Raw genomic sequence first — 57,671 nt, 5'->3', positions numbered from 1 at the left:
GGGCGCAATAATTCGAAAAATTTGGCTATAATATAAAACTGAGAATCTTTTCAAAAGCACTTCAGCAATTAAATAAGGTTTGCCGTGAGTGCTTGTCGCTTAGATCAAAACTGTATGGCTCTCTCAGGATCTGATCCTTACTATAATAGAATTTAAGGAACAATTAGTTCCCTATATCTAACGGGTATTTACACAGTTTTTACATCCACACCTTTGCTATTCGTTTTAGGTAACAATGCCTCTAGCTAGCTGGTCAACGTATTTTAATAAGGTTGGGTGGCGATTTTTACCATGCATGTGCAGTATGTGTTCTTTTGCTTGTTCAAGATCAATTCCCACACTGCTTATATAAAGAGGATTTTCACTTTTTCCTCGCAAAATTCCAGCTTCTTTTGGTGTATCGACAAATGATCTTTTGGCTACGCCAATAATGGGAATCTGTTGTTCAAGTGCCTCATAAAGGTGCATGCCCAGACCTGGCTTTTGTGCACTACTTAAAGTGACATAGCCATCAACTATGATTATATCTGGTTGAGTATCTAGAGATTTTAGTACGGACAAAATACAAGGTAATTCTCGTTTATAAAACTGCCCCGGTTCATAAGGCGCAATGTCATTAATAGTATTGACTTGTTTTGCTGTTATCTGTTCGTCGGACCAATTTTTAAATAAGATACCGGCAGCAATAGCTGTGTCGTCGTAATATTGGCAGTCAATGGCAAAAATCAAAGTGTACTCCTGTTAGATGTTGCGTAGTGGGTCTATATCAATATCATGGTTTGACTAATGTGAGATACTTAACAGCAATTAGATATACTTTCATTTGAACACCTCTTGTGGCTATATTGAATTGTTAAATCAATATTGGCGTATTATGGTGCCGTTTACACTTGAGGTGTTTATCTCATCATCTAAGTAAGTAACAAAGAGTTAGTCGCCAAGGCATTTTGATAACGCGTGTCTGAAATTTATTCGAAAAACTCGATCCTCATTCTTTCAGAACAAAGTAACTTATATATTTTATCGTTTCCATTTACTTGAGCAAACTCCTCTGGGGTCAATCCTTGGTTATCTTTTGATTCTAATAGTTGCCCACGTTTACAAAAAATACCGGTTCCGGGTAGAAGTGATAATAAAAACCAAATGATATCTTCATCTCCTCGCATAGCAGCATAATATATAGCAGAACGCCCGTTACTGTCTTTTTTAAACATTTCATCATCTATAGCAAGACTTTTATATTCGGAGTATATGAACTGCTTAATTTTGTCTAGGTCCAAATTCTCAATACTTAACATTAATTCTGTTTTGCCTGAAATATTCATATAATTTATTTTATTCCATAATTTGGCTGAAGTTAGTATTTTCGTTTTTCTTTAAATTATATTTTAATAACTTTGTAATATTTATTGCAAGTAGGGTAGCGTTTTTTGCCTTGTTTGTATGGAATTCTAAATGATAACTATTATTGCCTACATCTTCAACTGATTGCCTAGTAGGTTACATTTAAAATTTTTTTGAGTGCAAACTTAATTGATTAAGCTGTGCTATATCTAAGAGATAGAATGAATACAATTAAACGAATCCAAATATCAGCGCTTTCAATTGCGATAAGTGCAATTTTATCACCTTCAGTATACGCAACTACGGCGTCATCAAGCATTGAGAAAATAGCTGTTTCGGGCGTTAGGCAAGCTTTTCGCGGCGATGTGCCTTTAAGTGAACAACCACAAAGTATTGAATTTATATCTGCAGAAAACCTTGATGATGCCGGGGTGACCACACTCACCGATATATTCGACTTAACACCGAGTATCTCTGAACAAAATGATTTTGGTGGATTGTGGGAAAGCTTTGCAATACGTGGTTTAGTAGGTGATGAGAATATTCCTTCAGGCTTTTTAATTAATGGCTTTTCATCGGGTCGAAGTTTTAGCGGCACCCGTGATACCAGTAATATTGATTATGTAGAAGTGATGAAAGGCCCAGGCTCTGCACTTTATGGCCGCTCTGAGCCTGGTGGTACTATTAACATTATTACTAAAAAGCCACAATTTGAAGAACAAGGCTCTGTAAAAGTCAGCGCAGGTAGTTGGCAAAGTTATCGCGGTGAAGGCGACTACACTAATGCAATTACCGAACAACTCGCCTTTAGAGTAAACGGCGCGATTGAAGAAAGTGAAAGCTTTAGAGACTACCACGAAAATAAAAAAACGGTGATAACGCCTTCAATATTATGGTTAATTTCCGACACAACAAAGTTAAATTATGAACTTGAGTATGTCGACCAAAGTGTGACGTTTGACCGTGGTATTGTTGCCGTAGACGGAAAGGTAGATGCATTACCCATTGATACTTTTTTAGGTGAACCAAGTGATAAACCAACAGAGGTTGATGCGATTTCTCATCAACTGACCTTCGAGCACCAAATAGGGCAATGGTCGCTTTTAAATGGGTTTAGCTATAGCGATTCTAAATTTATAAGCGAATCGAGCGATGCAGAACTGGCACCAGGGCGGCAGGTTTACTTTACTGATGGCGAAACTTTAAGTAGACAACATAACGAGCGCGATTTTCAAACTAAAAATATTTCTGCGCGTACCGAGCTTAGTGGCAGCGTAACAGCAGCTGGGTTTACCCACCATTTATTAATAGGTGCCGACGCCAGCAAGTTTGATTTTGACAAACTCTGGTACAGATATCGCCCTACGCTTGAAGATACGCGCTATGCAATCAATATGTATAACCCTGTGTATGGGCAAACAGCACCCGAAGGCTCACTTTTATATAACAGCACTGAAGTACAGCACAGTTACGGGGTTTATATTCAAGATCAAATCGACATCACTGAGCAATGGAAAGTGCAAGTGGGTGGCCGTTATGATTGGTTTGATCAGCAAATAGATAATCATATCAATCAAAGTCAGTCTAAGAGTGACCAAAGTACATTTAGTCCACGGGTTGGTTTAGTGTACGCCTACTCAGACGATATACAATATTACACCAGCTACTCTGAAGGTTTTAGGCCAAACAGCGGTTACGACATAAATGGTGATGCATTTAAGCCGGAATCAACAACCTCTATTGAGGCGGGTATTAAATTTAGCACCGATACCCTAAATGGTAGCTTTACCGTATTTAGCGCCGAAAAAAGCAATATGCTAACTACAGATCTGCAAGCGGGTGTGTCGACTGCGTTAGGTGAAGTAACTAGCGAAGGGGTTGAGTTTGATTTACATGGTAATATTACTGACACTACTTCGTTTGATTTTGCATATACCTATACTGATGCCAAAACGGCAAACGACACCGTTAATACAGATTGGTGGGTAAAGCTGCCAAAAGGTAGCCCATTACTAGGCATTCCTAAGCACAGTGCAAATGCGCGCCTTAAGCGAGATTTAAATGACTTATTCAATTTAAATGCGAGCATTGGTATAGCTGTTCAATATGAAGGTGAGCGTTTAGGTGAAACCATTGATCCTACGTATTACTTACCTTCGTATACGCTGGTGAATCTGTTTGCAACTTACAACGTTAATGATGATGTGAGTGTACAGTTAAATGTAAATAACGTTCTGGATAAAGAATATTACTCAAACTCTTACTCTGCAATTTGGACTCAACCCGGTGAGCCGGTAAATTATAAGCTGAGCTTAAAATATAGCTTTTAATTTATCTTAAAAAGCTTATTTAGCCGTAGGTCGGGCTTTAGCCTGAAAAGTTGTATAGGTATGGTTAATCGTATTTTATTAAACTCGTTAACTCTGTATTTAACTTTTGTCGGGATAAATCCGCGACCTACATTAAAAACCTTATTCAAGGTTTAGCTTGCTGGCGGCAACCAAGGGACGGCTGCCGCCGACCCCTCTCCGGACTCTCTGTAGGGGATGGCTTCAGCCACGAATGATTTAACACTAATGATAGAGTTAACCACCGTAGGCGTTAAGCTTGCTGGCGCGAGTGTAATCTTTGGTTATTGCTCGCTAACTTGAAGTTTTCTAACTCGCTAGCTGTTTTAAAAAACCTTATTCAGGTTTTGTCGCGCTGGCGACCTCAGCCAAAGAGGGGCCATCCATGGCTTAGTTTCACCTTATCGCGCCTCCATGCGCGATATTACTCATCAATTGCTTATTTTTAGGGCGTGATGACGGGGGATTAAATGTTAGGTCTGAATATAGTAATGAAAAATTATAAGGTCAAGTCCTCTTTATTTCTAAATATTGAATTAGATAAAATGGCAATTTAAACTAGTCTGAAATTTAGTTGATCTTCAATTCCTTTGCAATCTGAGTTGAATTGTTCAAATGTGTAGTCTCTTGCAAAATAAGAAAATGATTTTAAATAAAAGTAATCTTCAGATGTTGTATATCTTTGACCAATATATTTTGAAATATCAATAGATGATTTATAGTCAATGGTCGAGCTTAAATCTAAATGAGTAATTCCAGTTATTGGTTGGTGACTAACAGAAGCTCCCAAAACACTTAACGCATTAAGATATGCTTTTATCTTAGTTTGCCAACCGAATACTATTACAGGGCCTACAGAGACACCAGTAATTGCATCTTTATGCTTATCAAGCCAATCTATAGTTGAAGTAATCGATTCTTTGTTTTCACCTGCAAACAATAAGATATTAACTTTTACTTTAATATTATTTCTATATGCTTCTTCAATTACCCTTGATGCTTGCGAGAGGTATTTCTCAGGTCTTTTTGTCTTGTTCATATTTATAAGCTGGTTGAAATTCGCACTTTCTAAACCTAAATCTATGACCTCTAAACCTGCTGACTTTAGTTTTTTGAGATGAGATACTTTGATGCTATCAACACGAGCCTCTGTTCTCCACTTAAAGCTTTGCTTGGTTTGCTGGCGGTGTTTTATTAATTCGTCAATCCACTCTTCTTTCGAAGCAAATAGAGATGCTTCAAAATACAGGTTCATAGGAGTTAGGTTATCAAACAAAATGGTTCTATGCGATTCAGCTACTATTAGTTTAGGGGATTTTAGGTTTGTTAGTCTTTCGTCTTTTTCTTGACAAAAATTGCAACCCATACCACATCCTCTTGAAACCTCTAAATTTGGCTGATACAAATGACGTTCGTGTAGTAGGGAGTAATCTAATTGATTAATAACATTTTCTTTCAACGACTTTAATGGGTTATTTGTAATAAGCTTTAAAATATGTTCTTCAGCTGTACCAGGAAAAATAATATCAGCAAGTGGTATAAGCTCTTTCATTAAAGTGACTTCATCATCTATTACCCATCGACCACCAATAATTATTTTTTTTGAGGTAAAGCCTTTTTTACTAAATTAATAAAACTATTCACCCAACTAACAGCATAAAAGCTAGGTATTGAGATTAAAATAGGGTACTCAGAAGCTAATAACCCCACTGATACTGAAGTGTTAAAAGTATCATTTGGATCATCAAATCCACCTTGTATTTGTATTGACTCAAATCCATTGTTTTTTAAAACAGTAGCTAAAGATAGCAATCCATAGTTTAAATATCTATTTTTTCTATGAATAATATGGTCCGTTTTTTTCGTTATAAGCTGACCAGCACTTATGCAAAATATTTTACTCAACTGTAACCTCCTTATTAGTTCAGATATTAGTAATTACAATTTTAGTAATTCATTCTTACAATTTTCAATTTTTTCCAAAACATTATCAGTTAGACATGCTGAAAATTCAGGAGCAATAAAAACACGAATAAAATACTTTATTGATTGATATCTGTTTAACTTATCGCCACATTCATCGAATCTTTTTAAATTATAATCACCAGAAAAAGTCTTAGCTAATAACTTTATTTCAGTTTTATCGATATCTTTAAATGCATTGTCTGTCATTACATCTACAGTGAAATACTCATTACTAACAACATTACAAATTATTTCTGAGATTTTATTCTCTATATTTTCGCGAAACTCCTTATCTATGTTATCTGTGATTGATTTGTTTGGAGGGAAAACTTTAGCTTCGTATTTTTTTACCCATGGTTTTCTACTATTTAAATCATTTAAAATTTGGAGGCCGATCTCAGGCTTCTCACTTTTAGCTAGGAGTGTTTTTAATTGTTCATTTAAAAAGTAGCTATCAGAGTTTTTCAAATAAAATTTTTGAATAAGAGAAATTTTATCTTCTTCATCAGCATTAGCTGATTCATTGAAACAAAAAATATTTTGTTCATTGCCACTAGATGCGATATTGCAGATAGCTCCCATCATTGATGAGAAAGCCCTATTTGTTTTGTGATAATAAACCTGACTGAATAGATTTGCCCTAGCATTAATGAATTCAGCAATTGAATCTATACAACTCTCTGTATATGCTAAATATAATTTATTATTATCTTCAACTGGTACAATGGACATAAATAATCTATTGTAGTCGTAAACACCACACTTAACGCCAGAAAAATACCCATCTCTTTGTAAATAATCCATTCTATCAGCATCGATAGGACATGAAGAAATAATTGATGTTAACATCGGTAAGATATCTATGACTTTATTATCAATCTTTGTGAATATAGACTTATTTGAATAATTGCTTTCAATGATTTTCATTACATTATTGATATCAATTTTTTCTTTATCTTCAGTGTTGAGACTATCATAAATAGCCCTTACAAAAATTAGTGAAATATGTTCATGCTCAATCTTTTCTCCTTTGATCATGTTAAATAAGTCAGGGAACTTTGAACCTATATGCTTTTTTAGGTATGTTTTTGAAGGTAGAAATGAATCAAATTGATGTGACATTGGTCCATGACCAATATCATGGAATAATGCAGCTAGTCTTAATTCCTGAATGTTAATATTGGACAGCTTTCCCATAGATGTGAATAAACATTGATTTTTGTTCTTTTTAGCAAAGCGGTAAGAGTTTAGCTGTAAATGTTTAAGTATCTCATAAGATAAACTCATAACACCTAGAGAGTGTTCAAACCGTGTATGCATAGCCGAAGGGAATACTTTATATAAAAACGTATTTTGTTTAATAGTCCGCAATCGTTGAAATAAAGGATGGTCTATACACTTAACCTCCAAATCAGTTAATCTTATTATTCCATGGATGGGGTCAAGAATTTTACTTACGAGTTGTGTATCAAAATCCATATCTATGCCTTTTTAATTATTACAAATAGAGCCAACTTTTTTATCTTGGCTTATCTATTAATTTAAATACTACTAACTGTTCAAGCTATTGTATTACTTATTTCTTTGTATAATCCAATATCACACATGCGCTCTACAAACTCAATTACATTTATGAATAAAAAATGAACGTGCTGTAATTTTCTTTCTGCCTCTTTGTTGTGATCTTCTCCTAAAAGGTAGCCAGCTTATATCTTCATTATTGTTTTATCTTTCTGTGTGTGGCTTTGTTGAGAAGGTCACCATCGCGACTCTTTCATTTTAATTTGACCACAAAACCAATAGTTTGTAGTGAAAAAGTAAACAAAAGTTAATTTTATGTATGTGTTTTCTTGCGTTCGTTCCTTTTTGGTCTATTTTCTGATCGGAGGTCACACCTCTAATCTGATAGATATAAACACAAAGAACAGGAACACGCATGAAAATAAAAACACGCTTATTGATGCCGGCTTTAGCGCTGGCGGCGGGCTTGAGTCAAGGCGCTTTTGCTGCGCAAGGAGTCGCATTTGTACATGGCACTGGCCAGCAAAGTGATGCATATAATGATTATTGGACGGGCAGCTTTGTTGATACGGTGCGCCAAGGTCTACCTAACACCAATAACTACACGGTTATTAATTGTGATTTTGAGCAATACATGTGGGCTGACGGCGCTGTTGGTTGCTTAGCCGAGCAACTCACCACATTTATTAGCAATAAAAATATTACTGAGTTAACACTCATTACTCATTCTAACGGCGGCAATGTTGTGCGTTGGATTTTGTCTAACCCGACATGGGATAGCCGTTTTCCTAATATCATTAATAAAGTGACGCGCACAATTGCACTGGCACCTTCGAGTGGCGGTACGCCGCTTGCTGATGCGGTCGTTGCTGGTAACTCTTTTGAGCAAAGTTTGGGCTGGCTGCTCGGTTATGGCAACGATGCAGTGAAACAACAGCAAGTATCTTGGATGGCGTCGTATAACGCACAGTGGCTTAACGGCACACCTAATCGGCCAAGTTTACCCTCTCGCTTTGAAACCGTTGTAGGTAGTGACGTTGAATCAGCCGTTTGGGACAGCGATAGCTATTGCGGCGGATATCAAAACCAAGTGGCACTTGAAGTTACGCAAAATTGGTTAGACAGCTGTTCAGATGGCTTCTTAAATTGCAGCTCTCAGTCGTTAGCGGGGGTAGTGTGGTTTACAGATAAATCACGCACCCAAGGCAGTGAACCTTTAAGTCACCAGCAAAGTCGCCGCAATTGCTTTGGCTTATCAGACATGCTTAAAAATCGAATTTAGGAGCCAGACAATGATCAAAAAGTTAACCAAACTATGTGTTGCTATGATGCTTGTAAGCACAGCGGCGAATGCGAATGAGCAAACGGTATACCAATTTCCACAAGTGCAGTCTGCGCCTGTTTCGCAACTACAAACACTTGAAAAAGACAGCGTTGAGTATTGGCAGCATGTTTCAGGAAAAGAGTTAAAACGCGGCGTGCCAGTATTTGTTAATCAAGCTGATAACTTTATTCGTATCGCGCCGAAAGCGCGCTTTGATAGCGGTGAAGTGTTTAAGCCTCATGATTTACAATTAGATGAGTTATCGGTGCGCGATGCGAATTCGCGGCAGTTGCCAATCCAAGCGATAGTGGCACGTGAGCAAATGCAAAATGCTGGATTTAGTGATGGTAGCATTGGGCTTAAGTTAGGCCAAGTCAACGGCAAGGCTATGTTAAAAACAAGCCAGGCCCTCAATGACAATGACACCTATTTAGTGCACGTTATTGAAAAAGGCTCGCGCAATGCGCTACATGCCAAAAGCCAGTTTAAATTAAAACAGCACCAACAACGTTTGGCCATGCAGCTTAGTATGGGGCAAAAGCGCTTTAAAGATAACGATGTGCAACTAACGTTATTTGCTCCTGATGGCGAGCAACTTGCTGTAGGTTATGAAAACGGCGAGGCGGTATTTGCTTATCCGCTTGAAACCATTGGTGCAGCGAAAGGGTATTATGAACTCGAGGCAAATGTTAAAACGAAAATAAATGGGCAAATTGTAAAGCGCTCTATAAAAATGCCTTTTGTACACAGTGCGCAAACCATTACTATGGATACTGCCAAAATTGCATATTTAGGGAACAGCCAGTATCAAGCACAGGTTCCGGTGCAAGTGACCGACGCTGGACGCTTCGCTATTCGCGCGACACTGACCGGAAAGGGGAGTAAAGGAGAACGGGTAAAATTGGCTACGGTAGAAGTTGCTAAGCAGATAGATAACTATAGTAACTTCATGATGCCGTTTTCTGTCGCTAAAACAGCTAAAGCCCCATTTGAGCTCATTAATATTGAATTAACAGATCAAACAAGAATGTTAAAGTTTGCCTCAACCCAATAAGATTTTATAGTGATAATTCATAGGGTCAGCTTTAGCCTGACCCTATGAATTTCTTACTCCTTAAAGATGTTACAGTCTCTATCAGCACTGCGATGAAAACCGTCATCCCAAGCAATATAGTCACTAATTTTATTTTGGCTTTTTCGGTTTGCGTAAGCTTTTTCTATTGTATAAAATTTAAGGTTCTCTAAAATTAGGTGTGAATTTTGTAAATATCGAACACAGTAACTGATGTTAATCATATCTAAAATAATTTGCTTACCGGTCTCAATATCTAAGCTTGGTATACGCCCTTGTTCAATATCAATAACGAGTTGTAATGTTGAAGCTGCGCCTAAACTAAAGGTGATGAGCTGAGGTGAATCAAATTTTTCATATACATAGCGCTCATAATCATCACGAATACAGTTATCATTACCGTCTAGGGTTTTGTAGTCATCAGGATGTTCCGGTGGTAAATCTGGGGTTAGGTAAAATAAATCTATAATTAAAAGGCTTAGAATGACTTCTAAGCCTTTTGTATTTGATGTCTAAAAATATAATTATCGATTTACTGTGATCAATAGCATTATTAATAGTTAAACATCCTGTTCAGTTAATTGGATCTGGCGTTCTTTAAAACTGCTAATTAATTTTTTTGATGGATTACTGTGCTCTAAACCGATGACTTGTTGTAAGTTAGGCAGCAGTGGCAAGTCTTTTGCTGCTTTATTGCTTACCTTTAACACCTCATCTCCACAGCCTGGATCCCAAAATGGCCATATCTGAGCATAAACATCTGCGCCGCCATCGACACCGCAATCTTGTGTCAACGAAGTGACTTTCGCTAACAATTCCTCAGAGATATCAAGCCCTTTAAAATAAGCCAGTGCCTCTGGTATAACTTCATACCCTTCTTGCTCTTTATCAATTTCTCGCAGGTGGTATTGGGCTATAAACTGGGTAAGGTCAAACTTAGGGGTTAATAAATTTTTGTTATACATCAGCTCTTCGATAACAAGTAACTTAAAATGCAGGTCGCTGAATTTGATCTTAGGCGTTTTATTAATAGGAAATACTTTGGGGGGGGGTTTAAGGGCTAAAGTCTGTGCGATAAGTTGATCAAGATGTACTTTTGTTTTACTGTCTGGAGTAAGTTTTGAAAGATTCTCTAAAAATGTAATGGTATTATTTTTTACCATTAAAATTTTAGCAGCCTTGTTATAGCCCGCATTTATAAAGGCAATAGGGTCATTTTCAATATTTGCTATTTCTTGGTTATATTCTTTAACTCGTTTTTTGATAACCTGAGCATTGTAGTTACCTTCATTTAATTTTTTTATATAACCCTTTATTTCGGCAATCTTAGTTTTTGGAGTTGGATAAATACCATAGCCATTTAATATGCCTTGAGTTATAAAGTAATCAAGCTGCTCCTCACTCCAATGTGGAATATGAGTTGAAAGTATCTTTAAGACCTCTTTTGATTTTTTGTATAACAAGTCGCTTTTTTCGGTATAAAAACCAATCATTTCGCTAACTAAAATATAGAGTAGTAAATCACGATTTTCATCGTTTTGTTCGCTACATACAATGTCATTAATTAATTGTGTATATTGCTCTAATGGGTCTGAAGCTGATGGTAATAAACTGATTAGAAGGTTACTGGTATCTTGGTAAGGATAAGTGCGTAAAAACTTAAATGCTAAGTTGCCACCAATACGCTTTAAGTCGTCATATCCTTCACTGTGATAAGAAGGATGACAAAAATATAAAGAAATTAAATCACTCACCATCTTCCTTAAATCACCGTCCTCTGCAGGTGTTGGGTTTTGGATCAGTTGAGTGTTGGTCTCAAGTAACAGCTGCTCTATTTCACTCTCTAATAACTCTGTGTGCGTAAGTAAAGCATGATGAGATTTTTTGTCAAAAATAACTTTATAATCTGATGAACTAAATAGCTGTAAAAAATAATATAATTTCGCAGGTTGGCTTTGACCTTCACGAAATAATCTTAATTCTTTAATTAGTGATGAATAAAGTTGTAAAAGCGTTGTTTGATCAAAGACGTCTTTCCATTGACGGTTTATCTTATCTTTTAATGACTTGTTTAATTTTTGTGTATTTAAATCCAGTTCATCCAAGTCAGGAATAAACGTTTTAAAAAATGACATATAGATACTCATTAATAAAAATAAAAAGGCTGTTTTTAATTTCACAGAAAAATAGTTTAGATATTAAATAATCATAACTTATCTCGGGAGTAAAAGTAATTGTTAGTTATTTTGGTAATAGGTGGCAATATAGAAATTAAAATATGTATTTTTCTGTATTGATATAGAAACTTTATTCAGCCTGCACCTCCGTACCTATTAGGTCGTCAATATAAGCGAGTTCTTCGCTAAAAATACCATTAATAAATGCACTTTGTTCACTCATTACAGCGTCATTAGGTTGGGCTTGGAAGTCTTGTTGGCATCTGACAAGTTCGTTGACTAACCATGGGCATTTGTCGGTTGCCGTGGTTATTGCTGTTTTTAAAAAAGAGGGCCATTTTATTTTTTGTAAATTAAAGCGGTAAAGCGTGACGGCGATATGACTATACGCTTGTTGCTCAAGAGATGGTGGGTTATCACTATTTGCAGTATCACTATTTAGCAGCTTACTACTGATAAGTGCTTGTTGCAGAGCGACTTGTTGTGATTTACTTAAAAAAATCGTTGTCATAATGCGTCGGAGGCCTTGGTTGCAATTAAAGATGGCATTTAATAGGAAGGTTAAGCAAGGCGTTTCATGACTCATGCAGCACCTAAAATGCAGCAACAGTGATAGCAAAATTGGGCTGACTCTTTACTGAATTAAGCAAATACAATTGTAATCGGGTGGATGATTTTAAACCGTAATGCCATAAATAGACACCATACATACAGGCCGTGTTATGTTTTTGATTAACTTTATAAAAGCAATAACTTACTAAACCCATATACAACTATATGGATGCATAAATTAGAACTGTGCATGGGGGAGCTAGCAAGCACACTTGCAGATTATAATAAGCTATTGTTTAACTAATATCAGCTCAGCAATAGCTTATTAATTTAATGTAATGGGTGTTATTTTTGCTGTTGCGTTATCCAGTCATTTATTACTTCTTCAAGTACTGCAATTGGCAGCGATCCTTGGCCTATAACTGTGTCGTGAAAGCTGCGAATGTCAAAATCAGCGCCAAGTTCTTTTTCAGCTTTTGCACGTAGTTCACGTATTTTTAGCTCGCCCATTTTGTAAGAAAGCGCTTGTGCGGGCCAAGAGATATAACGATCTATTTGATCTTCTACGGCACTTTGTGGCAATGCAGTATGTTCGCTCAGGTAGTTAATTGCGCGCTCTCGACTCCAGCCGAATGCATGAATGCCGGTATCAACAACCAACCTAACTGCACGCCACATTTCATATCCTAATCTGCCAAAATCACTGTATGGATCTTGATAAAAGCCGGCTTCTTTACCTAAACGCTCTGCGTAAAGACCCCAACCTTCACCAAATGCTGAATGGCTTAAGGTACGCCGAAATGGTGGCACATCCAGTTCCATTGCAATTGCATTTTGTAAGTGATGCCCTGGAATAGCTTCGTGTAGGCTCAAGGCTTCTAAATTATATAAAGGTTGCAACGAAGGGGTTGAAGCTAAAAAGTAAGTGCCAGCAGAGCGGTTATCTGCTGGTGGCATATAAAAAGCGCCGCGACTGGCAGAGTCTTTAATAGCAAACGTATTACGTGGTAAATGACCAAAATAGGTCGGCAACTTGCCATACATTTTTTGTGTAATGAAAGCGGCTTTTTCTAATAAATCTTGTTTGTCTTTTGCATAAAACTGTGGAGCAGTTGCTAGAAACTGCAGAAAATCAGCATACGAACCCTTAAAGTTTAGTGAATCAATAATAGCCTGCATTTCAGCTTTAATACGCGCCACTTCTTGTAGACCAAGCTCATGAATTTCTTTTGGTGTAGCTTGTGTGGTGGTGTAGTAATTTACTGCATACTGGTAGTATTCAAGCCCGTCTTTAACGCTTGAAATACCGGGATTTGTTCTGCAATTTGGCATGTAATCATTAACAAAAAAATCATAAAAATGCTGATAAGCAGGAACCACTTTATTGCTAATTAGGGCTTTCGCTTTTTCTTGATAGGCTGCTTTTTGTTGTTGGCTAAAGGTGTTGGGCATACGTGTAAACGGTTCATACAAGGCAATGTTTTGTGGCTCTTTTTCGATATGTTTACTGATGCTTTTATGATAATTTTTAAAGCTCTCGCAATAGTGTGTGTAGCCTTGTTGTATGCCTTCTTTCATGAGGTTGATGTTTTCTTGGTTAAAGCGTGGGTAGTCGCTCAAACTAACCAAAAAATTGTCGTAATCGGTGGTAGTTAAAAACGCCATATTAGCAGGGGCCTCGGCAAAATATGTATGCCAGCCGCTTAAAAAGTTAATAGGAAAGTACTTATCAAGTGACTGGTAACTTTGTTGCTCTGTTTCGCGCTCGTATTTAAAAAGCCGATAATTCATCAGTTGTTCTTTACTGAGTGATTTTGGGTTAATGGCAGCTAATTTGTGCAGCACTTGGTCGTTATAAGTTTGGCGCTTACTTATGGCTTGCTCACTCCAGCGAGCCAGCTTTCCATTGGGTTTCCATCCATCGGGGTCGGTGCGAAAAAATACTTTTTCGCTTTTTGCATGTTGCCAGTGTTGGTCAATAATATTTTTTAAATCGGTATTGTCATCAGCCAGACTTGGCAATGACACCATAGTTAAAGAAAGAGCCAAGAGATTTGTTTTATACATGTTGTTTCTCATAATTAGCGAGTTAGTTTTTTATAAAGGGTAGGCAGTGATTTTTTGAGTGCGTACCAAGCTATATAAAATTTATTGTTTTATAGGTTAAGCGTATCAAATTAACGATATGAATGCGCTGACCTTGAACAGCAATACAGAGAAAATTGGCAAGTATGTTGTAAACAGAGCAACTCATTGATATTTAAAACATTAATGGAGCGCTTTCGGTTAAGGTATTTAGCGACAACTAAAGTGTATATCGTTCACGCTTTTTATTGAATGTATCCCCCCTGCAGATGACAGCCTATGAGTGGTCATTTTTAGTTACTTTTACGCTAGTATTATTTTATAAAATAAATCATTCTTTATTATTGTATTATAATTTCAGTGTACTACCTTTGTGTTGTTAGTTTTTTGCTAATGACATTATTGATATATCAGTTTACATCTGATGGGTAACCTAATTTAAGGACGATTTTATGACGATTGGAAGTACACCTAAAAAAACACTATATAAAGCCAAGCGCCTTTCACTGGCATTATTGCTCGCTTGTTCCACTACAAGTTATGCAGCGGTTGAAAAGTTAACCGTCAGTGGTAATCAAATATTAGCTGGTGATGAGGCAAAGAGCTTTGCTGGTTCAAGCTTATTTTGGAGTAATACAGGTTGGGGCGGCGAAAAGTTTTATACCGCGCAAACGGTTGCCAATGCGAAACAGGAATTTGGCGCTAATATCATTCGTGCTGCGATCGGTCACGGACAAAATACCTCAGGCAGTTTGAATGACGATTGGGACGGTAATATTACTCGTCTTGATACAGTTGTTGATGCAGCAATCGCAGAAGATATGTATGTCATTATTGATTTTCATAGTCACGAAGCGCATACCGACACTGATATGGCGATCCGGTTTTTTGAACGAGCAGCCACTAAATATGGCGACTACGACAACGTTATTTATGAAATTTATAACGAGCCACTACAGATATCGTGGGCTAACGATATAAAACCTTACGCCAACACCGTTATTGATAAGATCAGAGCTATAGATCCTGATAATTTAATTATTGTTGGTACGCCTACTTGGTCACAAGATGTTGATATTGCCTCACAAGACCCGATAGATCGCTACAATATTGCTTATACCTTACATTTTTATGCAGGTACGCATGGTGAGTCACTTAGAAATAAGGCGCAGACGGCTTTAAATAATGGGATTGCTTTATTTGCAACTGAATGGGGCGCAGTCAATGCTGATGGTAATGGTGGTGTAAATAGCAACGAAACTGACGCGTGGATGGCTTTTCTTAAATCAAATACTATTAGCCACGCTAATTGGGCCTTAAATGACAAAGATGAAGGTGCATCAACCTTTCTTCCTGGTGGTAGCTGGGATTCACTAAGTGCATCGGAGCAGAAGATAAAAGATATTCTACTAAATTGGGATATGAATAATGCACCGCTTGACTCAGATGAAGATGGTGTAATTGATTCACAAGATCAATGCCCTAACACACTGCCGAATACACCCGTAGATTCTATTGGGTGTGCGGCTACAGACTCAGATGGCGATGGCGCAATTGACGTACAAGATCAATGCCCCAATACACCAGAAGGTACTGATGTCGATTCCTCGGGTTGTGCTGTTACAACAGGAACAAGTTGTACTGAGGTAAAAACGTATCCAAATTGGGTTAGAAAGCATTATCCTGCAGGCCCTTACACACATAACGAAGCTGGCGACCAAATTCAGTATCAGGGCAATGTTTATAAGGCGAACTGGTATACAAATAGCCTGCCTGGTAGTGATAGTTCATGGACATTTGTTAAAAGTTGCAGCTAAGTCATACTTGTTTTTAAATAAATAGGTATAGCGCAGTCGCTTTACCTATTTTATTGATTTTTATAGAAATAGGATTATAGACAATCTTCGAATTCATGACGTCAGGCTTGACTCTTTACTAAAATACAATCGTAATTGGATTGGCGGTTTTAAAAATCTAGCTGATAAGCTGGGGTGGATTTTTCTTTTGCGGATCCACATAACTTATAGCTTCTCCAGAAAACTAATCACTCATTGAGATCGACACAAGACCTACAACAGTACAATATAAGTCTATGCTTTAATTGATTTTGAAAAGAGGCTTTCATTGGATTCACTCACACAGGTTGTGCTTGGTAGTGCAGTTGCTTATACAGTATTAGGTAATAAGCTGGGCCGTAAGTCGTTATTAGTTGGGGCGGCGTTTGGCACGTTACCTGATTTAGATGTGCTCATTAATTTTGGTGGTAATGTCGAAAACTTTGTCTATCACCGCAGTTTTAGTCATTCTTTGCTTATACAGCTGTTAGTAAGCCCCTTGTTTGCATGGCTTTTACTTAAAATGAACTGGGCCAAAGGTGTAACGCTGAGGCGCTGGTCTGTCGCTCTATTTTTAATTTTAAGTACTCACTCATTGCTTGATAGTTTTACCGTTTATGGAACACAATTGCTGTGGCCACTGACGACTTACCCCTTTGGTATATCGAGCATATTTATTATTGATCCTGCGTATACTTTGCCATTGTTACTCTCTTGTATAGCGCTTTGCTTGGCGCGGATGCGGCCTTACGCACAGCGTATAAATACTGCTGCGTTAATCGTCAGTTCGCTTTATTTAGCTTGGGGGTTGGCGGCTAAATGGCATATCGAAGATAAAATTCATCAGGCACTAAATACCCAAAATATCATATTTAAGCACTTTGAAAGTACACCAACGCCATTTAATACCTTGTTGTGGCGGGCTGTGGCCGTTACCGAGTTTGGGCATTATGAGATTTATGCCTCTGTGTTTGATGACGCAGACAACGTTGATGTGCAATTTTACCCTAGCGAAAATACGCTACTAGCAAAGCTTGATGATGCAAGGCAGATCAAGCTACTGCAAGCATTTACTAAAGGCCTTTATGGGGTGTATCAACAAGATGAGCAAGTCATTATGAGTGATTTAAGAATGGGCCTTGAAGGTTATTATGTATTCTCATTTGTGGTTGCACAGCAAAAAGATCAGCAGTTGATCCCAGGTTCTTATCAACAACTCAGCAACCGATTTCCACTTGATAAGCTCGGGCTTATTTTTGCGCGTATTACTGACCCAAATATCGATTTAGCAACTACCGTAAAAGAGCCCACATCTCCCTGAAATAGATTGCTGGGTTAGGCCTTCTATTTTGTTAATAATTATGTGGCTATTAGCCAACTATCGCTGGGTACCAATTTGCTAACACTACACCAAATAAGCCCACTAAAAATACAATGGATATCAACATCATTAAAGCTGCGGTGGCGATTGTTATCATTTTATTAGATGTTTTCCCCGCATACCTAACCAGTTCAGCAATGAGCAATGGCATCACATAAGAACATACGCTAACAGCTAACACGGTTGGGCCTGTGAACGTTGTAGTATCAATCCCGAGTGAGCCAAACGTTAAAAACCAGGCAAAAATCATTAACCTAAAAAATAGCACGCCGTTTGCTGCAAGGTATAAACGAATTGCCCATATTTGATGTGAATTTATATTACGCCCTCTAGCAGCCAGCACTGCAAATATGCTCGATAAAATAACCATACCACCACCAAACATTGTCAGGCTATGCATTAGCAGGTTGCCTACTGTGCCTCTAACAATCATAAGGTACATTCCTGCGATTGAAATGGTACAAGCTAACAGTAAGAATACGCGCCCGTTATAGCGATGAAACTTAGTATATTTTGCTCTTATTGCGGGGATTAATTGCAAACTCCCGCCGATTATCATTACTACGGCAAGTAGCACATGCGTGGCATAGATTAAATTACCGATGGGGTCGCTCGCAACATAGGCGGTATTGTTAAGGCGGACCCAGCCAGATAAACCTGTAGTAACGCTAGTCAGGGCATACCCCAAAATAAGGTAAATTACAAAGCAACCTTGTGCCATTAGTAAGCAAATAAACCATATTTTTTTACTGTTTTCGAGCAGCCTATTTGGGGTTGTTTTCATTTTTTGCATTAACATGTACTTTTCCATTAAATCGTTTCAATAGCCAAATATAAAGACTTTCAGGGCGAATACTTCTCAAATTCGAAACTTGAGCAACGATATATGGATAATTTTTACGGTTAGTTACTGACACATTCACTAACAAAGTCTTTTTGCCATAGCTAGAGTTACTTTGTATTATACAAGTTAAAGCAACGTTGTTTATACAACGTCATTTTAAGAGCGACCTGTTATGCAAAATAATTCTCCTTATTACCTTCTCGTCTTTGTGTGCATGGGGTTGATGTTATTTAATGCACTGAAAAAAGATAAGCAACTGGTTCACTATTTGTTTGCACTATTTTGTGGCTCGCTCTGTATGGTTGGGGCGCAAAAACTCAGTGCGTCAAGTGTCGGAGGGTATCAATACCTAATAGGGCTATTTACTTGCGCTACATGTAATGTTTCATGGTTGATTGCTAGAGCGTTATTTCGTGAAAACAAGCCAATTTCTCGCAGGCATATCGTTTTTGCTGCAACTATTGCAGGCTTGATAATGTTTAACCAAACATGGCATTACTTAGTGAGTTTTGATCCTCAGCCATTACCTACAAGTGATATAATGTGGCGCTTAAAGCAAGGGGTGAATGAAGTAACCATATTGCTTTCATCAAGCATACTTGTGCTCTCTTTTTGGGAGGCAATAAGAGGCTACAGTGAAAAAACAGTGTCACAAAAAATGCAATCAGTGCTCTTTGCCAGCGCTTGGTTTTTAGCTGTGTTTAATGCAAGTGTATTACCTAAGCTAATGTTTAGTAAGACTGAAATTGAGCTATATAATCCCATTATTATTACCTCATCTGCACTACTAATTGTGCTTGCGATGCAAACATTAATGTTTCTTCAAGCGAGAGATAAAAATAGCCAAGGTATTAAAAATGAGGGCGATACAGTTAGTATTTTTAATGACATTGAGATAACTGAAAACACCAATCAACATGAACAAATCGATGTTGCCCCTGAATTAATCGATGGCATTGATCAACTTATCAATAAGCAACAGCTATTCTTGCAAACAAATCTTAAAATTTCAGATTTTGCTCAAGTATTACAAGTATCTGAATATAAAATCAGCCGAGCTATTCGCTATCACTACAAAGTAGCCAACTTTAATCTGTTTATTAATCAATATCGTGTTAAATATGCGCAAGTTTTATTGGCAAGTGAGGATGCTAAAGGTTGGAGCATTTTAAGCATCGCGCTTGAAAGCGGCTTTTCTTCTTTAGCGACTTTTAACCGGGTGTTTAAAAGTATTGTGGGTGAAATTCCTAATGAATACCGAAAACAAAGCAGCAATCATCCTAATATAAGGGGTAGGGAACTTGTTGATTAGTGAGTTGTAGGTTTGTTTTTATAGTTAATCAAGAATATTAGATGTGAATCAACCACACTAAATTGAAAGTATAAGGTGCTATAAACATAAAAGCCGCTCATAGAGCGGCTGAATACTGAGGAGCTACTTTGAAAATTCTGGACAAGTTTTATCTTGTATTTGCTTTAAATCGTACTGCATAAAGCCTGCCTCGCCAAATACATCGGTGCCGTTCAAGTAATACTTACCTTGCTCTTCATTCGGGTTTTTAATGTCATAACCCAATACTTTAGCCACTTGCAGACTAATTAAATAATGGTTAGGCATACAGCCTAATTCTTTTTTAATTCGAGTTATTTCATTTTTTGGAATATCAACACCGTAAAACATAAATGGTACCCGGGCGATATCCATATCGACAGCGTTATGTCCAAAACGACCATCTTGCCCTGTCAGTTCACCATGATCTGGCGTGAAGAATATATATGTTGGTTTACCTGAATCTTTAAAGAATTCATAAATGTTAGCTATCACCTTTTGTGTGTAAAGTACTGAGTTATCGTAGCTATTCAGCATGTACTTTTCATAGGGTTGCTCATCAACAGGATACACTTCTTGAGTTTTAGGGTAATTAGCTACATAAGGTGCATGAGCGCTGCGCATATGTAACGTAATAAATTGGGGCTTATTGTAATCCAGATTCATGGAATTAAGTTCGAGCAATAAACGATCATCATAATCTCCATCGAACTGATCTAGATGCTTATCTTCTTTCCAGGTATCAATATCCCCAAGTGAAAATGCATAGGTTAAACCTCCTGCATTTTTTTGTGTAGTAATGTAATGGGTTTCAAACCCTTGACGCTTAGCTAACCGAAACAAAGCAGTGTCCATTTTACTTATATGGACTGCATTATTAGGCTCATATACGGTGTTAAAAAATAAGCTAAGAGATACTCGTGTTGAAACAGCGCTTGAGATCGCAGGCAAATAAAAGAAATTAGGGTCTTGTTTATACGGCATTAAATCTGGCGTTGTATCTCTTTGATAACCATATAAACCCATATTGTAATAACTCAGGCTTTCACCCATTAAAATTACAATATTTGCATCCGCAGGTTCGCCTTTGCTCAATTGATAAGGTTGATAGCTAGGCATTTCTTTACGTAATCCCAGAATCATTTTTAACTGGCGAGCGCTAAAGAATGACACACTGTATAAGCCATTTTTCATAGCTGAGTGCGCAATATTAGGCTGGTATTTTTGAGAGCTCTTAGAACCTAAAGACTGTAAAAAGGGTAACGTGAGCAATAATACAAACAACACCGAGATATAAGGTACGGTAAAACTGGTTTTATGGTATTTGTTATAGGTGAAATACGCTAAGCCATAAAATGCCATGGATAAAAAGAACGCTGGTAGCATAAATTTCAAACCATCAGCAAAGCCAATTAGTGCATCATGCATTTCACCCATCATTAGCACCATATCAAAAGCACTGTAAAAGCCGCCAAAGTATTGGAAGTACATCAGTTCAGAGGCCTGCATTAGAGCCATTATCAGTAAAACAATATTGTTAAGTTTAGGGGTGCGGCTTAACAGCATGAAGACCATTAACAGTAAGGTAATGATAATGCTTTTGAAGTTATAACCGGCCAAGTAGTTATGATTAAACAAGCCATAAATGACATCCGGCATCAGTGCGAATGCCCATAGGGCCAAAAGCGTTAAGAGGGTATGTTTAAATTGTTGCACATGCAGTTCCACTATTCAGGTTTGCAGGCATTGTAATAAAAATCACATGCAAAGGCATGAGTATTTGAAATAATGTATGAATTTTAACTATTAGGTTTATACCTCTTTGGTCTGATGCCTTTTATTGCTTCTTTATGATGTGCTCACTCTCAGTAAATAAAGATATTTATGAAAAAGATCTTTATTTTTTTACACCTGCAAGATCAGTACACTAGCATTCGGCTGTCGTGCATTTGTGCGTTCAGTGTTGATTGTATTTTCCTTAAAAATGCTTGTTAATATGTGGTATATATTAGTTACCTGTAAGGTAATAGCAACTAGTATACTTTTAGTAACCTAGTTGCATTTTTAGGAGAGCTAATAGGCGGCAAGTGGAAAGGCTCGAGTATTTACCATCTAAAAGGTGGGCTTGTTCGCTTTAATGATTTAACTCGCCTGTTAGGAGACGTGAGTGAAAGCTCTTAATATAATGAAATATAAAGAGATATTACTTTGAACTACTTAGCTCATCTTTATTTAGCACAGCCTACAGCAGACTCGCACTTTGGCAACTTGCTTGGTGATTTTGGCGGCAATAGGCATGTAAAGCAATTGCCAATCACGGTAAAAAATGCACTAGATAACCACTATCTAGTCGACAAGTTTACAGATGCTCACCCTTTAGTGAAAGAAGCTAAACAGTATTTTTCGCCTCAGCGTAAACGCTTTGCGGGTGTCGCTATTGATGTGGTGTTCGATCATTTTTTAATTCAGCATTGGCAACGGTTTAACGATCAACCGCTAAGTGACTTTAAGCAAATCAGTTATAGGCTTTTGGGTAAGCGTACACCCGTTATGCCGCCAAGAATGCAAAGTGTTGTAAAACATATGACGCAGAATGATTGGTTTAAAGAATACGAAACCGTCGAAGGGGTCGGGGTTGCACTTGATAATATTGCCAAGCGCATTCGCTTTACTAATACGTTTTCTGGCGCTGCTGCTGATATAGCCCGACACTACACTGAATTAGATGCTATGTTTTTAGCGTTTTTCCCTGAATTGATTAAACATGTTAAGCAACGAGGTCTTGAAGGAGCTCACGATGCTAGTGTGTAAACTTTTTAAATGTAAGTCAGGTTCTAGCCTAAAATGATGCAATATTGATAATTAGCTTTTGATGGAATAAATTCTGACCAACAAAAAGCTCGCATCATACTAAAAACGGCTTGATTGATGGCTACTATCTGACTTAATCATCAGGCCCCTTTAGGGTGAAAACTAAATGCTTGCGCATGTCTTTTAAAATAACGCCTTTTTTAAGCATTGCACCACTTAAACGTTTTTGCCACTTTAATAAGTCAGGCTCTGCCGCTGTTAACGCCTGCTGATTCTCAAACTGAAAACACATTAGTAAAGAGCCTGGAAATAAGTGATATTCCACGTCAAACCAGCATTGCAGCATGCCAGTGAGTTCATTACGGCCTTGCTCTTCAATTGCATCAGCAACTTTAAGTACCAGTGCTTGTTGTTTTATTTGCACCGCAGAGAGTTTTTTCATCGTTTTAATCCAGTTAGAGGCCAAAGATATAGCCAGATGAGCGGATTATAACCGAGCTTGTCGACTGGCAACAACTTTGATAGTAGTTTTAGCCGAAACCACCTTATTATTTGATGTTAAAGCGGCTTATCGTAGGCATAAAGCGTGTTATTTTTTTACCAAGAGGGTGCTGAATAGTTTTTTGATCGCAACTTCCCTTGCTTTAGTGAGGGGGTGAATATAACTCAATCGTAAAAAGTTTTTATATTGCCCTGATGCTGAGAAAAGTGAGCCCGGGGTCATGACGATACCTTGTTGTAGTATTTCATTGTAACTTTTTTGGGTATCTATTGACTCATCTAACTCGACCCACATAGATATGCCGCCATTAGCTTGTGTAAAGCGTATATCCTCAGGCCAATGGGTTTGTAAAAAATTAATCAGCTCTGCTTGTTGTTGTTTAATTGCATATACGTGCTTATTTAGGTAGCGACGATAGTGACCATCTTCTATAAAAGTGGCTAATCCTTGTTGAATCGACCCACATGAAGAAAGTTGGGTAACGAGTTTAAGTTGAGTGATTTTATCATGCCACTTTCCTCCAAAAACCCATCCGATACGTAAATCTCTTGATAAGCTTTTTGAGAATGAACTACACAAAATTACTTGTCCTTGGGTGTCGAGACTTTTTAAAGACTCACTAACAAAAGGAGGAAAAGCCAGATCGCCGTAAATGTCGTCTTCGATAATACAAAAATCACTTTTCACTGCCAATTTAAGTAGCTCTTCTCTTGCTCTATGAGGCATACATGCACCTGTTGGCGTTGAGTAATTAGGTGAGACGACACATGCTTTTATGGGCCACTTGGCTATTTTTTTTGTCAGATCGTCAATGCTTACGCCGTGCTCGGGATCGCATGCTACTTCTATTATTTTTAGGTTAAGTTGTTCTAATATTTGCAATACCCCGTAAAAAGTTGGCGATTCAACAGCGACAGTGTCGCCTGGCGAACACGTGGCCATAAGAGAAATAAATAAACTGTGCTGACACCCATTGGTAATGCAAAGCTCATCAGGTTTTTGGTTTAAACCACCATAGTGGTTAATTATTGCGTGCTTCAAACGCAAATCACCATCAGAACTATTATAGTAAAATGCTTTTTGACTTTGAGAAGAACGAAATGCTTTGTTTAAATGTCGATTAAGAACGGTTAAGTGAGTAGCATCTTCCTGCGCGCCAGCACTTGGTAAAATATCAAAGGCAGCACTGCGCGTCATAATGTCTTTTAAAATCGCAGGTACTGACACATTGCGTGGAGTAGATGATGTTTTGATTTGTTTTGGTAGCACTCGTTTAGGCGGCTTTATTTGCGTTACAAAGTAACCTGATTTAGGTTTTGCATAAATAAGTCCTTGTGATTCCAAGCGATGTAACGAATGTAATACGGTTGCTTTTGAAAGGCCTTGTAGTTTGCAAAGCTCTCTCACTGAGGGCAACTTGCCTGTTGGAGTAAAGCTGTTAGCGTCAATTTTCTTTTTTAAGATAGCCTCAAGCTCTGTATATTTGAACTGTTTCATGCTCTCGCTCGTAGTGACAATCTGTACTCATTGTAAATTATTTTTCTGTGCCTGTACTGTAAAAAAAAGATATATACCATAGGTGATAAGTTTAATGTTTGCTCTGTAATTAACTAGGAGTAGGTTGGCGTTATGATAGATTTTACTGCTATTGATTTAGCTCGTATACAGTTTGCATTTACAGTCTCTTTTCATATTATTTTTCCTGCAATAACAATTGGCTTGGCAAGTTACCTTGCGGTACTTGAAGGGCTTTGGTTATACACGCGAAAACCGATATACATGACGCTTTGTCGTTTTTGGATGAAAGTGTTTGCGGTAAATTTTGCTATGGGAGTGGTATCCGGCATCGTAATGGCTTATCAGTTTGGTACTAACTGGAGTCAGTTTTCTAATTTTGCTGGAGCTATTACGGGGCCATTACTCAGTTATGAGGTGATGACTGCGTTTTTCTTAGAAGCTGGCTTTCTTGGCGTTATGCTTTTTGGTTGGAATAAAGTTGGCGAAAAGCTTCACTTTACATCCACCTGTTTAGTGGCAATCGGTACGTTGATTTCAATGACTTGGATTTTGGCTTCTAACAGCTGGATGCAAACACCTCAAGGCTATGAAATTATTGATGGCCGAGCGGTTCCGGTTGACTGGTTTGAGATAATATTTAATCCTTCATTTCCTTATCGTTTAGTCCATATGGGCTTAGCCGCTTTTTTAGCGACAGCCTTGTTGGTAGGCGGATCTGGTGCATGGCATTTATTAAAAGGCTCGCACACTCAAGCGGCAAAAAAAATGTTGTCGATGGCAATGTGGATGTTGTTAATTATCGCGCCATTGCAAGCTTTTGTAGGAGACGAACATGGCTTAAATACACTTGAGTATCAACCAATGAAAGTGGCAGCAATGGAAGGACATTGGCATGAATCAGAACCCGGCGAAGGTGTCCCATTAGTTTTATTCGGTTGGCCAAATATGGAAGAAGAGCGCAATGATTACGCTATAGAAATACCTCATCTTGCTAGCTTAATTTTAACGCATAGTCTTGATGGCACCATTGCACCATTAACATCTGTACCTCCTGAAGATCGCCCTTATGTGCCAATTGTTTTTTTTAGTTTTAGAATTATGGTCGCTTTAGGGTTATTGATGATTTTATTAGGCATAACAGGGTTAGTGTTACGTAAAAAAGGCCGATTATACGAGAAAAAATGGTTCTTAAGGTTTTGTGTTGCAATGGGCCCCGCCGGATTGATTGCGATGCTAACTGGCTGGTTTGTTACAGAGGTGGGACGACAACCTTGGGTTGTATATGGGTTACAAAGAACGGTTGATGCAAGCTCTGCTCATTCGATGACGGCAATGAGTTATTCATTACTTACTTTTGTTGTTTTATATGTCTGTGTGTTTGGGGTCGGTGTGCGTTATATGTTAGCACTTATCAAAAAGGGCCCTGAACAAGTGTATGACAACGATAATAAAGATGACTTAAACAAACGTCCGGCTCGTCCGTTATCAGCGGCCGATGGTGTTGAGCTTTAGGAGATTACATGATGAATTTTGACTTACCGAGTATCTGGGCACTCATTATTGGCTTTGGTTTAATGATGTATGTGTTTTTAGATGGTTTTGACTTAGGGATTGGCCTACTTTTTCCGCTGGTTAAAAATAAACATGAAAGAGATATCATGGTTAACTCCGTTGCCCCAGTTTGGGATGGTAATGAAACGTGGTTAGTGCTTGGCGGGGCAGGCTTGTTAGCTGCGTTTCCTATGGCTTACTCAGTCATATTATCAGCCTTATATGGGCCTATTTTAGTGATGTTATTTGGCTTAATATTACGAGGTGTTGCGTTTGAATTTCGCTTTAAAGCGACTGAGTCTCACCGTCCATTATGGGATAAGTTATTTTTTGTAGGCTCGTTTATGGCAACCTTTGCTCAAGGTGTAGCAATGGGCGCTGTTATTATTGGTTTTCCTGTTGAAAATGGTGAGTTTGCTGGTGGATCTTTAGACTGGTTAACACCATTTAGCTTATTTACAGGGTGTAGTTTACTGTTTGCTTATGGCTTATTAGGTGCCACTTGGTTAGTGGTTAAAACAGAGCATAATTTGTATAAACAAATGCGTAAACTTATTAAGCCATTAACTATTTTATTAGCCTTGTGCATGTTAGGTATCAGCATTTATACACCACTGATCAACGCTGATGTAAAAGCAATGTGGTTTAATTGGTCAAATATTGTATATCTTGCTCCTTTGCCAATTATTACTGGTATTTTTGTTTTATTATTACTGGGCTCAGTAAACTCAAGTAAACACTATCGGCCATTTATTTATGCGCTGTGTATGTTGTTTATGGGATATTTAGGCTTATGTATTAGCCTTTGGCCAAACATTATTCCACCAAGTGTATCTATTTATGAAGCAGCAGCGCCTGAATCAAGTTTAAAATTCACCTTGGTTGGTGTTGTTATCATCGTGCCGTTTATATTGGCTTATACGTTTTGGTCTTATTATGTATTTCGTGGCAAAGTTGTTGATACCGAGGGGTATCATTAGTTATTCAATGCTATTGCACTATTTAGCGAAGGCTTTGTGGAGGGTATATGAAAAAGCATCTTCATCAATTTAAATGGTTAATTATCATTTGGGTCTTGAGTGTTGCTTCATTATTTTTAGTGTCTCTTTTGATCCGCTTTTTGATGACTCTTGCAGGAATGAAGTAATAACGTTAGTTAAATTACGGGGGACTATTTTATCAAATAATAGTCCCCTTTTTTATATTCTCATTACTTTTATTAAGACTTGAGTTGCTTGGATAAAAAAAGAGTTGTTACATCCGCTATCTTTATCAGTGCTTCTTTGTCTGCATAGTCCCATGACACTTTTGAGTCAACACTTTCACAACAAATTACGCCTAACGGTTTGTCATCTATAAAATAGATATAATCAAGTAAGGAATACACATTGAATGGTTCAAAATAGGATTTATTTAAGTCCTTTGTTACTTCGTTGTTCCTTGCATCCGATGCATCAAGTACTTGGTTACCTAAAATATAATTAAAGTATGCAGGAAAATCCTGAGCTTTTAAAACCATGTCATTTGTTACTACCTCATTTTCATCAAGGCATATTAAACAATTTATCGCAGTATATTCGTGGTTTAGTAACCAAAGGCTAACTCTATTTGCATTTGGAATTAGCTTTTTTAACTCTTGGCATGTCTGATTTAGTTTATATTTGCTTGAAATATTAGGATCACTAATTTTAACCGCTAGCTTTTTTAGATTGAGGTTATTAGGGTTGTAAATATTAAGTAAGCTATTTAATTTATCTTTATCAAATGGTTTAGCTAAATAACCATCCATACCAATGTCTAAATAATGTTCAATGTTTTGTTTCAAGGTGTTAGCTGTCAAGGCTATAATTGGGGTTGTTTTATCTCCTTGTTGTGCCCGAATTGCTTTTGTGGCTTGTACTCCATCCATTACTGGCATTTGGATATCCATAAAAATCAAATCTACAGGGTTTGTATTAAAGTAATCAACACACTCTTTACCGTTTTCTGTGATTACTACATTGGCGTTATGCGCTTGTAGCATTTTACTTACGATGAGTTGATTTATTTTATTATCTTCGGCGATTAGAATGGTGCACCCTTGTAAATTAGTTATTTCTTTCTTTTGTTTTAATGAATCATACAATAGATGTGTTTCAAAGCTCTGTTGATACGTAAATATAGAGCCTTCGCCTTCTTTACTTGTAAAGCCGATTTTACCTTTCATTAGTTGACTTAACTTGGCACAGATTGATAAGCCAAGCCCTGTGCCCCCATAACATCTTGATATAGATGCATCTGCTTGATGAAAATCTTGAAATAAGTTTTGTTGTGCTGCTTCGCTGATACCAATACCTGTATCAATAATTTCAAATAAAATATCCTGTTCAATTAATGAACTACTTTGAACGCTGACTTTGAGATTTACTTGCCCTTGGTTTGTAAATTTAATCGCGTTTGAACACAAGTTATTTAAAATTTGTGAGATCCTTACAGGATCACCTTTTAAAGTTGCTGCCACCTTCTCATCAATATATAAAGTAAGTTTAATGCCTTTATCTGATGCTTGTTTAATGAGAGGCTTGAAGAGATCGTTAACAACCTCTCTAAGATTAAAATTGATATTTTCGATATCTAGTTTGCCAGCTTCAATTTTTGAAAAATCTAGAATGTCATTCACAATACTTGAGAGTATATTGGCTGAGTTTAAAATACTTTTCAAAGCGTTATCTTTTTCTAAACTCGTTTCTTCAGCTAGGCCAAATTCAGCTAAATTTAAAATACCGTGTAGTGGTGTTCTAAGTTCATGGGTCATATTTGCTAGAAATTGGCCCTTTAAGGTGTTGGCACTATCAGCTTCTTTTTTTAGTACTTCAAGTTCTTCATTATGTATTTTTTGTTGTTCTAGAGCTGATGTTAATCTTCTGTTGTTTAATCTAAGTTCAAGTTGAGTAATAACTTCTCGACCTAGTATCGTCAGAGCGTTAATTTGGTTTTGATTTAGCTTTTTGGGCTTATCGCTAATAACACAGAGTGTGCCTATAGTACTTCCTTTTGGAGTTACTAACGGGGCGCCTGCATAAAATCGTATGTTTGGATTATTAACAACTAGCGGGTTATCATGAAAGCGCTCATCGAGTAATGCGTTCGGTATTTCAAAAACGTGGTCTTGCAGTATTGCATGGGAGCAAAATGCAATCTCTCTCTCGGTTTCATCAACATCAATACCGTACTTTGACTTAAACCACTGTCTTTGCGGATCTACTAAGCTAATGAGTGAAATAGGCGTTTCACAAATTTCAGAAGCAAGTTGAGTTAAATCATCAAATACTTGTTCGGCTTTGGTATCTAATATTTCATATTCATACAAGGCTTTTAGTCTAGACTCTTCGTCTGCTGGGATTTGCGCTGTTTTCATTGCATTGCTCAATATTTATGTCCACTAAATATAGGATTAATTTCAGGGTAATAGCAACTTTCAGATTAAAATCGCATGAAAAAGGTAATATCTATGCATTTCTCCAATAGAGCCTTATAGGCCTAGCTCTTTTAGCTGTAGAATTAATCTATTCAGTGGCTCGAAATAAAACGTATTGAGTGCAATTAAAGCCTTGTTGTTTTACTAGAATAAATAACTCGAATATAAAAAAATTCAATGGAAGTTGTTTATTTTATATTGCGTGATATTATCCATCTTATTAGGGACAAAAATATAAGGATATGAATATGTTAAAAATTAAGAATATTGCTTTAGCGACTGCTTTAGCGTCTATATCGTCACTTACACAAGCTGCTGTATTTGATGGTGCCTCTCATTGCTCTGAAGATACAGTTTATAAGTCACAAGCCGTTAATAATCTAGCTGCTTCAATAGGTGATCTAGCTGCACTAAAAGAAGTAACTCTAGAAAAAACTGGTACTACAGAAAATGGCTACTTTACTTTTGATCCTCAATTTTCACGCTCTGAGCGTTATTTCAACTGTAGCATTCCTTTAAATGACACGATTGGTAATTTTGAGCTTAAAGTTCATGGCATTACTGAAGGTTTAAATAGCTCAAACGGCGGCTGCTTAATTTCACGTGTTCGTAAAGTAAGTGATGGCGGGCAAGAGAAGTGGTTTAAGTATGCTACAGGAAAGGGCTTTGACTGGATTGATATTGCTGACACTGCAAATAGCTCAAAGCAGTTTGTATCGTATGTAACAGCTCTTGATAATAATTTTGAAAGTGATGCTGTTCTTAGTTTGAAATGCCGCACTACATGGCAGCACGGCTCTGTTGCTATTGGGCAAATAGAAATCAATAATCAATAATATAATTAAAACTTAGTCCCTAATAATAAGGCTTAGAATCACTTCTAAGCCTTTTTTGTATTTGTTGCTGTTCGGTTAAACTTAGCAACTTAATTAATACCAATCGACTTAAATATTTAACCATTCTAGCGAGCTAAATAAAGCGCTAACTGCGTTATAATTTTTTCAAGTAGAACAACTACATGTCAAAATTTACGCCTTGTTATCACTGTATTTATCTGTCGCTATAAATGGTCATTAACTTAACACGATTGGTATAAGAGCTGTTTTATTTAACAAACACTTATAGCAAGCGCAGTTTAAAAACGCGCTCTTACACCTATACTAAATGAGCGACCTGGAAGTGGTGCTTCGTCTTTTAAGTAAGATGAATGCACGCGCGCTTCTTGATCGGTTAGATTGTCGGCTTTTAAATACAATGTCATGTCAACGTTACCTAAATCAAGGTAATAGTTAGCAGCGGCTGATAGCATGGTATAGCCGTCGGTGGTGGTTTCGTTTGCGGCAATTTTATCTTGCTTACTGTTGCGAGTGACTTCTACTTCAGTGTGCCAATTACCGTATTCATAATGTATTGAAGAACCAACACGTAATGGTGGGATCCTTGGTACGTTACCGCCTTTATCTAGTTTAGCGCGGGTATAATCCGAAAACACATCCAGACGCCATTGTTCGTTTAAGTGCCAGTCAACTTGTGCTTCAAAACCATACAGCTGTGCATCTTGCTGGGCAAAGAGTACAACAGGTAAACCATCGGTTTCTTCCTCTGATCCTGCGCCGCTACTTTGTAGTTGTTGGTAATCTTGCGCCGTAATAAACTCACCATCACTGAGAACAAGGTTACTAACGTCTTCGTATATGTAGTCATTCACTTGGTTTTGGAACAGGCTTAAGCTTGCATTCCAGTTGTCAGTATTATAACGATAGGTTGCATCTATATTATTAGACACTTCTTTATTCATGCTTTGGCCGTTTTGCACCACCGAATAATTACCGTTATTGTTAGTAAGGTTAAAACCACCACCTACTTCGTAAGTGCCAGAGCCAATGTGTGGGCCGTAGGCAAAAATTTCAGATGAAGAGGGGGCGCGTTCTGAATATGCATAATTAAATGCTAATGAGTGCTTGTCGTTAATGCTCCAAACTACTCCTGCAGAGCCTGAAACCGCCGTGTAATCTTCATCTGCAAATGAGATACTATTATCGGTTGATAGCTCATCAAAAAATTGGTTATTCACTTTATGGGTTAGTTGCTCCACGCGTGTACCAAGCTGCCACAATAAAGCACCTGTTTGTTTTTCTTCCATTAAAAATGCGGCTAAACTGTCGGTTTTTGTTGGTGGTGTGAAGGCTTCTTCGCCAATCGCTTCAAAATCACTTTTGTTATAATGTAAGCCCATTATACCGTGCCAACCATAAACCGCGCTGTGCTCTGCCCATAGTCTAGACTCGATACTTTCATTTTTAAAAGTAGTGCCTATTTCAGTCCCTTCAATTTCTGAGTGTTGGTAATCAGTATATGCATTTTGCCAATGCACCGATTTTATAAAACCGTCAAGATTATTCCAATCAACAACACCTTGATAGCGGTCTTGTTTTAACTTAATAAATACGCCATCTTCACCCGGTAAACCGTATTCTGAGTCCATTGAGCCATAGGCAAAAGCAACCCGAGTATCGTCAGTGATCCAGCCAGCTCCTAAGTTATAACCGTGTGCATCGATTGCTGAGTTTGAGAGTTTAGTACTGCCACCATGTTCATTAATATCAGCGGGAACAGGTATTTTATAGTCACCGGTATTACGGTTGTAAGCATCAATATGAACAGCAAAGTCGCCCGTTCCGGCATTTAAATCAGTAGATGTTGTTTTTGAATCTGCTACGTTATCGTACTGAGCAAATACTTCTCCAGTAATACCTTGTTGTCTTTCAATGGGGAGGCGGTTATCAACCACATTAACAACGCCGCCAATTGCACCACTACCATAAAGCAAAGTAGCAGGGCCGCGTAATACTTCAATTTGTGTGGCCGTAGAGGTTTCGGTTGATACTTGGTGATCGGGGCCAACGCGTGATGCATCAGATGCGCCTAATCCGTTTTGTACAACCTTGATTCGAGGTCCATCTAATCCTCGGATAATTGGGCTACTGGCAACGGGTCCAAAATAAGAGCTGTGTACACCTGGCACATTTTTTAAGGTTTCGCCAAGGGTTGCTGCTTGGTGCTGATCAAGCTCTTCGCCACTAAGAATTGATACTGGGGTGCTTGATTCAAGTACGGTACGTTTAAGCGGTGAAGCTGTAATAACAATTTTTTCTAAATCGCTTTCATCTTTTTGTATTTGTTTCTCTGCTGCCATTGCGTGTGTACTGATAGCAGTTAATACCGCCAAAACTAATGGTGAATACTTAATTTTCATTGTTTAATCTCTAAAATTTGCACTAAAACTGGCTGCTTACCCAATGGCAAACAGTCTTTATAAAACGGTTTTTTAACAGTGAACTTTAAAGAGTATTCGGTGGGTCACGATTACCTGAAAACGCAACGATTGCGCTAAATTGCGGGGAGTGTAAGGCTAAAACAGCGACGTAGTGGTTACTTTCAGGTTCAAATATGCTGGTGGTAGGGGATATTAAATCGTCAAAATCAAACGAACTTATGCAGAGTTGGCACTCTGTGCTGCTTTGGACTGCGTGAACAGTTGAGTGCCACTGTGAAAAAACACTGAACAGCAGTAAAAACACCATTAAATATTTTAATAGCGTTTTATTGTGTCTGAGTGAGTGTAAATTCATGTGTTTCATCAGGTGATAGTATAACGTTGTTTTTTTTGCAATGTCGAGAGCTGAATAAGTAAAATAATCTGTTTAATTATACAGTTTCATTTGATTCATTTAAAATCAATAGCTTGTGTTTTTTGATAAATGACACCTCTAAATCAGACATCAATCAGGGAATAGGCTGTGCTTTGTTAGTTTGCCATTTTTTTATCAGTTCAACGCTTTTTACCCAAAAACGATAATTTATAGGCTGTCGTTATGAGTGACAACGTCACTAGCGACATAGACTGAGCAGCCATTTTTGATGATTTGATTGCTTGTTAAAGTAGCTTGATTTTTAGGTAATTGTAAAGCGCGAGGTTTGATAGTGTGAAAGGGTTAAATATGAGATTTTGGCATCTTATAGGGCTTTATTAAATGGTATTAAAAAGCCCTAAATTCAAATAATTAATAATTTCAGAATAACTTTTAGCGACCATCTTCAAATGATGCAGTTGCAGAAGCTTTGCTCCAACTTCCATTGGTATAAAGTATCGTTGCTTCCGCTTTGTAAGCTCTAAAAGATCTGATTTCAAATGAACAAGAAGTACCCGAAGTACCACAAGATTTGGCTGCATTGGACCAAATAACGCTATCTATTTCAGATCCATTGCCGATGACACGAAATACCGCTGTCGCTTTATTTTGACCATAGATCACCGCCATACAGTGATTTGGTGTGTATTGATCATATGCTTGAGTGTCTACATAGCATTCCATTGAACTTGCATTTGCTTGAACAGAAAATACGCTAGCTGCTAGTAAAGTTGCTATTGTTAATACCTTTTTCATTTTTTGTCCTTATTTATGTTTGTTTTCCAGAAACAACAATACATCATTTTTTAAACAAATAAAGCATTTAATTAACACTTTTGATTTGTTAATGATTATCGCCACATCTTATATGTGCTATGCGGCTTTAATTACTGCGTATTTAGAGATGATATAATAAATTTACTCCAGGCTTTCTATTTAGAGGGTGAAGCCTGAAGTCATATTTTTAGCAATAGGATAGTTATCCTATAAATTGATTTATAAAATAACTAGGCTTTGCTCTAACATTGCTTGAATTTGTTTGACTATTTTAGCTTCTGTTTCTGGTTCAAACTGCGCTATACGCGGCGTATGGATATGCCCAGTAGGAATATCTGAATTGAGTTGATCGCGCAGGCGAATACTGCGGTACGAAATTTCGTTAGACAGGTAACCACCGCCGCCGCCTTTTACTGCAATCGCATCTTTTAGTTCAGCTAAAGTTTTAGGTTCAAAGGCTTTTTCGAGTGTAACAACTTTATGATTGTCATTTATCGGAAATGGCCCTTTGGCTTGCTGCATTTGCGTGGCGGGCAAACTGAATTGCACAAACTCACTCCCTGGGAGTGTACGGTCGTTTAAACCTGGAATCAGTGGCGCTTTTGCTGTGCCGCCATAGACAATATTTGCATTGTCGGGGGCGGTTACGCTGCGCCGCTTACCTGGAAAGCGTTCAAGGTCAAAGTCTTTACTACCCATGCTAACGGTAACTATCATATCTACGTTATTCAGAGCGTAATAGGGGGCGAGTAATTCTTCAATAATACCTTGATCAAAGTCTTCATAGCGAACAGGCACCATTACAGTATTTATTTCAGCGCTGATACCTTGATAAGTAATTACTTGGCCATCGAGTAATAATGCGGCCAAGCCGGATGGATTACTTTGATTGATGTTTCTATCCAACAAAAATGGGTCAAAGCCTGTTAGTAAAATCTTTTTGGTGGTGTTTTTAGAGTAGGCTAGGTCGGTGCGACCGCGACTGCCATTTTCTAACATTGTTAACAATGTGCTTTGCTCGGCAGTTGTTAATGCAAATTCAGGTTTTGTTGTACGGATTATTTTACTTGAAAGTAGGCGAGCCCAGTAAAGTGCTCTGTCATCGTAGCTTTTAGTGACGGTAATGTGTTGTTTGGCGTTGAGCCAGAGTTGGGTTGAGTAATCATGTAGTAAGTCAGTTGCCTGTTTAAAGTTTTTTAGGCTTTTCCAGCTTTGTTCAAATTGCGCGATATCCTCAGAAAATATATCTAAAACTTGTGGCATAGCGGTTGTGGCTTGCTTAATACGCAGCTCTTCAACCGTTGGGTTAGCGCTAAAAACAGAACCCGAAGAGAAGATTAAGCTTGCGGCTAAAAGTCGTTTGATCATGGTTTTCCTTTATAAGCAGTTTTAATAGTTTCAATGCAAAGGCTACTATCTGATGTAGAGCGAGTAAGCGCAAATAAATACGTTGAGTATTGGGTCGTAACTCCCACCTTTAACGTTTAATCAGCTCCTAGAGCCTATTTTCATAAACTGTTATCCTTCACTCATTAAGTTATAACTGAGTAAACAGCATGATTAATGATAACGACGTAATTGACACCCTCGCAGAGCTAGAAGCTTTTTTATTACTGATTGATAATGGTGGATTGGGCTTAAAAAATATAGCCGGTGTGGCACTGGCGACCAATAATACCAATGGTCGCCCGTTTGTAGCTGTACTTGATGATAACCATAAGTTGTTGTTAGGCCGCTGGGTTACACAAGATGTGTTTGAAAACGGTAAAGAGCTTGTTCGTAGTGGGCCTAAAAAGCTACATTAATTTTGGAAAAGCGATTGAAGGCAGCTATTAACTTACTTAGCTTGGGGGCGGTAGCCGAAGTGAGCTTAATTTATACAACATTCATTTTTATAAAAATGCGGAGCATAAAGGCGGGGAGTTTAAAACGTATGCGGGCAATGACAAAGGTCATCTTATAGGCTACCTTTCTGAGCGTGAATTATCAGCTGTTCAATTAAAGCAGGTAAATTGAAGCTGTTACCTGCTTTTGTAATATCGAAAATGAATCGCTATTTTTTTAGTTCTGCGGTTTCGTCTTGCGTTTGAAAGTCTTTAAACAGGTCACCCTGTGGATCATCGGTATCAAAGACTGCATTGTTTTCTTCATATTCATCATCAATTTCATCGACCACCAACATTTGCTCGTGGGCAGTCGTTTCTTCTATTCGTGGATCCATGGTTGCCGCTAGTGGCGAGTTGGTAACGTCTGATGTGCCTACAACGTAATCACTCGACTCCGGTTGTTCTACTTTTTGTTTCGAATTAATGTAAGTGAGTAATAAATACATTATCACCGTTAATAATGCGATGGAGGCATACAGGGCTTGATGACCAAAATAGGTCATAACTTGTGCATTGGCAGTTGAACCAAGTGCTGCACCGGCTCCAAAAACAACTAATAACGCAGATGACACGCCAACGCGCTCTTCATCTTCAACGCGTGAATTAGCTAAGGCTGAGGATAATGGATATAAAGTAAAGGCGAACAAGCCAAACATAAAAGTGAGTGCAAAGGCGAGTGTTTGCGTAATAGGTAGCAAAAATAAAGCCAAGCTAACTACACCAATCGCAACCGCATTGGTGCGGATCAACACGCTACGACGTACTTTATCCGACAATATCCCCATTGGCCATTGCGCGATCAGACCTGCAAAAATAGTGGCAGACATAAAAATGGCAATTTCTGACGAATTAAACCCAGATGACTTGGCAAATGTTGGTGCAAGGCCGTAAAAGCTGCCATTTATAATACCCGCAAAGTGAACAGCTGTAAGTGATTGCGGTACTTTTTTAAAGTAGTCAAACAGACTGACTTGAATTGGTTTTAATGGCTTGGGGTGAATCCTACGAGTGATTGAAATAGGAATAATGCCAATTGCCAGTGCCATGCACACTAAAAATAGTGGTGCATAGCCAAGCTCTGGGAATTCGGCTAATGCAAATTGACCTAAAATCATACCCAGATAAGAGGTGATCATATAAAACGAAAACACTCGCCCGCGAGACTCTGGTGCAGCTTGTTCGTTGAGCCAGCTTTCGAGCACCATGTAGTTACACATCATACCAAGGCCTACAAATAGTCGCAGGGCTAACCATAAATAAATATTATCGCTAACGCCGTGTGCTGCAACGCAGGCTAAAACAGCGGCGGTACTGGCTGCAAAGGTCCTAATATGGCCGACCGATTTAATAAGGTGATAACCAAGCTTTGAGCCAAGCAACAAACCCATGTAATAACATGAGGTCATTAACCCGATCCAAAAGGTCGAGATGCCATTTTTCCCTAAATAGAGGGCTAAATAGGTGGTGAGTAAACCGGTGCCAATAATTAAAAATAGATTAGCAAAATACAGCGAAGGAAATGATTTCATTTAAATGCAAATAGTTAGCCTAGACAAGTTGATACTAGAGTAACTAAATGTATTTTCCAAGTAGTAAATGGGTAGTTGAGCCTTTCTACTATTAACTATATTCGGGTAAGTATTGAGTACTATGTCATTTGAAGTGTAAGTTGACTGATTTGTACTAATAGATGGCACATATTGGAAGTATAAAGTGTTACATACTAATATTTAATCAGGTGGTTGAATTTTAGACTCACATGTACAAAAAGCAAAATTGCTGATGAAGACTTTCGTGCACGTTTTAACAAATCCGCGTATACCCAACACTCAATAATTGAAAACTTCCGGTAGGTCTGCCTGTAACAAAAACCTCAGTAAACGCTGTAGTGTTTTGTTTTAAAACAGAATAATATTTTTAATTTCATTCCTCGTTATGTGCTCATTTTTTTAAGGTTATGTTTGGGCTTCCCATCGTTTACTTTTTATTTTTTGGAGTAATATGCCTTCTGTTGTCTGTTTTGCCATTAGATCCTACGTTAGGCTTCTGGCCTAGTTTAATATTCTTTTTATCTGTCTTAATTATTATCGGTTCAAATAGTCGTTTAAAATTGTACTCAGAGAATGTGTTGATTTATTAAATTTGGTACATTATTCGTATTTTATTTGAGCGAAAAAGAACCATTATTGTTAATTGGATGAAAATACAAAGTAGATGGAATTGCTTTTTATTTCACTGCTTTGCAAATGATTAGGTGAAAATATGCCAAAAATACAAGGATGTTCAGTTGCGCTTTTACTTGTTGCACTCGGAACTATATCTATAAATGAAGCGTTAGCTTCAACGGTTAGTTTTGCATATGATGCAAGAGGTCGCTTAAAGGTTGTAAAAGAAAGCGATACTCAGCTCGTTACTTATAGTTATGACGATGCGGGTAACCGTACTTCATCTGCAAATGCGAATACGCCGCCGCCACCAGAGCCACCGCCACCACCAGAGCCGATGATTACTTCATCATCAATTCCTGGCACGGTTCGTTCAGGAGCACTTTTCAGCGTAACATGGTCCTCACAGAACACGTCTTACTGCAAGGTAACTGTTTCTGGAGACACGGGTTACTTTCCAAACCAACCAACTTCCGGATCTGTTAGTTTAATAATTCACGAAAATACACCCATAAATATTAAGTGCTATAGCGCGAGTGATTATGCAAGTGTGACTAAAATTGTCAGGGTTATATCGGCGGGCGGTCCTGGCGGCTTAAATTAGTTCAAGGATGAGAAAAATGAAAATTAAAACTATTTTGGCTCTTGCAATATTAAGTTTGAGTCACCCAAACGTGGTAAGTGCGGAAGAAACCATTCCAACAATTATGCCGCCTGTATCGATTACAGATATAAACTCGATAAACTTAAACACGGGATTATACCAAGTAAAACTGCCTGTGTTGAGCATTCCTGCTGCGCCTAATTTGACATTTGAAAGCATGCCAAAGCTTGAATCTAAGATAAATGTCATTCATTGGGTCTCTGAATTACCACATGGAGGGCGAGTTTCAGCCTCTCTGTCTTATGGCGGTAGCCAATCTGATAACTTCACATGCCAATCTGAGTGTGTACCCGTTGTTAATAATGGCTCAGCATTAATTGGAGGAATCTACAGTACGCAGAAGTCTAGTACGTTTACATATATACAAGGTAAAAGTGGTGTAAAAGTTCAATACACATCCAATTTGTCTTATGTTAATAGCCCTTCATCGTCAACTAAATCGGTTGACGGTACTTGGTATGCAACAAAAGTTTTTTATCCCGATGGTGAGGTGCATACTTATAATTATGAAAAGTTTACAGATCCAAATATAAACCCTTATATAACTTTCCATCGATTATTGAGTATTGATTCAAATTTAGGTTACCAGCTTAAGTTTACTTATAAATCCAACTCACGAGATTATTTCGGCCAAGTAAATAACCCTTGGTATCAACTCACGTCTGCAAAAATTGTTAAGACAAGTTCGCCTTCTGTCGCAATTGCTCAGCATACATACACAGAATCTACTGTCACAGATGCGAATGGCCGAACCTGGAATTACGGTAGCTACAGTAATGTTTTTGGTGGTCCTGAAGAAGTGAGAGATTTCGCCTTGAAATTACCAACAGACTCGCATAATTCAGTCACTGTTTCGACAACGACTCAGCCTTATGGCAGCGGCACACAAAATTACTTTGTTTCTAAAGTCATTAAAGATGGCCAAACCTATCACTATGCTTATACACCTCCTACCGAAGGCGGCGTAATGCCTCATAAAGAGTTTTCTAAAGTGGTTATAACGGGCCCAGAAAGCTATTCAAGAACAATTAACTTATCTAAATCAGGTAAACCGACTGATAGAAGAATGATGATTACCAGTGAGGTTAACGCACTGAATCAAACAACGCAGTATGGGTATGATGACAATTATCGATTGAGTCGTGTTACTTACCCTGAAGGGAATAGCGAACGCTACACTTATGATGTGATAGGTAATATCACTGAAAAAAGAATGGAAGCAAAATCAAGTTCATCTGAATCAGATATTGTAACGACTGCCACATATGATGCTGGTGATTGTGATATTACAGAGTACACAGATTTACGATGTTTTAGACCTACCTCAATTACGGATCCGAATGGCAATACCACTGATTATACATTCGCAAGTCATGGTGGAATGCTCACTCAACTTGAGCCAGCAGATAAAAACAATAACCGCCGTTTGACTACTAATAGTTGGCAAGAAATTAATGGCTTTACACGATTAAAGAGTACCCGTGTTTGTACTCAAAGTAATTGTTCTTTAGCAGATAAACAAGTTACAAGCTATACATACTGGGGGAATACAAATCTACCTAAAACGGTGACGAAAACCAATGGTGTAGGTGTAGTAAAGCAAGTCACAACGTATACCTATGATAATGCTGGTAGAGTAACGATTGAAGATGGACCATTGGCAGGTAGTGATGATGCAATATATTATCGCTATGACAATGCAGGTAGAAAAGCATGGGAAATTGGTGCAAAAAACCAGGGAGGGTATCGTGTCGCGCAGCGTTTCACGTACCGTAGTGAAGATGACCAAGTTCGCATCATTGAAACTGGTACGCTGACATCACCTACAAGCACGTCGTTGAGTGTTTACAATACTGAAACAACTGCTTATAACACGAGAAATTTAGCGACTAAAAAAGAAATTAGCTCGCCATCAAAAAAAGAAGCCGTTACACAATTTACTTACGACACACGAAATAGGTTAATGTGTACTGCTATTCGCATGAACGCCTCTACATTCAATAGCCTACCAAGCTCTGCTTGTTCACTTGCATCAGAAGGTGTCGATGGCCCAGACCGTATTACACGTAACTATTACGACAGACTCTCTCGTTCAACAAAAGTCATCTCAGGGTATAACACACCAGATGCTGGTATCGATATTGAGATTGCGTATACAGCAAATGGTGAAATCTACACACGTAAAGATGGTGAAGGAAATGTCACTTATTATACGTATGATGGTTTTGACCGGTTAGAGCGCACTACATTTGAAGATAATACCTATGAGCAAAATAGCTATGATGCAAATAGTAATTTAAAAACGTGGCGTAAACGCGACGGTAAAACACTTACACACTATTACGATGCGATTAATAAAAAAACGAAAACAACTGTGCCTGGTGAGTCTACGTTGTATTTTAATCATGATGGTTTAGGGCGTGATAAAAGCGTAACTCGAGGCTCTAGTGTTGTCAGTTATGCTTATGACGAATTAAGCCGCCTGAAAAGTACAACCACGAATAACCGCACTTTAAGTTACCTTTATGACTTAGGAGATAGACGAACTCGGTTAACTCACCCCGGTGGTTTTTATGTCACTTATGCATTTGATGCAACAGGGGCGCTGACTTCAATAAAAGAAAACGGCAGTAACCTGCTTGCAAATTACACTTATAACCCAAAAGGGCAGTTGACGAGTATTTCAAGAGGAAATGGTAAGTCTAGCTCTGTTGGTTACGACACAAAAGGGCGCGTAAACCAATTTAATCATACGGGTATCAATAACGCTAATTTCGCTTATAACTACGCAAATCAGCTGAAATCGAAAACCGTTAGTAATAATAATTATCAGATTCAAATTCCAACTATTGGTGAGCAAGATTACTACACCAATGATTTAAACCAATACACCAGTGTTGGTGGTAAAAATTTAACCTATGATAATAACGGTAACCTAAAAAGTTATGATGGGTGGAGCTATAATTATAATGCGCATAATCGTTTAAGGTCTGCTTCTAAGTCAGGTACCAGCTTAGCACTTGGCTATGATGCAACGGGGCGATTAAATTACTCAACACTCAATGGCACTAAAACAACCTTCTTGTACGATGCAAACGAACTGGTTGCGGAATACAACAGCAGCGGTAGTCTATTACGTCGTTATGTTCATGGTATCGGTGAAGATGATCCTCTAGTATGGTACGAAGGCAGTGGTACAGGTAGTAAACGCTATTTACATGCAGATGAACGTGGCTCAATTATTAGTGAAACGAATGGCTCTGGTTCAATAATAGCAACGCATAAGTATGGCCCATTTGGAGAGCCGATTAATACCAGCTCATCGCGTTTCCGTTACACTGGGCAAATCTTAATCCCAGGTACTAAGCTTTATCACTACAAAGCACGGATTTATCAGCCAAAGTTAGGGCGTTTTATGCAGACTGACCCCATTGGTTATAAAGATGGGATGAATATGTATGCGTATGTGGGGAATGATCCAATTAGTCTAATAGACCCTTCGGGAGAAAGCTCATATAACCCTCAGGGAATGGTTAATATGTTAGGAGGTCAAAAGGGAATTCGTCAGTTAAATAGAACATTAGGGCAAGTTCGAGAAGCAACTACGGTAAAAGTTGGCTTTGGCATAGGGATGCAGGTTAAAGCTCAAAATATTCCGGGTGCTGGTTCATTTGACGCTGGAGGGTCAGTGGCGGTTTCAAGCGTAATGACAAGTGATTCAAATGCTCAAGGTATAGAGTTGAATGCCGATGCAGGAATAAATATGAGTAATGCATCAGGAACAATGACCGGAAAATTTCAATTAGGAAAAGCTGAGGCTTTAATTCAACCACAAAATGGAACAATAAGTGGAAAAACAGAAGGTGCGAAAGTAACAGGAAGTCTTAGTTCAGGTGCTACATCTGCCGAGAACACAGGTAAGATTAAAGTTGGAGGACACTTTCGCCTATTAAAAGTAGAACTAGAAATAGATACAAATAAAATAGATACTAAGAAACTAGACTAAAAGGTTGGTTAATTTGAAAATTTGGCAAAACTTAATAATTGCGTGGTGTTTAACTCTGTTAGGTATTTTGATTTATTCTGCTATGTTTACTGGTGGAATAAACTCAAATGATAGTTCAAAGTACCTCGGGATTCTCTTTTGGGTTCTTACGTTGGCGGTAAGTATTGTTCCTGTAGCTTTTATTCTTTTTAATAGAGCAAAGTTCACATTTCTAGAATCAGTGAAATATTGCGCGATATCTATACTATGCCCATTTGTCGGCAGTTTGTATGTTTATTTTAGTATTAAGAAACACTTAAAATGAGTTTTTATGAATCTGATGTAGCAGTTGTACTACTAATATTATTTGGGGTTAATTCGTTTTTTAAAGGGAAAATTGAATTACAGTTTGAGGTTGGAAAACAAGGGATCAATACAATTATTGGCGGCGAACCATCTACTAAAAAAGGTGTGCTTCTCATGGGGGGAAAAGCGCGAAGTATTGGACTGTTTGCGACCTTGTTTGGAATTGCTGTTCATATATTCTTTAAAGGTGGCGATATTTTATTCACTATCAGATTCAGTAATTAGGGGTCTCGTTAACTGTTGTTGTTTACAAAATTATCGTCATAACGTTTACCAAATTATTTATCATAAGATTTGGCAGGATTATGACGATTTTTCCACGCTTTTATCGAACGATTTTTTAGCACAACCGAAATTAATGATGACACCCATCTTAAACTTGGAATTTACCGTTCGTTGTAAATGTAAAGCATGACGAAAGTGATTCAGTTTTAATAAACAAATTACAATGGGTGTCATCGTTATTTGTTCAATCATACTGACCCTACTGGTAAGTTTTTAAACTTCTTAGTTGGTGCTGCTATCGGTGGTGGTATTGATTTGGCTACACAGGTCTATAATTCTATGAGTGATGGCGCGAGTTTCGGTGATGCTCTTGCTGGCGCTGATTATGGGAGTGTTGCTATCTCCGCTGCTTTAGGTTCTGTTGGAGCGATGGGGACTCAGTTAGTTAAAGGTGGGGTAACTGGGGCAATTAAAGTAGGTAAAGAAACAGTTAACTTAACTACGAAGACAGAAAGAGTTATTGCAGGAGTTGATGGTGCTACTAAAGTGGCTGCTGTAGGAGCAATTCAAGCTGGAAGAAAAGGCGAAAGTCTAACGGAAGGCGCGGCTGTAAAGGTTGTTGATAGTATCACTAGCCCTGTACCCGCTGGAACTATTGCTCAAAAAGGTATGGAATATATGAGTCAGCAGTCCGAGAGTACGCAGAGTTCCAATACATGTACAAACAAAGATGGAAGTTGTTAATGAGCAACGATAGTTATTTTTCAAAAAATTTGCTGAACAAGCAGGTGCTTGTTTCAGCAATATTAACTGCCTATAAAAACTTACTTTGGCCGTTGGTTGGAATAGGTTTACCAATTGTACTTTTTGGCTTAAATGGCTCACACTTTGAAAAAGCTGTATTTTTCATAGTTATCACAATAGGTTTGTTTATTCCTTATTTAATTCTTTGCTTTGTGATTCACAAAAGTTCGCTGAAAACAAAGGAGGATAAGGATAAATTTTACTCCCTCTCTCCTGTAGACAGAGGCAAGGTAATTGGCGATGAACTCTCTGGTTGGTGGTAATAAAACTTGAATCCAAAGCCTCGCTAGTCGCTGTCTCTTGATCATATTTCTAGATCAAGAGACTTGGCTAGCTCATAACCTTCAAGTGTAATGGTCTAATGAAACTGAACAGGTAACAAGCGCTATTTACATGCAGATGAATATGGCTCAATTATTAGTGAAACGAATGGCTCAGGTTCAATTGTCGCTACGCATAAATACGGCCCATTTGGAGAGCCGATTAATACCAGCTCATCGCGTTTTAGATATACAGGGCAAATCTTAATCCCAGGTACTAAGCTTTATTACTACAAAGCACGGGTTTACCACCCTGAATTAGGGCGTTTTATGCAGACTGACCCCATTGGCTATAAAGATGGGATGAATATGTATGCTTATGTGGGGAACGATCCTGTTAACAAAATTGATCCTACAGGAGAAACTTCGTACTTAGTAAGCCTACCATTAACAAAACAACAGGCTGTAAAAAAACATCCGGGAAGGTTATGGCCAAACCACAATTTTATTGTAGCGAACGCAGAGTCATTGGGAGAGAAAAATGCAACAATAATCTCTTTTGGCCAGAATGATTCTGGAAAAGTGGGAAGAGTGTTTGGTGAAGTTCAAGATGCTGATAGAAATCATTGGCTTTCTTTAGGAAAAAAGGATTCAGGATCAAGCTACAGACAAATTGATGCCTCTGATTCAGCCGTTGAAGCATTAGCAGATTCATTGGTTGAAAATAATGAATATAATTATGTTCCAGAATGGCAAGGTGGTGCTAATAGTAATAGTGGTGCAGGAGCTGTTGCCCAAGGTTCGGATGGTGGGATACCATTTGTTAATAACGGTAAGCCGCAACCCGGTAGTACAGTAACTAACAGAGTATCATTTAAGGATAAGGTAACCTGTACTGGCTCTAGAATCAAAAGAACTAGTTGTTAAGGAGTAAGGAGAAGTCTATGAATATAAGTCTATTAGGAGCCAGTAAGGTGTTGGGACTATTGATAATATCGGTTATCTTAATTGGTGTATTAATGCTGTACTTTACTAGCATTAATGAAACTGTCGAGTCTGGAAGTTCTTATGAATTAACAATTGGTTCATCTAAAAAGGATGTTTTCAATCAATTGCCAAAGGTGTTGAAAGCTATTGGTGCAATTAATGTTGAGAATGAAGTTAATATAGAGTTATATATTTCGGGTAAGAAGGTGCCAGAAAAAATTAGTAAAAATTTAACTGATTTAAAAATGTTATCATTTGAAAAATCGAATAAATGGCGATTTTATATAGACTCAAAATATTTTTTCAATAACCTGACTATTGAATTTTGTGGTGAAAAATTATGTAAGGTCAAAAGATACAGACGATATTTAGAACTTCCATAGTAATGACTTTTTATTCATTAGAAGCTTAGTTCTTTAGAAGTAACAAAGTTTGTGCGATCACGGTGCTTTGTCCGTTTATTGGCAGTTTGTATGTTTTTTTTAAAATAGAGAAATGTTTAAAATGAGTTTTTATGAATCCGATATTCTAGTATTGATCTTAATTCTCTTTGGAGTTAACGCTTTAATAAAAGGAAAAATACAATTGCAGCTTGAAGCTCGCAAACAGGGGATTACCAGGTGAGTAGAGGGTTTGCTTGGTCAGCAATATCCACATCAGTCGGGCCAATCTGTGTGCGGTGGCAACCACCACACAATTAAGATATTTTTTCTCGCGCAACGGGTTTATCCACTGGCTTAGCGCATCTTTTTTATGATGGCTTCTGGCGATAATCGCGCGAGCGCCATGAATAAGTTGTTTTCTTAGGTAACTGTTACCGCGCTTAGTAATACCAGACATTTTACTGTTATCACCTGACGCGTATTGTTTAGGTGTTAATCCTAACCACACCCCGAAGAGAAGTAGATTAAATGAATGAAAATGATGCATTAAATACGATAGGTAATGCTATCAAGAGTCACGGCCATTTTGTGTATACCATAAGTGGGGGAAGTTCACCGCGCTTTTTATATACCATAGGGCTGCATGAAAAACTTGGTGTGGAGCTACTTTTTGGCGGGGGAGCTTATTTCTCGGCTCAATTAGCCAAAAATATAGTAGATTGTGCAGCGAAATACTTGATGAACAACCCTAGTGCATCCTCATTTAATGTGGAAAACATAAGTGGAAGCTTTGAACTGAAAAAAGCAGGTGAATCTTGGTCTAACAATTTGCCATTAGGTGCTATCGACTATTATAAAGCAGATAAAATTTGTTTGATGCAGATAATACCACCAAAGCAATTAATGACAATCGATGTTCCGAATTGTGATTTACCTATGAACGACACAAATAATAGAGTGTGGTCTTGGTTTGATCGTAGTTACCCAAGTGGGTTACCTAAAAATTGTTCAGCAGTGACAAATTTAGAGGCCCTAAAGGGAGCCGCTGTAACTGAGGCAATGAGGTGGGAAGTTGATCAATGGGAGCTATTTTCAGGGGCAGGTCCGGATGTGAAAAAAGAGGATACAAGAGTCGTTCCGCTGAGTACACTTGTATTGTATGACCCCACATTAGATCTGGTAATGAAGCTTAAAGAAGGAAAAGGGCTTTGGCGCAACGAGGATATGATGTGGAACAACTGGAACTAATTTAAATAGTAATTAATTAAATCTTTTGAATCCAAAGCCTCACTAGCCGAGGCTTTTTTAATGCATCTATCTATACGCAATGTAATAGCCGGTTTGTATATAAAAGGAATTAACATGATGATGGAGAAACTGCATTAAACTATGCCGAAACAGGATCATTAAGTTTAGGTAGCGTGGTGACTGATGCTGCTGTAGGAATTGTAAACCCGGCTAAAACATTACAAAAAGCGAAGCGTTTAGCTAAAGTTATTAAGGCAAACTCAAAAGGTTATTCGAAAGCTGCTATTAAACCTGGAGGTTGTAGCTTCACACCAGATACTTTGATTTCAACTATTGATGGATACAAGACAATTATTGAGGTCAAAAAAGGTGATATTGTCCTGTCCAAAAATGATGAAACAGGTGAAATTTCATGGAGAGAAGTCACTGATACTTTTAAGGACTGGCATGAAGAAACTATTACATTTACAGTTGTAGATGAGAATGGCGTAGAAGAGTCTATTACCACAACAGCAGAACATCCATTTTATGTAGATAACCTAGGGTGGTTAGCGGCTGGTAATATTGAAGTTGGCACTATTGTTTCTGGACCAAAGTTTGAAAACGATATTACTATCGCGGATATACAAGTTAATGAAGAACCACAATATGCTTATAATTTTACTGTAGACATTGATCACACATATTTTGTTGGTAAAACGAATATATGGGTTCACAATACCTGTAGTATTGATGCTAAACCTGTTAACGGTAATTCTGCTGCTAGCACTAAAGAACAACATTTTTATATGATCCAAGACGCGGATGGTAACATTAAGAAGGTTGGTGTGAGTGGTCAACCGTTAAATGAAAATGCTAGTTCTCCGAGAGCCAACTCTTAATTAAAGCAGGGAGATACAGCTACAGTGTTAGAGTCGGGTATTCAAGGGAGAGCAAATGTACTCCAAAAAGAAGGTCAATTAGTCGAGGGGTTACGTAAAGCTGGTCATGAACTACCGGACAATAAAAGACCTAAGATCTATTAAAGGTACTATATGAAATTAAAAGAGTTTTCTCTATGGGGATTCAAATTACCACTTGAGGAGTCACGTGAATTTACGTTATTCAATCGTAGTATTTGCGCACATTTCGAAAGGCATTTTGAAGCGTTCGACACAAAAGGGGTTTATCGGGTAATTATCAAATTAAGTGAGCCAGATGAAAGAGTGAATACAATTGAGGAAAGTAGTTCGGTTCTAAAATTTTATAAAGCTTTTGATTTTGATGAGTTATCTAGTCTTGATAGGCAAGCTAAAAAGGAACGGCTCTTAAACGTTTTATACCACTCACTATTAGAGTTGTGTGAAAAATTAAGTTGGCCTTCGAAGCCATTTAAGCAAGCTTACGATGCTGTTTATCAAGATAAATTTGTAAACATATACGAGTTTAAGAAGAAAAATAGTAGGAATAGAAAGCTAATAGCTAAACTAGAATGCCATCATGGTACTGAAAGTTTTGACTGCTACGTAAAGGTTGAAGATAAATCGGGTAGTGAAATACTAAAAAAACTGGTTTTTTCTTCTGAGCCTGATGAATTTATCTTTAATTCTTTATTAGGAGACTTGAAGTGGGTTGATGATGAAACTCTCTCAATACTTAGAAAGAACCGTTCAGAGATAGAAAGGGTTAGGCTGGACTTAAAATAAATATCAAAGTTTAATTATTCAAAGCAAAGCCTCGCTAGTCTCGAGGCTTTTAATTTTTAAATCTGATTAAGTTTAGATTTGGACTTTCAAGACTTTGCTAGACAGTTCCTAACTCAGAAAAAATACGCTTCCTCTAATTGAGCAGGAGAAACACCGCCTGTATAAATTTAAACTAGACATCCACTCAAATTTTTTTCACTTTTACGCTCAAAGTACTACGCTTTATTTAGTGTAAAAAACAAGCAGGATGTCTTATGGCTATCGCAAAAAAACGTCAAGTAAGTTTGGCAGATACAAAGTACTACCACTGTATTTCACGTTGCGTGCGCCGTGTATTTTTATGTGGAGAAGACCATTTTACTGGTCAATCCTACGAGCACCCAGGGGCTGGGTTGAAGATAAACTGTTAGAGTTAGCCAAGGTATTTTGTATTGACGTGTGCGCTTATGCAGTCATGAGTAACCACACTCATTTAGTGCTGTATGTAGATGATAAAAAAGCGGAACGGCTAAATGATAAAGCGATTGTTATTCGCTGGCACAAGCTGTGAAAAGTCGGCAGGGTCACCCATTAGAAAGTTCCGGTCAAGCAGACAGCTATGTTTTCTTGATCTTTTTATTCAAAAAAACCAAGTGTTGTTATTTTTTAAACTCACTTTAAATATGACTATACATCCAGTAATGACGCCGATTGGTGTGAATATTCACTGTGTCTTGAATAAAGAACGCCATATAATTTAGGTAGTAAGCATCATTGAGGATTAGTTAGGCCTTTGGCTTTCCCCTCAGTCATCGTTCAGTGCCAATGAAACTAATGGGGTATTGACTGTTGCCCTTGGTAAGCTTTAACCGGCAACTTAAAAAGTTATGATGGTTGGCGCTATAACTACAATGCACATAACCGTTTAACGTCTGCGTCTAAGTCAGGTACCAGCTTAGCGCTTGGCTATGATGCGACGGGACGATTAAATTACTCAACACTCAATGGCACTAAAACAACCTTCTTGTACGATGCAAACGAACTAGTTGCGGAATACAACAGCAGCGGTAGTCTATTACGCCGTTATGTTCATGGTATTGGTGAAGATGATCCGCTGGTGTGGTACGAAGGCAGTGGCACTGGTAATAAGCGTTATTTGCATGCAGATGAGCGCGGCTCAATTATTAGTGAAACGAATGGCTCAGGTTCAATTGTCGCTACGCATAAATACGGCCCGTTTGGAGAGCCAATTAATACCAGCTCATCGCGTTTTAGATATACAGGGCAAATCTTAATCCCAGGTACTAAGCTTTATCACTACAAAGCACGGGTTTACCACCCTGAATTAGGGCGTTTTATGCAGACTGATCCCATTGGCTATAAAGATGGGATGAATATGTATGCGTATGTAGGTAATGATCCATTAAATAAAAATGACCCAACGGGTAAATTCATGAATTTCCTTATTGGTGGAGTTGTAGGTGCAGTAGCAGAAATCGCTGTTCAAGTTGCCTTTGAGGGTAAGTCATTGTCTAGTATAGATGGTGGCGCTGTAATGCAATCAGCTATGATTGGGGCTTTGTCTGGTGGAGTTGGTGGTGCTACTGGTAAGTTAGCTGGGAAAGTAATTTCCGCAGCAACGAAACCAGCGAATGCGTTTGCAAACGGAGCTTCAAAAGTTGCTACAGGTGCTGCCTCTGGTATGGTAGGTGGAGCAACAGGCGGAGCAGTAAATAATGCAGCTAATCAGTTGGTTAACACTGGTACAATTGATGCTGGACAAGTAGGTGATGCGGCATTAGTTGGTGCTGTTACTGGTGTAGCAGGTGGTACAGCTTCAGGTTCTGTTCGAGCAAATGCGGCTCATAGAACTTTAGGTAACTCTAGAGCAAATCCAGCCTTCACTTCAACCCAACCGGGAGAGAGAGCTGCTGCTGCGACAAGTGCTGCTACTTCGGCTATGTCATCTACCGCAGTAAAAGCCAGTTCTTGTCAAAGAGACGGAAGTTGCTAGTACAAATGAGTTATAGGGGTTTATATTTATGAATAAATGTTTATTGTTTAGATACCTTATTGTCTATCCGTTTTATTACGTGTTAGCAATGCTCTTTGCAGTAACTGTATTGACGTTTTTAATGGATTGGTCTTTTATTTTTGCTAAGAAAATATTTTTCATTTTTGCTGGAATAATGTGGTTTGTTTGCTACTTCGCTCATTTTGATATTTTTAGATATGCAATTAGCGGTGATTCTCAACCAAGGCGCAAGTGAATACTATTAAATCCAAAGCCTCGCTAGTTGGGGCTAGGATTCAACCTAGCAAAATGGCTTTGCTCTCAAATAAAAGCCAGCGGAAGCTGGTTTTGTTTTTTTGGGGTCAATAAAAATAGTCGTTTGGTGCCAAATTCAATTGGTTGATCTGCTCAGGCGAAAATCCGTGGCGCAAAAGTTGAAAGTCTCTCATCTGGACTTGGGCTTTGTAGCCTTCGCAATAACTTGATAAAGGCTAACGCTAGCGGTTTTGATTAACTGATTGTTAGGTGATATTTCCACTATTTTTGATGTGCTAAAAAAGAAATTAATGATGACACCCATCTTAAACTTGGAATTTACCGTTCGTGGTAAATGTAAAGCATGACGAAAGTGATTCAGTTTTAATAAACAAATTACAATGGGTGTCATCGTTATTTGTTCACCAATGATTTAAACCAATACACCAGTGTTGGTGGTAAAAGTTTAACCTATGATAATAACGGTAACCTAAAAAGTTATGATGGGTGGAGCTATAATTATAATGCGCATAACCGTTTAACGTCTGCGTCTAAGTCCGGCACCAGTTTAGCGCTTGGCTATGATGCGACGGGACGATTAAATTACTCAACACTCAATGGCACTAAAACAACCTTCTTGTACGATGCAAACGAACTAGTTGCGGAATACAACAGCAGCGGTAGTCTATTACGTCGTTATGTTCATGGTATAGGCGAAGATGACCCGCTGGTGTGGTATGAAGGCAGTGGCACAGGCAACAAGCGCTATTTACACGCAGATGAGCGCGGCTCAATTATTAGTGAAACGAATGGCTCAGGTTCAATTGTCGCTACGCATAAATACGGCCCATTTGGAGAGCCGATTAATACCAGCTCATCGCGTTTCCGTTACACAGGGCAAATCTTAATCCCAGGTACTAAGCTTTATCACGACAAAGCACGGGTTTACCACCCTGAATTAGGGCGTTTTATGCAGACTGATCCTATCGGCTACGAAGACGGCATGAATTGGTATGCTTATGTGGGGAATGATCCGATTAATGCGACGGATCCGACGGGAGAGTTCGCATTTTTGATTCCAGCAGTTGGTGCCCTTATAGGTGGATACACTGCTTATCACCAAGCTCGGGATATGGGCTTAAGTAAAACTGAAGCGGCTATCGCTGGAGGATTTGGTGCGTTGATTGGAGCTGTTTCTGGAGGAACAACTGGAACCGCAGCCAGTATAGGCGTCAAAGTTGCAGCTCAACAAGCGACTAAGCAAAGTAGTGCTAAAGTAGTTGCGAAAATGTTGGGTTCTACCGTTTCTGGCGGTGTTTCTGGGGCAACCACTCAGGTAGTGGCAGACGCGAGTAGGGATATATCCCAAGGTAACTCTGTCAACATTGATACCACTAAAGTGATTCAAAAGGGTATTGAAGGAGCAGGTACAGGTCTTGCTGCACGCATTCCTGCCGCCGTAGCTGGCCCCTCACTCGCAACCGATATAGCCGGAGCAGCAATAGCTACAGTATTAGAAGAACAAAAGAAAAAGTGATGGTGCATAGCATGTTAAATAGCTTTTATAAAATCTGCGGATCACTCTTGATTGTGATAAGTCTAAGTGTTCTGTTTTGGGGGGAGCTTCAATCCAAAGTTCCTTCTCAAAATGAACTAATCTCGGTTCATGGAAAAATGGTTAGTTTCCATAACAACGGTTTAAACTTAGACGTAGTGCTGGAAGGCGATTCCAATAAATACTTGTATCCTCGCTGGAATGGCAAAATGATCGAGTTGAGTAATGAGTTGTCTAATCATCTAGGTTCGTACATTGAACTATCTGTGGAGTTGGAAAATAAAGAAGCAATTGTTTTTGCTATTCGTATTGGAAGTGACTTTGAACTATCACTGCAAGATATTGAGGAAAATAAAAGCGAATGGATTAAATCGTTGAGATATTTAGTTTTGTTCGTGTTTTCTTTAGGGCTGTTTGGTTGTTTTTTGGGCGATAAACTAGCAAGACTAGATGATAAACTTTCATAGAAGTAATTCATTTAAATTAAATGGAGCAAAACGTATTGATGTCACTAGAGTCAGTTTTCTTTTAGCCTTATAAAAACCAAATACAGCTCCCCCAAAGCCCTGCACGCGTGCGGGGCTTTGTGTAGTGGCCTATTTCCTTAGTGGCCGTTTAGTCCTTCAGTTGTCCAAGAAACGGAAAATGGACCTTTAAAACTTGTTGATGAAAAAGTTAATGGGGTCGCGTCTTGATTTTTGCCCTTGGTAAGTCTTAAGTGGCAACTTATCATGTAATAACGAATGGCTCAGGTTCAATTGTCGGTACGCATAAATACGGCCCATTTGGTGAGCCAATTAATACCAGCTCATCGCGTTTTAGATATACAGGGCAAATCTTAATCCCAGGTACTAAGCTTTATCACTACAAGGCACGAGTTTACAATCCGAATCTGGGGCGTTTTATGCAGACTGATCCCATTGGTTACGAAGACTGCATTGTAATGGTCTGATGAAGATAAAGGAAAACAAATAGCCGATACGCTCATTGGTTGGTAGGAATATGTAATACATTTACAAATTCAATTTTTGAACCCAAAGCCTCGCTAGTCGGGGCTAGGATTCCACAAAGCAATTTATTTGCTCTCAACTCAAAGCCAGCGGAAGCTGGTTTTGTTGTTTTGGGGAAGATCAGGTTCAATGAAAGTATTCAATTGGTGCCAAATTCAATTGAGTGATCTGCTCAGAAAAGTCGAAGGGGTCATCCATTAGAAAGTTCCGGTCAAGCAGGCAGCTGTGTTTTCTTGATCTTTTTATTCAAAATACCAAGTTGTTATTTTTTAAACTCACTTTAAATATGACTATTCATCCAGTCATGACGTCGATTGGTGTGAATATGCACAGTGTCTTGAATAAAGAACGCCATATAATTTAGGTGGTTAAGCATAATTGAGGATTAATTAGGCCTTTGGCTTTCGCCTCAGTCATCGTTTAGTGCCAATGTCTGTCCAGTTTTTTGCATGCTGCAAAATCATGGATTACAGCAAAGCATGAGCAGAAAAGGAAATTGTTGGGACATCGCCTGCGCATAAAGCTTCTTCCACTCATTGAAAGTCGAAGCTATTCATGGGGAGCCAATTATGAATAGGAAAAAATGCGCCAAGTAGTATTTGAATACATTGAAGTTGATTACAATAAAGTTAGAAGGCATAGTGCTATTGGCTATCTTAGTCCTGAAGCATTTGAACTAAATAACATTGCTTATTACTGTGTCCAGTTTTAGTGCTGGGGATCAAATGAGTTTTATACAATTAAAAAAGTATTCTTTACAAGAGCGACTGATAAAAATATATGAAAGGTTGATGACTGGACCCGAAAAGGTTACATTCAAGGTTCAGGGATATTATAAACAACTACTTAGGAATATTTTAATATGAATAAACTTTTCATTGCTTCATTGTTAGCAGTTGGCTTTTTTTCCGCAAACAGCAGTGCAGCCATAAAAGAAGTAGAAGAACCTATATATAAAGAATGTAGTTCATGTAAATCGGTTGAACAATTTCAAATCTCTGCTAAATCAGAGGCAAAGCTTGACCAAGCCATTAAAGTTTATGTTATGAATTTGGATAAAACTATTATTCATAAATTTAAGGTTACTAAAAAGCTGGTTGGATACCACTACGTTTCGTTTGATGGTGAACCAGACGGGCGTGGGGGGCGGATGCCTGATAGACGCGTTAATGATTACAGCACAACAGCGGAAATTTATGGTGTTGAACAAAAAACTCTCAATAAATTTTATAGTTTCTCCAATGCAACCATTGAATTAAAAGAAAGTATTACAGATTTAGAAGCTAAAGTTGTTCCTGAAAGTATAGCTAAAAGCGCTTGGGATTTAGTCAGTTATGGTGCACTACAAAATGATGTAGCAAAACATTACGCAGATAATTCAACGGTAGTCGATAAATTTACCGCTTATGCTTCAATGGCTGGAAAACTTTCAAACAAGATGAATTTAGACAGAATATTAATTGAAGTATCTTTTAATGATGACAGTACTGCAATTTTTGTATTAGCATATGCTACTGATAAAGCAATACAGTGGGACTTTGTGCGCGGAGTTGATGTAGATGGCAATATTATTAAGCCGGTTTTAGATACAAAAAACACTCAAACTTATCGCTTTCATAAAAATACAGAAACTAGCTTCAGGAGTTTTTTTGATTCTGCAAGGCGTTCCGGTGTGAGATTTGTAGGCTCTGGGTTAGGGTCTACAGGTGGAAGAGTTACTTGTACTCCAACTTCTGGTAGTACATATACTTGCACCTATATGAACTAAGTAAAGTACTGGACCTAAAAGTGATTGTCTGCATTATTAGACTCTCACTTTTATACTTTTAATAGAGTGTAGATGTAAGCAGCATTAAAATTTTTATATTAATAATTATTTACAATAAGAAATTATTATATACGCCATTCTTCCTAAACTTAAAATAAACACTTACCCGAATTGCAAAGTTAGTAGTTAAGTAACGATGTCTAGAAATTGAGTTTTGAAATAGATGCTAATCAAAAGAAATGGGGTCGTCTGCATTTTGCAAGATCGTTGTTGGCACAGATCTGTCCTTCGGCTCTAACTCAGAAATGTCCAAAAGAGTGTTAGAGCTACTGTCTATTTCGCTCTAAGCCGTCATTCAGTTTTAATCATTCATCGTTGGGTTTCGTTGCTCTCAACCACAATCTAAGGTGATAAATTTAACGCCGAACTGTTTTGGCTTTTCCTAGCGCCTAGAACCTCCAGCCTAGTACCTTTCCTTTAATACTTAATGACTCGCTTGCAGGCAATTAAGCCATTCATCGGGTTCAGCTAAAATAAACTCTAGATGATAATTTTCTTTGGTGGTTATTTTGATTCCAGCGGTGGTGATAGGGATTAAACCGCCGGCTTTAGCTGCGCATTTTTCGACATGGGAAATATTATTAAGTTTGATGGCATAACAACCTAAGTTAAGTTGTTTATTGAGGGCTTCAAAATGCAGCAGGTTATCAGTAAGAGTAAGGCGGCCATCAGCTTTAGCAACACCCAGTTGTAATGTTGCATAACAACGTTTTAGCTGGGTGATTTTAGATTGTGTAGCGCTCATTATTCATTCCATCGATTTTTTATTTTATTGAGTGTATGTTGTCAAATTAAATGTGTCAATTGTGTAAAGTAAATGTTTTTAATTGTTATTTTAAACAGTGCTTTACAGAAAGTTTTTAGCGCGGTGGTGCATTTTTTGTTGTTTATTAACAAGTACAAAAGCAGCCACGACTAATACCATTTGAGTGGCTAGCGCGCACAGCGTTAACATCAAATCCATACGGTTATCAGCGCGTTGCACTAAGCTTAATTCGATAAACCATGCTATGGCGAGCATTAAAACAAGTGAGCCATGTAAATAACGTTGCAGAGTTATTTTAAACTGAAGGTGCTTCCATTGACTAAATATAAGCAGCGCTAAGCTAATTAATGGGATCAAAAATAGGCTAATAAATGCAATGACTAAAAGTGGTTGCCATGTGCTATTTGTCAGTTGCGTGGTATTTATAAAGTAATCATTACAACCCGTTAAAAGTGTAAAACAAAAAAGAAGGCTAATTAATTTTATTGGCAATGTTGTTATCGTCATGATTTATATGTGTTCTATTGTTAGTTATTAAGCCTTGCTTTATATAAGTAAGGCTTAATAGATGGTTGTATTTAAAAATAGTCTAAACGTAGGTTTTGTTTTAGCTTAATTAAGCATGCGCCATAATTAACTCTTTTGCGTTAGCTTTGGCTGTTTTACTGATGTTATCACCACCAAGTAAACGGGCAATTTCATCAATACGGCCATGTTTACTGAGTGGCAACATTTGTGTAAAGGTTTCGCCATTGGCAATTTCTTTGGCCACAAAAAACTGCTGATGCCCCGAGCTGGCAACTTGCGGTAAATGGGTTACGCAGATAACTTGAGTTGATTTACCTAATTGACGTAAAAGCTTGCCTACAGCTGCTGCAGTTGGTCCAGAAATACCTACATCCACTTCATCAAAAATAAGCGTTGGCGTAGTGACTTTTTGCGCAATAATAACTTGTATCGCTAAACTTATACGCGACAGCTCACCGCCAGAGGCGACTTTAGACAGTGGTTGTAATGGCTGCCCGGGGTTGGTTGATACTAAAAACGCTACATTATCAAAACCTAGGCTGTTTGGTGCTTTTTCAGGTTGTGGTGTAAGGGCGATTTCAAACACACCATTTTCCATTGATAAATGCGCCATGCTTGCACTGATCAATGTATTTAATGTCTGCGCGGCCTCATGACGGCTTTCGCTTAGGGTTTGCGCAGCTTGCTGATAAGCTGCTAATGCTTGGTTAATTTCACCTTCAAGTTGCGTTAAACGGGTAGAGTTATTACTAATCGACTCAAGCTCTTGTGTGATACTTTGGTGAAACTCAACTAAGTCCTCTGGTTTAATATGGTGTTTACGTGATAAATCCATCGCACCACTTAATCGTGTTTCAACGTCGATTAGTCGGCTCGGATCAAGTTCAGCTTGCTCTGCATAATTACGAATTTCACGACTCGCTTCCTCAACTTGCACAGCCGCTTCTTCGAGTAAAGCAGCCACACTAGTTAGGCTTTCATCAAACCCCGCA

The 57,671-nt window shown here is 38.1% G+C and carries 45 protein-coding genes and 8 pseudogenes (2 of these 53 cut by a window edge); 31 read left to right on the top strand and 22 right to left on the bottom strand.

Annotated features, from left to right (window positions below):
• Nucleotides 1-134: pseudogene (locus PSR9079_RS18440) on the top strand (hypothetical protein) (its annotated part extends 202 nt beyond the left edge of the window); the annotation flags it as partial.
• A gap of 91 nt (nucleotides 135-225) precedes the next feature.
• On the opposite strand, the gene PSR9079_RS18435 reads toward PSR9079_RS18440, so the two are convergent.
• Together PSR9079_RS18435 and PSR9079_RS18430 are read right to left on the bottom strand one after the other, a co-directional pair.
• Nucleotides 226-729 (bottom strand): endonuclease V, encoded by a 504-nt coding sequence (locus PSR9079_RS18435; protein WP_149982764.1) that lies wholly within the window; start codon nucleotides 727-729, stop codon nucleotides 226-228.
• A 239-nt stretch (nucleotides 730-968) separates the two neighbouring features.
• On the bottom strand, nucleotides 969-1,325 hold the full coding sequence (locus PSR9079_RS18430; RefSeq protein ID WP_149982763.1) for an ankyrin repeat domain-containing protein: 357 nt from the start codon (nucleotides 1,323-1,325) through the stop codon (nucleotides 969-971).
• Nucleotides 1,326-1,565: 240 nt separating this feature from the next.
• Between PSR9079_RS18430 and PSR9079_RS18425 the strand changes: the two genes are divergently transcribed.
• The gene (locus PSR9079_RS18425) at nucleotides 1,566-3,674 is read left to right on the top strand and encodes a TonB-dependent siderophore receptor (protein ID WP_149982762.1); all 2,109 of its coding nucleotides are present in this window, start codon (nucleotides 1,566-1,568) and stop codon (nucleotides 3,672-3,674) included.
• A 571-nt stretch (nucleotides 3,675-4,245) separates the two neighbouring features.
• On the opposite strand, the gene PSR9079_RS18420 is transcribed toward PSR9079_RS18425, so the two are convergent.
• From PSR9079_RS18420 to PSR9079_RS18410, 3 genes are read right to left on the bottom strand one after another with little or no spacing between them, the layout of a single operon-like run.
• Nucleotides 4,246-5,244, bottom strand: a complete 999-nt coding sequence (locus tag PSR9079_RS18420; RefSeq protein ID WP_149982761.1) for a radical SAM protein — start codon at nucleotides 5,242-5,244, stop codon at nucleotides 4,246-4,248.
• 41 nt (nucleotides 5,245-5,285) lie between these two features.
• The gene (locus tag PSR9079_RS18415) at nucleotides 5,286-5,597 is read right to left on the bottom strand and encodes a hypothetical protein (RefSeq protein WP_149982760.1); all 312 of its coding nucleotides are present in this window, start codon (nucleotides 5,595-5,597) and stop codon (nucleotides 5,286-5,288) included.
• Nucleotides 5,598-5,630: 33 nt separating this feature from the next.
• Entirely contained in the window at nucleotides 5,631-7,136 is a 1,506-nt protein-coding gene (locus PSR9079_RS18410; RefSeq protein ID WP_149982759.1) for an HD domain-containing protein, read from the bottom strand.
• Between the two features lie 457 nt (nucleotides 7,137-7,593).
• Here PSR9079_RS18410 and PSR9079_RS18405 point away from each other — a divergent pair, with 457 nt between their 5' ends.
• Nucleotides 7,594-8,460, top strand: coding sequence for a lipase family protein (locus PSR9079_RS18405; RefSeq protein ID WP_149982758.1), 867 nt, complete (start codon nucleotides 7,594-7,596; stop codon nucleotides 8,458-8,460).
• Nucleotides 8,461-8,470: 10 nt separating this feature from the next.
• On the top strand, nucleotides 8,471-9,556 hold the full coding sequence (locus PSR9079_RS18400) for a DUF4785 domain-containing protein (protein WP_149982757.1): 1,086 nt from the start codon (nucleotides 8,471-8,473) through the stop codon (nucleotides 9,554-9,556).
• Between the two features lie 578 nt (nucleotides 9,557-10,134).
• Here the strand turns inward: PSR9079_RS18400 and PSR9079_RS18390 are convergent.
• The 3 genes from PSR9079_RS18390 to PSR9079_RS18380 all read right to left on the bottom strand — a co-directional run bounded on the left by PSR9079_RS18390 (nucleotide 10,135) and on the right by PSR9079_RS18380 (nucleotide 14,370).
• Nucleotides 10,135-11,709 carry a DUF6892 domain-containing protein gene (locus tag PSR9079_RS18390; RefSeq protein ID WP_149982756.1) on the bottom strand — a complete coding sequence of 525 codons (1,575 nt, stop codon included), beginning with the start codon at nucleotides 11,707-11,709 and terminating at the stop codon, nucleotides 10,135-10,137.
• Between the two features lie 172 nt (nucleotides 11,710-11,881).
• Nucleotides 11,882-12,262, bottom strand: a complete 381-nt coding sequence (locus tag PSR9079_RS18385) for a hypothetical protein (RefSeq protein ID WP_149982755.1) — start codon at nucleotides 12,260-12,262, stop codon at nucleotides 11,882-11,884.
• Nucleotides 12,263-12,648: 386 nt separating this feature from the next.
• Nucleotides 12,649-14,370: a DUF885 domain-containing protein gene (locus PSR9079_RS18380; protein WP_149982754.1), complete on the bottom strand. Its 1,722-nt coding sequence runs from the start codon at nucleotides 14,368-14,370 to the stop codon at nucleotides 12,649-12,651.
• A 470-nt stretch (nucleotides 14,371-14,840) separates the two neighbouring features.
• Between PSR9079_RS18380 and PSR9079_RS18375 the strand changes: the two genes are divergently transcribed.
• Both PSR9079_RS18375 and PSR9079_RS18370 read left to right on the top strand, forming a co-directional pair.
• Nucleotides 14,841-16,205 carry a cellulase family glycosylhydrolase gene (locus PSR9079_RS18375; RefSeq protein ID WP_149982753.1) on the top strand — a complete coding sequence of 455 codons (1,365 nt, stop codon included), beginning with the start codon at nucleotides 14,841-14,843 and terminating at the stop codon, nucleotides 16,203-16,205.
• A gap of 307 nt (nucleotides 16,206-16,512) precedes the next feature.
• Entirely contained in the window at nucleotides 16,513-17,544 is a 1,032-nt protein-coding gene (locus PSR9079_RS18370) for a metal-dependent hydrolase (RefSeq protein WP_149982752.1), read from the top strand.
• 49 nt (nucleotides 17,545-17,593) lie between these two features.
• Here PSR9079_RS18370 and PSR9079_RS18365 read toward each other — a convergent pair whose 3' ends face one another.
• Complete coding sequence (locus PSR9079_RS18365; protein WP_149982751.1) at nucleotides 17,594-18,403, bottom strand: DUF2306 domain-containing protein; 810 nt, start codon at nucleotides 18,401-18,403, stop codon at nucleotides 17,594-17,596.
• Between the two features lie 217 nt (nucleotides 18,404-18,620).
• On the opposite strand from PSR9079_RS18365, the gene PSR9079_RS18360 reads away from it, so the two are divergent.
• Nucleotides 18,621-19,760 carry a helix-turn-helix domain-containing protein gene (locus PSR9079_RS18360; protein ID WP_246175604.1) on the top strand — a complete coding sequence of 380 codons (1,140 nt, stop codon included), beginning with the start codon at nucleotides 18,621-18,623 and terminating at the stop codon, nucleotides 19,758-19,760.
• Between the two features lie 123 nt (nucleotides 19,761-19,883).
• Here the strand turns inward: PSR9079_RS18360 and PSR9079_RS18355 are convergent, their stop codons facing one another.
• Complete coding sequence (locus tag PSR9079_RS18355; protein WP_149982750.1) at nucleotides 19,884-21,494, bottom strand: phosphoethanolamine transferase; 1,611 nt, start codon at nucleotides 21,492-21,494, stop codon at nucleotides 19,884-19,886.
• A gap of 360 nt (nucleotides 21,495-21,854) precedes the next feature.
• Here PSR9079_RS18355 and PSR9079_RS18350 point away from each other — a divergent pair.
• Both PSR9079_RS18350 and PSR9079_RS18345 read left to right on the top strand, forming a co-directional pair.
• Nucleotides 21,855-21,950, top strand: a pseudogene (locus tag PSR9079_RS18350) (winged helix-turn-helix transcriptional regulator); the annotation flags it as partial.
• Nucleotides 21,951-21,986: 36 nt separating this feature from the next.
• Nucleotides 21,987-22,589, top strand: coding sequence for an acyl carrier protein phosphodiesterase (locus PSR9079_RS18345; RefSeq protein ID WP_149982749.1), 603 nt, complete (start codon nucleotides 21,987-21,989; stop codon nucleotides 22,587-22,589).
• Nucleotides 22,590-22,722: 133 nt separating this feature from the next.
• On the opposite strand, the gene PSR9079_RS18340 is transcribed toward PSR9079_RS18345, so the two are convergent.
• Nucleotides 22,723-23,031, bottom strand: coding sequence for a hypothetical protein (locus tag PSR9079_RS18340; RefSeq protein ID WP_149982748.1), 309 nt, complete (start codon nucleotides 23,029-23,031; stop codon nucleotides 22,723-22,725).
• A 147-nt stretch (nucleotides 23,032-23,178) separates the two neighbouring features.
• Nucleotides 23,179-24,588, bottom strand: a complete 1,410-nt coding sequence (locus PSR9079_RS18335; RefSeq protein ID WP_149982747.1) for an aminotransferase-like domain-containing protein — start codon at nucleotides 24,586-24,588, stop codon at nucleotides 23,179-23,181.
• A gap of 132 nt (nucleotides 24,589-24,720) precedes the next feature.
• Between PSR9079_RS18335 and PSR9079_RS18330 the strand changes: the two genes are divergently transcribed.
• The 3 genes from PSR9079_RS18330 to PSR9079_RS18320 are packed head-to-tail and all read left to right on the top strand — an operon-like array spanning nucleotide 24,721 to nucleotide 27,307.
• Nucleotides 24,721-26,121, top strand: coding sequence for a cytochrome ubiquinol oxidase subunit I (locus tag PSR9079_RS18330; protein WP_149982746.1), 1,401 nt, complete (start codon nucleotides 24,721-24,723; stop codon nucleotides 26,119-26,121).
• 11 nt (nucleotides 26,122-26,132) lie between these two features.
• A complete protein-coding gene (gene cydB, locus PSR9079_RS18325) occupies nucleotides 26,133-27,140 on the top strand; it encodes a cytochrome d ubiquinol oxidase subunit II (protein ID WP_149982788.1) in 1,008 nt (335 codons plus the stop codon).
• Between the two features lie 47 nt (nucleotides 27,141-27,187).
• A complete protein-coding gene (locus PSR9079_RS18320; protein ID WP_149982745.1) occupies nucleotides 27,188-27,307 on the top strand; it encodes a DUF2474 domain-containing protein in 120 nt (39 codons plus the stop codon).
• Nucleotides 27,308-27,379: 72 nt separating this feature from the next.
• Here PSR9079_RS18320 and PSR9079_RS18315 read toward each other — a convergent pair whose 3' ends face one another.
• Entirely contained in the window at nucleotides 27,380-29,557 is a 2,178-nt protein-coding gene (locus tag PSR9079_RS18315; RefSeq protein ID WP_149982744.1) for a GAF domain-containing hybrid sensor histidine kinase/response regulator, read from the bottom strand.
• Nucleotides 29,558-29,865: 308 nt separating this feature from the next.
• Between PSR9079_RS18315 and PSR9079_RS18310 the strand changes: the two genes are divergently transcribed.
• Entirely contained in the window at nucleotides 29,866-30,453 is a 588-nt protein-coding gene (locus PSR9079_RS18310) for a hypothetical protein (protein WP_149982743.1), read from the top strand.
• Between the two features lie 299 nt (nucleotides 30,454-30,752).
• Here PSR9079_RS18310 and PSR9079_RS18305 read toward each other — a convergent pair whose 3' ends face one another.
• The 3 genes from PSR9079_RS18305 to PSR9079_RS18295 form a co-directional block, all read right to left on the bottom strand.
• Nucleotides 30,753-32,873, bottom strand: a complete 2,121-nt coding sequence (locus tag PSR9079_RS18305) for a TonB-dependent receptor (protein ID WP_149982742.1) — start codon at nucleotides 32,871-32,873, stop codon at nucleotides 30,753-30,755.
• A gap of 829 nt (nucleotides 32,874-33,702) precedes the next feature.
• Entirely contained in the window at nucleotides 33,703-34,065 is a 363-nt protein-coding gene (locus tag PSR9079_RS18300; RefSeq protein WP_149982741.1) for a hypothetical protein, read from the bottom strand.
• Nucleotides 34,066-34,305: 240 nt separating this feature from the next.
• The gene (locus PSR9079_RS18295; RefSeq protein WP_149982740.1) at nucleotides 34,306-35,454 is read right to left on the bottom strand and encodes a hypothetical protein; all 1,149 of its coding nucleotides are present in this window, start codon (nucleotides 35,452-35,454) and stop codon (nucleotides 34,306-34,308) included.
• 188 nt (nucleotides 35,455-35,642) lie between these two features.
• Here PSR9079_RS18295 and PSR9079_RS18290 point away from each other — a divergent pair, with 188 nt between their 5' ends.
• Together PSR9079_RS18290 and PSR9079_RS23710 are read left to right on the top strand one after the other, a co-directional pair.
• Entirely contained in the window at nucleotides 35,643-35,891 is a 249-nt protein-coding gene (locus PSR9079_RS18290) for a hypothetical protein (RefSeq protein ID WP_149982739.1), read from the top strand.
• Between the two features lie 70 nt (nucleotides 35,892-35,961).
• Nucleotides 35,962-36,102, top strand: a pseudogene (locus PSR9079_RS23710) (delta-class carbonic anhydrase); the annotation flags it as partial.
• Nucleotides 36,103-36,139: 37 nt separating this feature from the next.
• Here the strand turns inward: PSR9079_RS23710 and PSR9079_RS18285 are convergent.
• Both PSR9079_RS18285 and PSR9079_RS24050 read right to left on the bottom strand, forming a co-directional pair.
• Nucleotides 36,140-37,501, bottom strand: a complete 1,362-nt coding sequence (locus PSR9079_RS18285; protein WP_149982738.1) for an MFS transporter — start codon at nucleotides 37,499-37,501, stop codon at nucleotides 36,140-36,142.
• An 891-nt stretch (nucleotides 37,502-38,392) separates the two neighbouring features.
• Nucleotides 38,393-38,551: a hypothetical protein gene (locus PSR9079_RS24050; RefSeq protein WP_246175603.1), complete on the bottom strand. Its 159-nt coding sequence runs from the start codon at nucleotides 38,549-38,551 to the stop codon at nucleotides 38,393-38,395.
• Nucleotides 38,552-38,757: 206 nt separating this feature from the next.
• Between PSR9079_RS24050 and PSR9079_RS18275 the strand changes: the two genes are divergently transcribed.
• From PSR9079_RS18275 to PSR9079_RS18250, 6 genes and pseudogenes are all read left to right on the top strand, one after another.
• Nucleotides 38,758-42,807, top strand: coding sequence for an RHS repeat domain-containing protein (locus tag PSR9079_RS18275; protein ID WP_179959217.1), 4,050 nt, complete (start codon nucleotides 38,758-38,760; stop codon nucleotides 42,805-42,807).
• Between the two features lie 300 nt (nucleotides 42,808-43,107).
• Nucleotides 43,108-43,377: a hypothetical protein gene (locus tag PSR9079_RS18270; RefSeq protein WP_149982735.1), complete on the top strand. Its 270-nt coding sequence runs from the start codon at nucleotides 43,108-43,110 to the stop codon at nucleotides 43,375-43,377.
• A gap of 240 nt (nucleotides 43,378-43,617) precedes the next feature.
• Entirely contained in the window at nucleotides 43,618-44,121 is a 504-nt protein-coding gene (locus PSR9079_RS18265) for a hypothetical protein (RefSeq protein WP_149982734.1), read from the top strand.
• Entirely contained in the window at nucleotides 44,121-44,444 is a 324-nt protein-coding gene (locus PSR9079_RS18260; RefSeq protein WP_104643000.1) for a hypothetical protein, read from the top strand. The genes PSR9079_RS18265 and PSR9079_RS18260 overlap by 1 nt, the downstream gene beginning before the upstream one ends.
• A gap of 126 nt (nucleotides 44,445-44,570) precedes the next feature.
• Nucleotides 44,571-45,368: pseudogene (locus tag PSR9079_RS18255) on the top strand (RHS repeat-associated core domain-containing protein); the annotation flags it as partial.
• Between the two features lie 17 nt (nucleotides 45,369-45,385).
• On the top strand, nucleotides 45,386-45,811 hold the full coding sequence (locus PSR9079_RS18250) for a hypothetical protein (RefSeq protein ID WP_149982732.1): 426 nt from the start codon (nucleotides 45,386-45,388) through the stop codon (nucleotides 45,809-45,811).
• Nucleotides 45,812-45,992: 181 nt separating this feature from the next.
• Here PSR9079_RS18250 and PSR9079_RS18245 read toward each other — a convergent pair.
• Nucleotides 45,993-46,322 (bottom strand): annotated as a pseudogene (locus PSR9079_RS18245) (transposase); the annotation flags it as partial.
• Between the two features lie 17 nt (nucleotides 46,323-46,339).
• Between PSR9079_RS18245 and PSR9079_RS18240 the strand changes: the two are divergent.
• From PSR9079_RS18240 to PSR9079_RS18190, 10 genes and pseudogenes are all read left to right on the top strand, one after another.
• Nucleotides 46,340-47,059 carry a hypothetical protein gene (locus PSR9079_RS18240; RefSeq protein WP_149982731.1) on the top strand — a complete coding sequence of 240 codons (720 nt, stop codon included), beginning with the start codon at nucleotides 46,340-46,342 and terminating at the stop codon, nucleotides 47,057-47,059.
• Between the two features lie 176 nt (nucleotides 47,060-47,235).
• Nucleotides 47,236-47,940, top strand: a complete 705-nt coding sequence (locus tag PSR9079_RS18235) for a polymorphic toxin-type HINT domain-containing protein (protein WP_179959216.1) — start codon at nucleotides 47,236-47,238, stop codon at nucleotides 47,938-47,940.
• A 153-nt stretch (nucleotides 47,941-48,093) separates the two neighbouring features.
• A complete protein-coding gene (locus PSR9079_RS18230; protein WP_149982729.1) occupies nucleotides 48,094-48,744 on the top strand; it encodes a hypothetical protein in 651 nt (216 codons plus the stop codon).
• 254 nt (nucleotides 48,745-48,998) lie between these two features.
• Nucleotides 48,999-49,291 (top strand): annotated as a pseudogene (locus PSR9079_RS18225) (transposase); the annotation flags it as partial.
• A 327-nt stretch (nucleotides 49,292-49,618) separates the two neighbouring features.
• Nucleotides 49,619-50,737: pseudogene (locus PSR9079_RS18220) on the top strand (RHS repeat-associated core domain-containing protein); the annotation flags it as partial.
• 673 nt (nucleotides 50,738-51,410) lie between these two features.
• Nucleotides 51,411-52,529, top strand: a complete 1,119-nt coding sequence (locus PSR9079_RS18210) for an RHS repeat domain-containing protein (protein WP_149982727.1) — start codon at nucleotides 51,411-51,413, stop codon at nucleotides 52,527-52,529.
• A gap of 11 nt (nucleotides 52,530-52,540) precedes the next feature.
• Nucleotides 52,541-53,014 carry a hypothetical protein gene (locus PSR9079_RS18205; RefSeq protein ID WP_149982726.1) on the top strand — a complete coding sequence of 158 codons (474 nt, stop codon included), beginning with the start codon at nucleotides 52,541-52,543 and terminating at the stop codon, nucleotides 53,012-53,014.
• A 251-nt stretch (nucleotides 53,015-53,265) separates the two neighbouring features.
• A complete protein-coding gene (locus PSR9079_RS18200; protein WP_149982725.1) occupies nucleotides 53,266-53,499 on the top strand; it encodes an RHS repeat-associated core domain-containing protein in 234 nt (77 codons plus the stop codon).
• Between the two features lie 519 nt (nucleotides 53,500-54,018).
• Nucleotides 54,019-54,269, top strand: a pseudogene (locus PSR9079_RS18195) (IS3 family transposase); the annotation flags it as partial.
• 150 nt (nucleotides 54,270-54,419) lie between these two features.
• The gene (locus tag PSR9079_RS18190; protein WP_149982724.1) at nucleotides 54,420-55,325 is read left to right on the top strand and encodes a hypothetical protein; all 906 of its coding nucleotides are present in this window, start codon (nucleotides 54,420-54,422) and stop codon (nucleotides 55,323-55,325) included.
• 484 nt (nucleotides 55,326-55,809) lie between these two features.
• Here PSR9079_RS18190 and PSR9079_RS18185 read toward each other — a convergent pair whose 3' ends face one another.
• From PSR9079_RS18185 to recN, 3 genes are all read right to left on the bottom strand, one after another.
• Entirely contained in the window at nucleotides 55,810-56,130 is a 321-nt protein-coding gene (locus PSR9079_RS18185) for a hypothetical protein (RefSeq protein ID WP_145242196.1), read from the bottom strand.
• A 102-nt stretch (nucleotides 56,131-56,232) separates the two neighbouring features.
• Nucleotides 56,233-56,658 (bottom strand): hypothetical protein, encoded by a 426-nt coding sequence (locus tag PSR9079_RS18180; protein WP_145242198.1) that lies wholly within the window; start codon nucleotides 56,656-56,658, stop codon nucleotides 56,233-56,235.
• A 109-nt stretch (nucleotides 56,659-56,767) separates the two neighbouring features.
• Nucleotides 56,768-57,671: the 3' portion of a DNA repair protein RecN gene (gene recN, locus PSR9079_RS18175; protein WP_149982723.1), read on the bottom strand. Its footprint extends 770 nt past the window's final position; 904 of the gene's 1,674 nt are visible here — the last part of the coding sequence; its start codon lies beyond the right edge, outside the window; its stop codon occupies nucleotides 56,768-56,770.

The organism is Pseudoalteromonas rhizosphaerae (assembly GCF_902498845.1).
GTDB classification, from domain to species: Bacteria; Pseudomonadota; Gammaproteobacteria; order Enterobacterales; family Alteromonadaceae; genus Pseudoalteromonas; species Pseudoalteromonas rhizosphaerae.
Note: the sequence above shows the minus strand (reverse complement) of the source record. Positions and strands in the feature narration are given on the sequence as shown.

What these genes read in the sequence shown, in the direction of transcription:
- PSR9079_RS18180 (WP_145242198.1), bottom strand. Translation starts at nt 56,658, where the DNA reads ATGACGATAACAACATTGCCAATAAAATTAATTAGCCTTCTTTTTTGT.
- PSR9079_RS18315 (WP_149982744.1), bottom strand. Translation starts at nt 29,557, where the DNA reads ATGAAAACAGCGCAAATCCCAGCAGACGAAGAGTCTAGACTAAAAGCC.
- PSR9079_RS18365 (WP_149982751.1), bottom strand. Translation starts at nt 18,403, where the DNA reads ATGTTAATGCAAAAAATGAAAACAACCCCAAATAGGCTGCTCGAAAAC.
- PSR9079_RS18425 (WP_149982762.1), top strand. Translation starts at nt 1,566, where the DNA reads ATGAATACAATTAAACGAATCCAAATATCAGCGCTTTCAATTGCGATA.
- PSR9079_RS18305 (WP_149982742.1), bottom strand. Translation starts at nt 32,873, where the DNA reads ATGAAAATTAAGTATTCACCATTAGTTTTGGCGGTATTAACTGCTATC.
- PSR9079_RS18405 (WP_149982758.1), top strand. Translation starts at nt 7,594, where the DNA reads ATGAAAATAAAAACACGCTTATTGATGCCGGCTTTAGCGCTGGCGGCG.
- PSR9079_RS18430 (WP_149982763.1), bottom strand. Translation starts at nt 1,325, where the DNA reads ATGAATATTTCAGGCAAAACAGAATTAATGTTAAGTATTGAGAATTTG.
- PSR9079_RS18205 (WP_149982726.1), top strand. Translation starts at nt 52,541, where the DNA reads ATGTTAAATAGCTTTTATAAAATCTGCGGATCACTCTTGATTGTGATA.
- PSR9079_RS18300 (WP_149982741.1), bottom strand. Translation starts at nt 34,065, where the DNA reads ATGAAAAAGGTATTAACAATAGCAACTTTACTAGCAGCTAGCGTATTT.
- PSR9079_RS18310 (WP_149982743.1), top strand. Translation starts at nt 29,866, where the DNA reads ATGTTAAAAATTAAGAATATTGCTTTAGCGACTGCTTTAGCGTCTATA.
- PSR9079_RS18240 (WP_149982731.1), top strand. Translation starts at nt 46,340, where the DNA reads ATGAATGAAAATGATGCATTAAATACGATAGGTAATGCTATCAAGAGT.
- PSR9079_RS18330 (WP_149982746.1), top strand. Translation starts at nt 24,721, where the DNA reads ATGATAGATTTTACTGCTATTGATTTAGCTCGTATACAGTTTGCATTT.
- PSR9079_RS18295 (WP_149982740.1), bottom strand. Translation starts at nt 35,454, where the DNA reads ATGATCAAACGACTTTTAGCCGCAAGCTTAATCTTCTCTTCGGGTTCT.
- PSR9079_RS18190 (WP_149982724.1), top strand. Translation starts at nt 54,420, where the DNA reads ATGAATAAACTTTTCATTGCTTCATTGTTAGCAGTTGGCTTTTTTTCC.
- PSR9079_RS18275 (WP_179959217.1), top strand. Translation starts at nt 38,758, where the DNA reads ATGAAAATTAAAACTATTTTGGCTCTTGCAATATTAAGTTTGAGTCAC.
- PSR9079_RS18420 (WP_149982761.1), bottom strand. Translation starts at nt 5,244, where the DNA reads ATGAAAGAGCTTATACCACTTGCTGATATTATTTTTCCTGGTACAGCT.
- PSR9079_RS18285 (WP_149982738.1), bottom strand. Translation starts at nt 37,501, where the DNA reads ATGAAATCATTTCCTTCGCTGTATTTTGCTAATCTATTTTTAATTATT.
- cydB (WP_149982788.1), top strand. Translation starts at nt 26,133, where the DNA reads ATGAATTTTGACTTACCGAGTATCTGGGCACTCATTATTGGCTTTGGT.
- PSR9079_RS18250 (WP_149982732.1), top strand. Translation starts at nt 45,386, where the DNA reads ATGAATATAAGTCTATTAGGAGCCAGTAAGGTGTTGGGACTATTGATA.
- PSR9079_RS18360 (WP_246175604.1), top strand. Translation starts at nt 18,621, where the DNA reads ATGCAAAATAATTCTCCTTATTACCTTCTCGTCTTTGTGTGCATGGGG.
- PSR9079_RS18185 (WP_145242196.1), bottom strand. Translation starts at nt 56,130, where the DNA reads ATGAGCGCTACACAATCTAAAATCACCCAGCTAAAACGTTGTTATGCA.
- PSR9079_RS18320 (WP_149982745.1), top strand. Translation starts at nt 27,188, where the DNA reads ATGAAAAAGCATCTTCATCAATTTAAATGGTTAATTATCATTTGGGTC.
- PSR9079_RS18375 (WP_149982753.1), top strand. Translation starts at nt 14,841, where the DNA reads ATGACGATTGGAAGTACACCTAAAAAAACACTATATAAAGCCAAGCGC.
- PSR9079_RS18340 (WP_149982748.1), bottom strand. Translation starts at nt 23,031, where the DNA reads ATGAAAAAACTCTCTGCGGTGCAAATAAAACAACAAGCACTGGTACTT.
- PSR9079_RS18335 (WP_149982747.1), bottom strand. Translation starts at nt 24,588, where the DNA reads ATGAAACAGTTCAAATATACAGAGCTTGAGGCTATCTTAAAAAAGAAA.
- PSR9079_RS18400 (WP_149982757.1), top strand. Translation starts at nt 8,471, where the DNA reads ATGATCAAAAAGTTAACCAAACTATGTGTTGCTATGATGCTTGTAAGC.
- PSR9079_RS18260 (WP_104643000.1), top strand. Translation starts at nt 44,121, where the DNA reads ATGAGCAACGATAGTTATTTTTCAAAAAATTTGCTGAACAAGCAGGTG.
- PSR9079_RS18385 (WP_149982755.1), bottom strand. Translation starts at nt 12,262, where the DNA reads ATGACAACGATTTTTTTAAGTAAATCACAACAAGTCGCTCTGCAACAA.
- PSR9079_RS18380 (WP_149982754.1), bottom strand. Translation starts at nt 14,370, where the DNA reads ATGTATAAAACAAATCTCTTGGCTCTTTCTTTAACTATGGTGTCATTG.
- PSR9079_RS18290 (WP_149982739.1), top strand. Translation starts at nt 35,643, where the DNA reads ATGATTAATGATAACGACGTAATTGACACCCTCGCAGAGCTAGAAGCT.
- PSR9079_RS18390 (WP_149982756.1), bottom strand. Translation starts at nt 11,709, where the DNA reads ATGTCATTTTTTAAAACGTTTATTCCTGACTTGGATGAACTGGATTTA.
- PSR9079_RS18230 (WP_149982729.1), top strand. Translation starts at nt 48,094, where the DNA reads ATGAAATTAAAAGAGTTTTCTCTATGGGGATTCAAATTACCACTTGAG.
- PSR9079_RS18270 (WP_149982735.1), top strand. Translation starts at nt 43,108, where the DNA reads ATGAGTTTTTATGAATCTGATGTAGCAGTTGTACTACTAATATTATTT.
- PSR9079_RS18410 (WP_149982759.1), bottom strand. Translation starts at nt 7,136, where the DNA reads ATGGATTTTGATACACAACTCGTAAGTAAAATTCTTGACCCCATCCAT.